This window comes from Maribacter sp. (assembly GCF_039974175.1).
GTDB lineage: Bacteria > Bacteroidota > Bacteroidia > Flavobacteriales > Flavobacteriaceae > Maribacter_C.
In genome coordinates, this window is record NZ_JBDWJN010000013.1 from 519,044 (window position 1) to 576,714 (window position 57,671).

General features: G+C 39.5%; 47 protein-coding genes (2 of these 47 running past the window's edge). 13 read left to right on the plus strand and 34 right to left on the minus strand.

What is annotated here, in order from left to right; genetic code table 11:
* Window positions 1–2,176, minus strand: the beginning of a protein-coding gene (locus ABJN95_RS19645) for a T9SS type B sorting domain-containing protein (protein WP_348373001.1). It extends 10,202 nt beyond the left edge of the window; only the first 2,176 of its 12,378 coding nucleotides appear in the window; the start codon lies at window positions 2,174–2,176; its stop codon lies beyond the left edge, outside the window.
* A gap of 233 nt (window positions 2,177–2,409) precedes the next feature.
* On the opposite strand from ABJN95_RS19645, the gene ABJN95_RS19650 reads away from it, so the two are divergent.
* Window positions 2,410–3,498, plus strand: coding sequence for a hypothetical protein (locus tag ABJN95_RS19650; protein ID WP_348373003.1), 1,089 nt, complete (start codon window positions 2,410–2,412; stop codon window positions 3,496–3,498).
* Here ABJN95_RS19650 and ABJN95_RS19655 read toward each other — a convergent pair.
* From ABJN95_RS19655 to ABJN95_RS19710, 12 genes are all read right to left on the minus strand, one after another.
* Window positions 3,495–4,553 (minus strand): nucleoid-associated protein, encoded by a 1,059-nt coding sequence (locus ABJN95_RS19655; RefSeq protein WP_348373004.1) that lies wholly within the window; start codon window positions 4,551–4,553, stop codon window positions 3,495–3,497. The two genes, ABJN95_RS19650 and ABJN95_RS19655, sit on opposite strands and share 4 nt — an antisense overlap.
* A 50-nt stretch (window positions 4,554–4,603) precedes the next feature.
* Window positions 4,604–5,098, minus strand: coding sequence for a hypothetical protein (locus tag ABJN95_RS19660; RefSeq protein ID WP_348373006.1), 495 nt, complete (start codon window positions 5,096–5,098; stop codon window positions 4,604–4,606).
* Between the two features lie 28 nt (window positions 5,099–5,126).
* Window positions 5,127–6,161 carry a COX15/CtaA family protein gene (locus tag ABJN95_RS19665; protein WP_348373008.1) on the minus strand — a complete coding sequence of 345 codons (1,035 nt, stop codon included), beginning with the start codon at window positions 6,159–6,161 and terminating at the stop codon, window positions 5,127–5,129.
* Between the two features lie 152 nt (window positions 6,162–6,313).
* Window positions 6,314–8,254, minus strand: coding sequence for an OmpA family protein (locus ABJN95_RS19670; protein ID WP_348373010.1), 1,941 nt, complete (start codon window positions 8,252–8,254; stop codon window positions 6,314–6,316).
* 11 nt (window positions 8,255–8,265) lie between these two features.
* Window positions 8,266–9,195 carry a type IX secretion system membrane protein PorP/SprF gene (locus tag ABJN95_RS19675; protein WP_348373012.1) on the minus strand — a complete coding sequence of 310 codons (930 nt, stop codon included), beginning with the start codon at window positions 9,193–9,195 and terminating at the stop codon, window positions 8,266–8,268.
* A 36-nt stretch (window positions 9,196–9,231) separates the two neighbouring features.
* Window positions 9,232–14,079 (minus strand): gliding motility-associated C-terminal domain-containing protein, encoded by a 4,848-nt coding sequence (locus ABJN95_RS19680; protein WP_348373015.1) that lies wholly within the window; start codon window positions 14,077–14,079, stop codon window positions 9,232–9,234.
* Between the two features lie 300 nt (window positions 14,080–14,379).
* The gene (locus tag ABJN95_RS19685) at window positions 14,380–15,804 is read right to left on the minus strand and encodes an HD domain-containing protein (protein WP_348373016.1); all 1,425 of its coding nucleotides are present in this window, start codon (window positions 15,802–15,804) and stop codon (window positions 14,380–14,382) included.
* The gene (locus tag ABJN95_RS19690; protein WP_348373018.1) at window positions 15,804–16,364 is read right to left on the minus strand and encodes an L-threonylcarbamoyladenylate synthase; all 561 of its coding nucleotides are present in this window, start codon (window positions 16,362–16,364) and stop codon (window positions 15,804–15,806) included. The genes ABJN95_RS19685 and ABJN95_RS19690 overlap by 1 nt, the downstream gene beginning before the upstream one ends.
* Before the next feature lie 56 nt (window positions 16,365–16,420).
* On the minus strand, window positions 16,421–17,356 hold the full coding sequence (locus ABJN95_RS19695; protein ID WP_348373020.1) for a glycosyltransferase family 2 protein: 936 nt from the start codon (window positions 17,354–17,356) through the stop codon (window positions 16,421–16,423).
* Window positions 17,353–19,299 (minus strand): glycosyltransferase, encoded by a 1,947-nt coding sequence (locus ABJN95_RS19700; RefSeq protein WP_348373022.1) that lies wholly within the window; start codon window positions 19,297–19,299, stop codon window positions 17,353–17,355. Before ABJN95_RS19700 ends, ABJN95_RS19695 begins: the two co-directional genes overlap by 4 nt.
* 167 nt (window positions 19,300–19,466) lie before the next feature.
* Entirely contained in the window at window positions 19,467–20,273 is an 807-nt protein-coding gene (locus ABJN95_RS19705; RefSeq protein ID WP_348373024.1) for a glycosyltransferase family 2 protein, read from the minus strand.
* 98 nt (window positions 20,274–20,371) lie between these two features.
* The gene (locus ABJN95_RS19710; RefSeq protein WP_348373025.1) at window positions 20,372–21,187 is read right to left on the minus strand and encodes a 2,3,4,5-tetrahydropyridine-2,6-dicarboxylate N-succinyltransferase; all 816 of its coding nucleotides are present in this window, start codon (window positions 21,185–21,187) and stop codon (window positions 20,372–20,374) included.
* A gap of 268 nt (window positions 21,188–21,455) precedes the next feature.
* Here ABJN95_RS19710 and ruvX point away from each other — a divergent pair, with 268 nt between their 5' ends.
* From ruvX to ABJN95_RS19730, 4 genes are all read left to right on the plus strand, one after another.
* Window positions 21,456–21,866, plus strand: coding sequence for a Holliday junction resolvase RuvX (gene ruvX / locus ABJN95_RS19715; RefSeq protein WP_348373027.1), 411 nt, complete (start codon window positions 21,456–21,458; stop codon window positions 21,864–21,866).
* Window positions 21,867–22,457: a peptide deformylase gene (gene def, locus ABJN95_RS19720; protein ID WP_348373029.1), complete on the plus strand. Its 591-nt coding sequence runs from the start codon at window positions 21,867–21,869 to the stop codon at window positions 22,455–22,457. It abuts the gene before it with no gap.
* Window positions 22,458–22,523: 66 nt separating this feature from the next.
* The gene (locus ABJN95_RS19725) at window positions 22,524–22,946 is read left to right on the plus strand and encodes a DUF5606 domain-containing protein (RefSeq protein ID WP_348373030.1); all 423 of its coding nucleotides are present in this window, start codon (window positions 22,524–22,526) and stop codon (window positions 22,944–22,946) included.
* 98 nt (window positions 22,947–23,044) lie between these two features.
* Window positions 23,045–26,422 (plus strand): amidohydrolase family protein, encoded by a 3,378-nt coding sequence (locus ABJN95_RS19730; RefSeq protein ID WP_348373032.1) that lies wholly within the window; start codon window positions 23,045–23,047, stop codon window positions 26,420–26,422.
* A 127-nt stretch (window positions 26,423–26,549) separates the two neighbouring features.
* On the opposite strand, the gene ABJN95_RS19735 is transcribed toward ABJN95_RS19730, so the two are convergent.
* Window positions 26,550–28,016, minus strand: a complete 1,467-nt coding sequence (locus ABJN95_RS19735) for a Gfo/Idh/MocA family oxidoreductase (protein ID WP_348373033.1) — start codon at window positions 28,014–28,016, stop codon at window positions 26,550–26,552.
* A gap of 183 nt (window positions 28,017–28,199) precedes the next feature.
* Between ABJN95_RS19735 and ABJN95_RS19740 the strand changes: the two genes are divergently transcribed.
* On the plus strand, window positions 28,200–28,898 hold the full coding sequence (locus ABJN95_RS19740; protein WP_348373035.1) for a DUF4386 domain-containing protein: 699 nt from the start codon (window positions 28,200–28,202) through the stop codon (window positions 28,896–28,898).
* A gap of 123 nt (window positions 28,899–29,021) precedes the next feature.
* On the opposite strand, the gene ABJN95_RS19745 is transcribed toward ABJN95_RS19740, so the two are convergent.
* From ABJN95_RS19745 to ABJN95_RS19780, 8 genes are all read right to left on the minus strand, one after another.
* Entirely contained in the window at window positions 29,022–29,675 is a 654-nt protein-coding gene (locus ABJN95_RS19745; RefSeq protein ID WP_348373036.1) for a DUF2306 domain-containing protein, read from the minus strand.
* 2 nt (window positions 29,676–29,677) lie between these two features.
* The gene (locus ABJN95_RS19750) at window positions 29,678–30,304 is read right to left on the minus strand and encodes an alpha/beta fold hydrolase (RefSeq protein WP_348373038.1); all 627 of its coding nucleotides are present in this window, start codon (window positions 30,302–30,304) and stop codon (window positions 29,678–29,680) included.
* A gap of 342 nt (window positions 30,305–30,646) precedes the next feature.
* Window positions 30,647–31,237 carry a Crp/Fnr family transcriptional regulator gene (locus ABJN95_RS19755; protein ID WP_348373040.1) on the minus strand — a complete coding sequence of 197 codons (591 nt, stop codon included), beginning with the start codon at window positions 31,235–31,237 and terminating at the stop codon, window positions 30,647–30,649.
* Between the two features lie 54 nt (window positions 31,238–31,291).
* Window positions 31,292–32,911 (minus strand): family 20 glycosylhydrolase, encoded by a 1,620-nt coding sequence (locus ABJN95_RS19760; protein ID WP_348373041.1) that lies wholly within the window; start codon window positions 32,909–32,911, stop codon window positions 31,292–31,294.
* A gap of 115 nt (window positions 32,912–33,026) precedes the next feature.
* Window positions 33,027–33,671, minus strand: coding sequence for a GDSL-type esterase/lipase family protein (locus ABJN95_RS19765; RefSeq protein ID WP_348373043.1), 645 nt, complete (start codon window positions 33,669–33,671; stop codon window positions 33,027–33,029).
* 275 nt (window positions 33,672–33,946) lie between these two features.
* The gene (locus tag ABJN95_RS19770; RefSeq protein ID WP_348373044.1) at window positions 33,947–34,828 is read right to left on the minus strand and encodes an alpha/beta hydrolase; all 882 of its coding nucleotides are present in this window, start codon (window positions 34,826–34,828) and stop codon (window positions 33,947–33,949) included.
* A gap of 21 nt (window positions 34,829–34,849) precedes the next feature.
* Window positions 34,850–35,575, minus strand: coding sequence for an MIP/aquaporin family protein (locus tag ABJN95_RS19775; protein WP_348373046.1), 726 nt, complete (start codon window positions 35,573–35,575; stop codon window positions 34,850–34,852).
* A 50-nt stretch (window positions 35,576–35,625) separates the two neighbouring features.
* Window positions 35,626–36,864: a serine hydrolase domain-containing protein gene (locus ABJN95_RS19780; protein ID WP_348373048.1), complete on the minus strand. Its 1,239-nt coding sequence runs from the start codon at window positions 36,862–36,864 to the stop codon at window positions 35,626–35,628.
* Between the two features lie 231 nt (window positions 36,865–37,095).
* Here ABJN95_RS19780 and ABJN95_RS19785 point away from each other — a divergent pair, with 231 nt between their 5' ends.
* Window positions 37,096–39,312, plus strand: coding sequence for a DUF5916 domain-containing protein (locus ABJN95_RS19785; RefSeq protein WP_348373050.1), 2,217 nt, complete (start codon window positions 37,096–37,098; stop codon window positions 39,310–39,312).
* Between the two features lie 12 nt (window positions 39,313–39,324).
* On the opposite strand, the gene ABJN95_RS19790 is transcribed toward ABJN95_RS19785, so the two are convergent.
* Window positions 39,325–41,430 (minus strand): M48 family metallopeptidase, encoded by a 2,106-nt coding sequence (locus ABJN95_RS19790; protein WP_348373052.1) that lies wholly within the window; start codon window positions 41,428–41,430, stop codon window positions 39,325–39,327.
* Window positions 41,431–41,583: 153 nt separating this feature from the next.
* Here ABJN95_RS19790 and ABJN95_RS19795 point away from each other — a divergent pair, with 153 nt between their 5' ends.
* Entirely contained in the window at window positions 41,584–42,165 is a 582-nt protein-coding gene (locus ABJN95_RS19795) for a DUF1080 domain-containing protein (RefSeq protein WP_348373054.1), read from the plus strand.
* Window positions 42,166–42,167: 2 nt separating this feature from the next.
* Here the strand turns inward: ABJN95_RS19795 and ABJN95_RS19800 are convergent, their stop codons facing one another.
* From ABJN95_RS19800 to ABJN95_RS19840, 9 genes are all read right to left on the minus strand, one after another.
* Window positions 42,168–42,614: a nuclear transport factor 2 family protein gene (locus tag ABJN95_RS19800; RefSeq protein WP_348373055.1), complete on the minus strand. Its 447-nt coding sequence runs from the start codon at window positions 42,612–42,614 to the stop codon at window positions 42,168–42,170.
* Between the two features lie 23 nt (window positions 42,615–42,637).
* Window positions 42,638–42,994 carry a DoxX family protein gene (locus ABJN95_RS19805; protein WP_348373057.1) on the minus strand — a complete coding sequence of 119 codons (357 nt, stop codon included), beginning with the start codon at window positions 42,992–42,994 and terminating at the stop codon, window positions 42,638–42,640.
* 2 nt (window positions 42,995–42,996) lie between these two features.
* Window positions 42,997–43,293 carry a putative quinol monooxygenase gene (locus tag ABJN95_RS19810; protein ID WP_348373058.1) on the minus strand — a complete coding sequence of 99 codons (297 nt, stop codon included), beginning with the start codon at window positions 43,291–43,293 and terminating at the stop codon, window positions 42,997–42,999.
* Window positions 43,294–43,368: 75 nt separating this feature from the next.
* Window positions 43,369–45,867, minus strand: coding sequence for a DUF2855 family protein (locus tag ABJN95_RS19815; RefSeq protein WP_348373060.1), 2,499 nt, complete (start codon window positions 45,865–45,867; stop codon window positions 43,369–43,371).
* Window positions 45,868–45,946: 79 nt separating this feature from the next.
* Entirely contained in the window at window positions 45,947–46,852 is a 906-nt protein-coding gene (locus ABJN95_RS19820) for an SMP-30/gluconolactonase/LRE family protein (protein ID WP_348373061.1), read from the minus strand.
* A gap of 192 nt (window positions 46,853–47,044) precedes the next feature.
* Window positions 47,045–48,697: a D-aminoacylase gene (locus ABJN95_RS19825; protein ID WP_348373063.1), complete on the minus strand. Its 1,653-nt coding sequence runs from the start codon at window positions 48,695–48,697 to the stop codon at window positions 47,045–47,047.
* 16 nt (window positions 48,698–48,713) lie between these two features.
* Window positions 48,714–49,550 carry a sugar phosphate isomerase/epimerase gene (locus tag ABJN95_RS19830; RefSeq protein WP_348373064.1) on the minus strand — a complete coding sequence of 279 codons (837 nt, stop codon included), beginning with the start codon at window positions 49,548–49,550 and terminating at the stop codon, window positions 48,714–48,716.
* 14 nt (window positions 49,551–49,564) lie between these two features.
* Window positions 49,565–50,590, minus strand: a complete 1,026-nt coding sequence (locus tag ABJN95_RS19835; protein ID WP_348373066.1) for a DUF3500 domain-containing protein — start codon at window positions 50,588–50,590, stop codon at window positions 49,565–49,567.
* Between the two features lie 5 nt (window positions 50,591–50,595).
* Complete coding sequence (locus ABJN95_RS19840) at window positions 50,596–51,528, minus strand: transporter (RefSeq protein ID WP_348373067.1); 933 nt, start codon at window positions 51,526–51,528, stop codon at window positions 50,596–50,598.
* A 103-nt stretch (window positions 51,529–51,631) separates the two neighbouring features.
* On the opposite strand from ABJN95_RS19840, the gene mazG reads away from it, so the two are divergent.
* The 5 genes from mazG to ABJN95_RS19865 all read left to right on the plus strand — a co-directional run bounded on the left by mazG (window position 51,632) and on the right by ABJN95_RS19865 (window position 56,324).
* Window positions 51,632–52,417 carry a nucleoside triphosphate pyrophosphohydrolase gene (mazG, locus tag ABJN95_RS19845; protein WP_348373069.1) on the plus strand — a complete coding sequence of 262 codons (786 nt, stop codon included), beginning with the start codon at window positions 51,632–51,634 and terminating at the stop codon, window positions 52,415–52,417.
* 74 nt (window positions 52,418–52,491) lie between these two features.
* Window positions 52,492–53,862 (plus strand): MATE family efflux transporter, encoded by a 1,371-nt coding sequence (locus tag ABJN95_RS19850; RefSeq protein WP_348373071.1) that lies wholly within the window; start codon window positions 52,492–52,494, stop codon window positions 53,860–53,862.
* Between the two features lie 5 nt (window positions 53,863–53,867).
* Window positions 53,868–54,095: a hypothetical protein gene (locus ABJN95_RS19855; protein WP_348373072.1), complete on the plus strand. Its 228-nt coding sequence runs from the start codon at window positions 53,868–53,870 to the stop codon at window positions 54,093–54,095.
* A 4-nt stretch (window positions 54,096–54,099) separates the two neighbouring features.
* Window positions 54,100–54,669, plus strand: a complete 570-nt coding sequence (locus tag ABJN95_RS19860) for a phosphatase PAP2 family protein (protein ID WP_348373073.1) — start codon at window positions 54,100–54,102, stop codon at window positions 54,667–54,669.
* Window positions 54,666–56,324, plus strand: coding sequence for a glycosyltransferase family 39 protein (locus ABJN95_RS19865; RefSeq protein WP_348373075.1), 1,659 nt, complete (start codon window positions 54,666–54,668; stop codon window positions 56,322–56,324). The genes ABJN95_RS19860 and ABJN95_RS19865 overlap by 4 nt, the downstream gene beginning before the upstream one ends.
* Window positions 56,325–56,405: 81 nt before the next feature.
* On the opposite strand, the gene ABJN95_RS19870 is transcribed toward ABJN95_RS19865, so the two are convergent.
* Together ABJN95_RS19870 and ABJN95_RS19875 are read right to left on the minus strand one after the other, a co-directional pair.
* Window positions 56,406–57,278: a lysylphosphatidylglycerol synthase transmembrane domain-containing protein gene (locus ABJN95_RS19870; RefSeq protein WP_348373077.1), complete on the minus strand. Its 873-nt coding sequence runs from the start codon at window positions 57,276–57,278 to the stop codon at window positions 56,406–56,408.
* Window positions 57,262–57,671 carry the final stretch of a glycosyltransferase family 2 protein gene (locus ABJN95_RS19875; RefSeq protein ID WP_348373079.1) on the minus strand. The gene runs 550 nt beyond the window's last position, so the window shows 410 of its 960 coding nt (coding positions 551–960); its start codon lies off the right edge, out of view; it ends in the stop codon at window positions 57,262–57,264. The genes ABJN95_RS19870 and ABJN95_RS19875 overlap by 17 nt, the downstream gene beginning before the upstream one ends.

Consider the following 57,671-nt stretch of genomic DNA (forward strand, 5'->3'; position numbering starts at 1 on the left):
CTAAACTAAAAATGTCTAGAATGAGGTAGTTATCTACACTCATCAAATTGCTGTTATGTGTAGTACCACTATTTATATTGAAAGCAAGACCACTACATTCGTCCACATCATAAATACCGTCATTATCATCATCTTGATCAACGATATCAATGACTCCATCATTGTCATAGTCGTTGTGTACCACAATATTTGCTGAAGTAGTATCTTCTGTTAAGTTCGTATCAGTTTGATCTTGTGTATGGGTAACGGTGTTTGTAAGGCTTAGTAATGGTAAAGTATCTATCGCATCAGCCTGAACTTCTAGTTCTAACTCCGCGACTTCGCCCCCATCTAATGTACCTATGTTCCATGTACTTCCACTCCAGTTTCCAGTAATGGTAAATGCATTCACCAAAGAGAGTCCGGTTGGAATATTGTCTGTTATTTGAAGATTGGTCAACGGACCTACACCCCAATTTTGTACCCGTATGGTGAAGGTTGCTGTTTCCCCTTCAATAATTTCTGCACGGTCAACGGTTTTTTCTATATGTATATCAGGATCACAATAGAGACCCAAAATAGGATTACTATCATATGTACATGGACCTTTGGTACCTCTTAAAAAGTATTCACCGGCACCATTAGGAATATAAACTGGACTGTTAGCACCAGGTATCATAACCCCATCTTTATACCATTGAAATGCATCAAAATTGCTGCTTGTAGCTTCGTAAATTTCAGAACCAACAAAACAACCAGCACCCCCTCTGATTTCGAGCGAAACTTCTGGTACGGTATCAAAACCGGAGAAATATCCTGCAACTCCTCGGGCGCCGTTGTAGCCAAAGAAGCCAACAGCCATAGGCCCAGTTGATTGAACGTTTACATTGCCATTGAGGTTTGGAATAAAGAATGTTTTCCAATCAGATGAACCGGCCACTGCATTGGATGCTGGTAAGCTTACCGGGCCATTACCATCTGTTACCGTTATGTTTGAATCTGGTGTGTTAACGGCGGCAATAATAGTTAAACCTCCTGAAACAGCAGTACCAGCCATATTTCGGATATCTGGAATATTGTCCATCACATCCGGTAATAGGCAGTTTACAGGAGCCACAAAGTTCAAACCTTGTGTATACGGTGTACTTGCACCGGCCATACATTGATAAGCATAAACATCTTTTGACGTTTGCACCAACATATTGGCGCCAACGGTGTTTGATGAGTACATATTACTAGGCACCTCAAAATAGTCTCCGTTATTTATGGTGGCAATTGGGGTTGCAGCACCATTGACAAATATTTGGGTGTTATCAGCGGTCGCTATTAAAAGCGGGAATTCTGTCCATCCATTCGTATTTCCATTACCACGTACGAATACATATTCTTTTCCTAGACGGTTTTCAGGTACCGGTTGATCAATACCGGCGTCACGATTTGTTGCGCCAACCTGTCGACCAAAATTCATAGATCCGTTACTAATAACGATATCTTTATCAGATACTATTGAGGCTCCAATCCATCCATCTTCATGTGCCTGTGTCGGTGAATTGCCGATGTAGGTTTCATAAACAAATGATTCATTAGCGTCAAGAATAATTTGATGTGTATTGGCCGTTATACCAGCCCTATCATTGCCAACCCTAAATTCACAACCAGGATCATAGCCAAAGAGATTAATGGTCGTATTATCTTCGGTAGCCATTATGCCTAAAGTATTAGACTTTGAGGGGTGTTGTCCACGATTGGGTACACCTCCCCATTTGAAATTGGTACCCATGGCTTGGCGCCCTTTTGAGGTCAACGAAGCAGATTGTGCATTACTACTACCTCTATAGTTTACATAAAACCTATTGCCACTGGGCGCTTCGAAACGGAGTCCGCTATTATTGAGAACAATACCAGTATTGGCGTTATTGACTAAAATTATATTGTTATCACCATTAGACATGGTGAATACCTCTGGGTTGACATTTGAAATAGTAAATGTATCAATTGGCGTGTTGTTAGTACCTCGGTATACATTAACCGTAAACGCAGTAGGTTCAGGAGTTGATAAGTAAACAGCTTGCTGGCGAATTCCAGCATTATTTTGCCCCTGTTTTAATGGCGGTAAATAATGTAGATCACTCAACTGCGCTTTTGCAGAAATCGCAAATCCTATTAGGAGAAAAAGTAAGAGTAGTTTTCGTAACATAAGGGGTCACTTTTTTTGATTGGCTAGGCACAACCTGCCAAAGACCAAAAAAAGTATAACTTCGGTACTTCAACAAAATAATGTTGTAAAACTAACGTACCTTGTGGGTAACTGACGGTGCTAGGTGAATTGACCCCAAAAAATGGGCAGTTTATCTATATAGCATAGGCATTCCAAATTGGTTAGAAAACGAACTTGTAGCAGTATTTTGTACTGAATTTTTATAAAAAAGTATGGCCGAAGAAAAGTTAATGTCAAAAAAGAAACCCGCTTATCCTGTAAGTGAAAAGCTGGATAAATATCTCGATTATTACAATCGAAAGATTGAAATTCCAATCTTTTATGAAGATCTTTTGCGTTTTGCTGGCTCGGTGGTAGTTTACGATGGAAATGATGAAGACACACTTTGGGTACGCGTGTATTATGAAGATCACGAACGCAAGGAAATTGATCTAAGCCTTAAAAAAGTATATTCTATTTTACATTCTGACGGTAGTGATCGTATCATCGAATATTTAAATGTTGACGCGGTAGACTACTGCACCTTTGGTAATTCAAAACCGTTCAGAATTAAGATTAGAAATATCTTAAACGATAACTTCACCTATTTCTATGTAAAAAAAACAGATGCTTCTCGGGTTTACGGATTGGAATTAGAGCATATGCTTTCTCCTTACAATCTCAACTTTTTGGTGTACAAAGATACGTTGATCGAAGAGCATATTGCAGGCATACCAGGGGATGTATTTATAAAGGATATGCTTCCAAAGTGCACGGAATCGGAAAAAGCCCAGTTGGCCAAAGAATTTGTAAAATTCAACGAACGCTGTATGATTCGGTTATTAGGAGATATGCGATCCTATAATTATGTCATTGTACCGACGCATGATTTTGACCATGTGGTGTATAAAATACGGGCGATTGATTTTGATCAACAATGTTTTGAGGGTAAGTTAAAGGTATACCGCCCACAGTTTTTTAAGGAGAACTTTTTAATGGTGGAGTTGGTACGTGAGAAATTGCAAAAAAATTCTGTTGATCAGTATAAGGTGGAAGAACGTTCAATAGTTGCCAAACGGATTATTAGTTCAGAAGATAGAATAGAAGAACTCATTGATATTTGTCGCGAAGATCGTATTTCTCTTGACAAAAATGTAGAGATGCTACGCGCTGAAATTCAAGCTTTCATTCTTGATATGAAATTTAAGCAATGCAAGAATATGGGTGAAATACTAACCCTTGGACTCGATTTTGTAAAACGCAATTACGAGAATGTAAGTATGAAACAAATTATTGAAAATCGAATTGATTTGAAATCTTAGCTCTTCTGTTCCTTATTAAAATAAACAAGGTAGTAATACATTTGCCGTTCTTCATCCCAACCTTTTTCAACAAATTTTTCAGCAGATTCAGGATTTATAAAATCCATTTTTATCTGTATGTTGGTATCTAAACTGATAACGTTCTTTATTTTCTTTCGTGCGTCTGATACGGCCTTATTCGCGATGTCAAAATTTGAAACATCTTCGATACTGTACTTAGGGCCTTTTTCGACCTTATAATGTTTGAATTCTGGAATCAATTCGGGATTCTCCATTACCTCAGTCAAAAAATTACTTTCCTCAAATGCGTCATTCTTGGCAAAATGATTGACTGCACGATTCATAAATAGTACTTCTTGCTGCTTGTCTTCAGCAGGTAAAACCACATCTTTGGCAAAATTCTGACAGAACTTTAAATAGTTTTTAGTTTTAAAATTATCGTCTGAAAGAGGTTCAGCCCCTAAAAAGTTTTCTAACCAATATTTGGCATCATACCGATTGCTATCCACTGAAAGTACCTTATATCCTTCTTCTTTGTCTACATTGAAGATGAGGCATCCTTTATCTAGTTTATTGATGTTAATGCCCTGCTGAACCAATATATTCAGATTGCTTCCTCTTTCTTCGAATTGTAAAAAATCGTGTTTCAACTCACTTTTAAATATGCCGATGGCATCTACCTTTACATTGTCAAGTTGCACTCCCGTTAAATATCCAATGTATACTTCACCGCTTTTTATATGCGGATGATCTGATTGTTCAAATAAGTGTGTTGCGATCGTTTTTGAGTTTAAATGAGCCGAAGCAGGGTCGGCAAAAATCTCGGTAGCCATTTTGTACAGCTCATTGAATTCCAGATCAACCTCATGAGATAGTTTAAAGTAATTCTCCTCTTTTTCACGAAAAGGACGAAAGAAGTACTCCTTTAACAAACCAGTGGTTTCATCGTTTAAACCAAAAGGCTCGTCTGAAAGAAATATGCCTTCACTCTTATTTTTATTGCCAACACGATGTAGTGAGATACTTTCGATTTGGGTAGAATATAGGTTGATCATCGTTTTTTGAAAAGTTAAGCGTTAAGAGATTAATTTTTTGATTTTTGACTTCAATTCCAATTTTCATCAAAGTCTAGATCATCATAGTTTTCTAAGGTATCATCAAAATCGAAGGTAGGATCGGCTTTGAAATTCTTTTCTGGCGGGGTTTCTGGCAATTCACCAAAACTAAATAATAAGTTAGGATAAGATACTCCGGCCTCATTATCAACAATATCTGCAAGCTCGACAAAGAACGTCCACATATTTAGAAAGTCGTACACATAAATGAGCTTTGGGGTGTTTTTGTTCATTACATCCTCCAAGAATGTTTCATTCATCAAACGAACATCCGAACCTTTCTCACTCATGTCAAAAAGAGCTATTTCTTCATCTTGTACCCACTCGTTATCACAGGTATAAAAAGAAGCCATTTCATTGCCTAGAAATCCGAAGGCTTGCGATATGGAATTATGGAATTCTTCCATGGAATTGCTTGCATCAATTTCGATATCTCTAAAGATATCATCCTTCGCATCTAGGATAATGCGCACTTTGTAAATCATTAGTGTTTCGTTTTGCGGGAAGACAAAGTTACAAAGTTTTGTGACTTCTTTTTGATTTAAATGCTTCCAAAATCAAATAGAATTGCATACCAAATAGGAGGGAAGCCAAGACAAGATGTAAGGGCTGACTGGCCATAGGGAAATCCAAATAATACATGGCCATACCGGAAGCCACTTCAACAACTATAATAAGTAAAACCCAGTTGATCTTGGTAAATCCTAAATTAAACTTGTAAATGCGATAGGCCAAAAATAGGTTCAACAAAACCACTAGTACAGAGAAGGATCTATGTATATAAAAGGAAAGAGACGGATTATCTAACCATAAATTTGCTGTTCCTTCGCCTAAAACGTCGATTTGAATATCAACAAATTGCCTGACTTGAATGCCTAAAATAATCTGAGCAAGGCTCGCCCCAAAGGCTAGTACTAAGGCTACAGTGAGTTTTTTATCATATTTGATCGTATCTGCTTGACTTCCAGTTCTGTGAATTAAGTATATGAGCATGGCCATAATTACCAGAGCAATAATCATATGAACAGAAATCATAATAGGTTTCAAATTAGTATCGACTACAAGTTTACCGAGTATGGCTTGAAGGGCTAGTACCAAAAGCGTCAAAATCGTAACTACCGTAATTACCCGATCTTTTTTGAACAGCCAAAAAGAGAGAAAGAATAATATTAGCATTGGTATACCCAAAACTACGGTTACTAATCTATTGATGTATTCGATCCAAGTATGCCAAGCATTGAATTTGGCATATTCATGTTTGGTATAGGCCTCCCAATTTTCTTGCTTATAGGTTTCCGAAGATTCAAAATCTTTTGTGGCTACCTGAAGCGCTTTATTTACAATTACAATTTGCCCTTTTTTAAACTCTTTTTCAGGCATCCACTCTATTTCACTAATGTCGGTAGGGGGAATGTAATAACCGAAACACTTTGGCCAATCAGGGCAACCCATACCGCTTCCTGTTACGCGCACTATTGCACCGGCTACAATTACCAAATAGACCAAAACCAGAGCGATTTTAGCAATTTTACGGAAGCTTTTCTGCATTTTTAATCGAAGAGATTGTTTTGCAAAATTACTACTCTTAGCTAAGAAAATGACTGGTTAAATTCTTTATTTTCTGTGTTCAAGCCGGATTTTTCGAAACAAAAATGCCATTCATTACGAACGGCATTTTAAAATATGAGTTGGTTACTGTATTATTCAACTACGATAAATTCTGATCGTCTGTTTTCTTCATTTTTTTCTGGGGTGCATTTTGTCCAGTCGACACAATCGTTGGCTAATTTGCTTTCACCAAATCCTTTGGCAGAAACTCGAGATGCATCCATTTTATTAGCTAGCAAATAGGTTACGGTGTTATCTGCACGTCTTTGCGATAGTCTTTGATTGTACCCTGTACCTGCTTTGGCATCGGTATGAGACTGAATTTGAATTTTAATGTCTGGAAAAAGATTCATATACTCGATAACCTTTAGCATAGTGGCCGAGGCATCTGGCCTGATAGCTGCTTTGTCTAAATCAAAGTACACTGGTCTCAATGCTAAAAATGCAACTAAATCTGTACCTACAGCTGCTCTTTTAAGGGTTCTTGTCAATGCTATTTCAACTCCTGAGGTATCATTGGCTCGAACCACTTTAAAAACCGTGTTCCCATCGTCGTATTCATCTTTTGAAACAACAATTTGGTAATCACCCTCTCTACAATCTCCTTCGAGCGTAAATGTACCATTGTCACCTGAAATGGTTTCTGAAATTACTTCACTAGTACCGTTTAAGATGGCGACTTTCGCTCCTTCCAGGGGTTCGCCAGTGGCCTCATCTTTTACGATTCCCTCAACCAAAGTATTGCAAGTAAGGTCGATTTCTTTGGTTTCTGTAAACCCGTAAATATCATCACTCCCCAGCCCACCGTCTCTATTCGAAGCGAAAAAGCCTTTTTTGGTTTCGTCGTTGATGATAAATGAAAAATCATCTTGCTCACTATTAACCGATTTTCCAACATTGACAACATAGAGGTTGCTCATATCTTCGATTTTAGTAGCAAAAACATCTAAACCTCCAAGACCAGGGTGTCCGTCTGAGGCAAAATACAAGACATTTGAAGCGGTAACAAAAGGAAACGTTTCTCTAGCCTCTGTATTGATGATATTTCCCAAGTTTTTAGGAGTTCCTACACTTCCATCTTCATTTAGGTCTACCACAAAAATATCGGAGGCACCTATTGTACCCTCCATATCTGAGGCAAAATATAGTTTGCGTTCATCAGGGCTCAATGCCGGATGTGCCGCGGAGTAGTTGTCTCCATTAAATGATAATTCTGTAATGTTCGTCCATTCTCCGTTTTGGAGATTGGCACGGTAAATTTTTAATCTGCTAACACCATCTGCGTCACGAGAAAAATTTCCGTTTTCCGAATTATTCCTTGTAAAATACACTGTAGTGCCATCCTTCGTAAAAACAGCAGAAGTTTCGTGTGTTTTTTTATTTAGAGAAGATAATTTAATAACCGGTCCGAAATCACCATTGGCTGATACGCTTGCGGCATAAAGATTGGTAAAGGGTTGATTATTCCAGGTATGTATTTTTCTTGAAACCGTACCGCTATCACGGGCAGTAGAAAAAACCAATTGTTCTCCTTTGAATGAAGGGGCAAAATCAGATGCAATAGAATTTAGCGTCAGACTTTTAATATCGTAGCGTCCCGAGTTATTTTCAATCCGCTTCAAATAATCGGGGTTGTCGGCAATTTTTTTCGCACGAACATCGGCTTGTTTAGCGGCCTGATATTTTTGCATCCAAATGTTGGAAGCTTCATATTCTTCTGATGATTTTAAAGACTGCGCATAGCGATACATATAATCTGCATCTGCTGTTGCCCCTTCAATGGCAAAAAGTTTACTGTACCAATTAGCTGCTTCGCTATAGTTTGCATTTTGGTAGTTGGCGTCACCTAAATTTTTAAAGATGTCTTCTTCCGAGTAACCCTGGTCAACCAATTCTTCGTAGCTCTCTATTGCAGGAACATAGGAATAGCTTTCAAAGTTGTCCTTGGCTTTTTTCGTTTTTTTGTCTTGAGCTGCAACTACTGCACAAACCATTAGTGCAGCGCATAATATGTATTTTATTTTTTTGTCCATCTCCTTATAATTTAAAAGAATCTCGGTGCTATTACGTTTTTATATTTGGTGCGTAATTCATAGCGTAAAAGGACTTCAAAAGAACCATCGTTAAAAGTGGTATTACCAAGTTCGGTTGTCTCTTTGTCGTAGGCAAGGCCTAACATAAATTGGTCCGTTATCTGAAAGCCGAACATACCACTAAAAGCGGCATCCCATCTATAGGCTGCTCCCAAGGTAAATTTTTGATTAAACATAAAATTTGCTGAAAGGTCTATTTGTAGCGGTGCACCACTAACCGCTTTTAGTAAGGCTGCAGGCTTGAATTTCAAATTCGGATTTAAATCGAATACATAACCGGTAATCAAATAGAAATTCATTCGCTCTTGTGCCAAGCTCGCCGTGCTATTATCAAAATGTTCGGTTTTTAAGAAGTTAGGCACAGAAAGTCCGGCGTAGAATGTATCTGTATGATAGTAAATTCCAGCGCCAAAATTTGGCGAGAATTTTTTATCAATGTTACTAAGACCAAGCGTTGTCGCTTCATTATTATAATTTTGAAGCTGCGTAAAATCAATATTCAAAGCATGCCCACCTGCCTTTATTCCAAAGGACAGCTTTCCTGTTTTTGAGGTTTGTACCGTATACGAGGCTACAGCATCGAAATAGGTATCCTGATTTGTACCATTACCAATTCTATCGTTTACTATTGAAAGACCAACACCCAGTCTCTTAGCAACTGGAGTATTAAAATTTACGGTTTGCGTGGTCGGAGCACCATCAAGGCCAACCCATTGTGATCTGTGCAGGGCGTTGATGCTTAAAACACCTCTAGAACCAGCATAAGCAGGGTTAACAGCCAAGGTGTTGTACATATACTGAGTGTACTGTGCATCTTGTTGTGCCATGACGCCCCCTACCGCGATTGTTAGGAAAACTAGTGTTAGTATGAACTTTTTCATGATTATCGAGTTTACTTTTAGGGTTGAGGGTATGGATTATCTGTTAACGTATAAATAACCTGACTTGGTGCCAGAATTTGCAGTACTTCTATAATTAATGATATAGAAGTAAACGCCAACAGGAAGTTCTTTGTTCATCTGCACTGTGGCTCTTCCGTTCGATATGCCGCGGAATGCTCTTGTTGTATTATCATAACCTTGTGTTTCAAAAACCAGAATACCCCATCTATTATAGATTTTAACATCGTTGTCAGGGTAAGCCTCAATGTTGGTAATACGGAAAATGCCGTCATTCAAACCTGGATTTACCAAATCACTCTCTATAATAATATCGCAGACTATCTCTGGCGGTGGTGTACCACCTATTGAGCTACAAGGGTCATTCGGATTGGTTCCATCGGTAAGCTCTTGCCCATTAGTAATCATATCTCCATCGCAATCAGCCGTTAGCCAGTCTCCAGATTTTTCAAGCGTTACACTAGTTTCCAAAAAGTCGCACGGATCTTCAGGGTCTGTATTATCTGCTATTTCCGTACCATTGGTAACCCCATCACCATCACAATCAGTAATCAAATAATCACCAGATACGGCCAAAGTAATATTAGATGCATTGAAATCACAAGGGTCTTCAGGATTTGTGCCATCTACTATTTCAGTGCCGTTGGTAACTCCATCACCATCACAATCTGCGGTTAACCATGCACCGCTTTGTGGCTCAGTGATGCTTGCGATCACATAGTCACAAGGATCATTGGGATCGGTACCATCTGTAATTTCCTGGTCGTCTAAAACGCCGTCACCATCGGTGTCAACAACATCACATGCAGTCGCATCTGTGGCGTCTGTAACCGATGCCACTATCCCCGTATCATACGTGGCCGCACTAACTAATCCAAATGCCCCGGTAGTCGCTGGGGTACTAGTTCCAAATTGACCTCCGTCATCTCCATCGGCACTTGCGCTGGAATATGCCTCATTGGCATCGCTACATCCGTCTTCATCACTATCTAAGTTGAGATAATCTGGTGATGCATTTGCACCTGTATCGGTAGGAGTGGTACCTCCTCCCGCTGAAGTAGGAATACCGTTACTACCGACATTGTTTGTGTTGTCATCATCATCATCTGCGGTTCCATTGCCGTCGCTATCGATTCCACCAGATTCAAGAACATCGTGAATACCGTCGTTGTCGGAATCGAGATCCAATCTGTTAGCGAAACCATCGCCATCGGTATCACTATCGGGAAGTGCAGTTCCGCCATCGCCAACACCAATAATCGTGTTATCATCAGTATCAATGGAATCAATAAAACCATCACCGTCTGCATCTGGCATTGTCGTTGGGTCACCAGCAGTAGTATAGTCCACTTGACCATCAGCGTTCGCATCTGTACCGCCAGCTTCAATAATATCAGCAATACCGTCGTTGTCGGCATCAAGATCTAACCTATCAACCAGGCCATCTCCATCGGTATCGGTATCGGGTAGGGGAGAGGCGGCGATGCCATCATCCAAACCATCATTGTTGGTATCGTTCATTGACATTGGATCGCCAGGAGTTGGATAATCTATTTGGCCATCACCGTCAGAATCGGTTCCACCCGCTTCCGTAATGTCGGGTATGCCATCGTTATCGCTGTCGAGATCCAAGGCGTCGGGTATTCCGTCACCATCTGTGTCTCCAGTACCTTCTACGCTATCTAAAACCCCATCATTGTCGTCGTCTAAATCGTTTACATCACTAATGCCATCACCATCAGAGTCTGTCGTTGAAATATCGCGATAGTCAACATCACCCCCAGTTCCTAGATCGTTATCTTCATCGCCTAGATTTGTGGCATCTGGAGGATTTATGCCATCATTTACCGTTGCGCCATCGATAGCGGAATCATCAATATCATCAAAAGCGTCATCCAGACCATCACCATCAGTATCTACATTTGCTAATATATTATCGGTATCCCCATTTTCACGTATGTCTAAGATGGTATCATTGTCACTATCTTCATCTATGTAATCAGGATTGTCACTTAGGTCTGTATTTTCAGGATCAATACCAATGAGCCCACCATTTTCATAGTTATCATCGAGGCCGTTCATATTTCCATCTGTAATACCAGTACCAATTCCACTTGGAGCTTGGTAGGTATCGGTTGGCTGCGCTTCCACATTGTCGGGAATGCCATCATCGTCGGCATCAATATCCAAATAATCGGGTTGGTCGTTTGCGTTGCTATCTGAATTTGGTGGGTTTGCCCCTGCACCAGCGGTGGTCGGAACACCATTGCTTGCTGTATTGTTCACGTTGTCGTCATCGTCATCGGCTCTTCCGTCCATATCGGCATCGGTTCCACCAGATTCTATGACGTCGGCAATACCATCATTGTCGCTATCAAGGTCGAGGCTATTGGGTATTCCATCGCCGTCAAAATCGCATATTAGTTCTAATGAAACATTGTCTATTCCAAAGTCATTACCAATGCCACCAGGTGTGTTGTTACTGATCGTTAGTACCATATCAGCAGCGGTTGCTGTAAATGCTAAGGAAACTTCCTTCCAGGTGCCATCATTGGGTATGTCGCCTGAATCGATTTGGGCAACGATATTTCCTCCGGTATCGGAAATGATCATGGTAACGTTTGGAGGTATTGGGGTATTGCTAAGAAATTGTTCTGTTCCGTTATCCAGATATCCTGGATTGAAGAGATTGATGATACCCGAGGTGAATTTGTATCTTTCACCGATGGTGAGCCCTGGTACCGTTTGTTCGAAAAATGTTCCTGCACCACCGGCCGCATTAAAAAGGGCAAAATAACCAAGTTCACCCGTAGCATCTATGGTTAGATCTTCGATATCAAGCCAAAAATTGGGAATGGTCTGACTCGCCAAATATGAAAACCCAATGGAATTTGTAACAACGGCATAGTTTCCATCTGCCGGCCTGGGTGCTTGATAACCGTATGTGGTCAAAATACCAGCAGGCATAGGTTTGGCGTAGGTGTTATAATTATCTGGGTTGCCAGTACCGTTACCAGAGCCACTGAAGAAAGTGTCACTGGCTGTATTGGCAACGCCAAAATCACCGTTTGGTAAAAATGAGAAGCCTAATGCTGTACCCCCACATTCTACAGTATCGAGAATACCATCATTATCGTCATCCAAATCGGTACTATCAGGTACACCGTCATTGTCACTATCTATACAAGAACTGGCATTTCCATCCAAATAGAACGAATTTTCGGAGTCATAGGCCGCACCATCTACTGAACCATCTGCAGGGTCAACTGTGATGGGTGCATTACCATATTCTCCATCATTATCACCATCGGCATCCGCTATTGAACCAAAATATGCTTCGTCTGCATCGCTGCAGCCATCTCCGTCACTATCGGTATTTATAAAATTTGCTGGGGTAGTAGTGACCGTATTTGTAGGTGTACTGCCTTCAAATGCATCTACATGACCATTTCCGTTCACATCAATAGCTGGCGAGGCGGAAACTCGACCGTCATTGTTAGTATCGTTGGCCCCAAAACCGACTTCAACAACATCATAAATTCCATCGTTATCACTATCAATATCCGCTACATCAACAACAGCATCGCCATCAGTATCAATGGGATCAAAACTGTCTATGACTCCGTTTCCATTACTATCAGTACCCCCTCCAGAAGCATCCATTGCATCGGGTATTCCATCGGAATCCCCGTCAAGAGTAAAGTCCACTCCCGAAATGTCAACACCATACTCGATGGTATCGCTGATACCATCATCATCGCTGTCAAGATCAAGTCTATTAGCATAAAGATCCGAATCTATCTGGGTTATTGCATTTTCCAGTATGTCTATGATACCATCATTGTCATCATCTAAATCGCAAATATCACTTACTCCATCATTATCGCTATCGGCATTACCGGAGGCTATAGGGTCACATGGATCGGAACAGTTGGTAGGGTCGGCAAGATTGGTATAATTCAAACTGCCTAATCTTATATTCTCTATAAAATTTGCATTACTACTTGAATTGGTAACACCAGGTGTACTATTTGCAGCGGTATCAGCTGAGATATTACCGCTGTCGGTCCAGTCTCCACAGCCAAATATGAAAGTACTTCCAGCACCACCAGACCCAGCGTTAAATGAGGTATTTCCATTAGGGAAATTCGGAAAAGGTGCTCCGACATTACCATAAGAAAAACCATGAAAGAACGTACCGTCAGGCTTTCTGGTTTGCATGACATCACCTGATCCACGAAAAGTGCTACGCGACCACGAGGCAGTTGTGCCGGTACATGGAATATAATTGGGATTCGTTGTCGTGGGATTCGTGCAACCACTTAGCGAGACATGGTTGCCCGGTAGTATATAGACCTTGTCATTGTTTGCATCGGTAGGGTCATCTGCCGCTATGGCGGCGTCTTTATCCGATTGATTATAGATTACAATAAGCGACCCTGGCGAAACGCTATTAAATGCACTACTTAAAACTATGGCTCCGCCTGTGATACCCGTTGAACTGGTTCCTTCAAAATCACCATTGTTATCATCAAAGAACCAGCCAGTCAAATCAACCGGGTTGGTTGGATTGAGTGGATCACCAACCACTAGGAGTTCCACCCAATCTTTATTGCCCGATGGCCCATTAGATGCCTCGTTGACAATGATTCCGGCTTCTTGAGCGTTCGCTGATTGTATAGATAATATGCCTGTTATCAAAAATAACGCGCAAACTAACATCGAATTTGAATAAAAGGTAGGGTTTCTCATAGCTGAAGTAGTTAATTTATCTTCTGACAAAACTGAAGTTTGTACAGGAGCGAATAAGGCCTGTATCAATTTGGTTGGTTTGGAGAGGTCTAAAAAGAACACGTACTTTTTCATAAGCGCAGGGGCATTATGATGATGCAATATACATCATGTTGTTAAAAATGAATCGATGAACTGCCTAAAATTTTAACAAAAATAGCCTTAGAAGTGCCGTTTATCGAGGGAATGTTGTACTTGCCTGTGAATATATCGATGAAATGCACTTTTTTGTAGGAGACGTCCAACTTTCCTACATAATACAATAAATCTTACAAATTCTTACAAAAACTTACAAATGTGATTGCTATTATGCCACATGTGTTTTTATAATGTGATGTTTTATGGAGTGTTCCTTTGATTCATTTAGTAAGTGTGTCATCTTGACTTAAGACCAAGCTCTTTACCTTTTTGTAGCATCAGGGTTTTTGCAGCCTCATATTCATTGGGAATTTCGCCTTCTAGAATAGCTTCTTTAATCGCTTCTTTGATCATACCGATTTCCTTGGAAGGTTGAAGGTTGAAGGTTTGCATAATTTCTTCTCCTGAAACGGGAGGTTGAAAATTTCGAATGTGGTCGCGTTCCTCAACTTCTAGGATTTTTTGCCGCACTATTTTGAAGTTGTTTTTGTATTTTTTTTGCTTTTTGGAATTTTTAGTGGTGATGTCCGCCTCACAAAGTGTCATAAGATCATCGACGTAATCTCCAGCATCAAAAATCAATCGTCTCACGGCAGAATCTGTGGCAAAATCTTCTGAAAGAACTATTGGCCGAGAACTCATCAAAACCATTTTCTGAACAAATTTCATTTTGTCGTTTAACGGCATTTTTAGACGCTTGAAAAGTTTGTAAACCATCTTTGATCCAACAAATTCATGCCCATGAAATGTCCAACCTAATTTTTTATGGAACTTTTTTGTGGGTGCTTTTCCGATGTCGTGAAGTAAAGCAGCCCAGCGTAGCCATAGGTTATCGGTTGTTTTGCTAATGTTATCTACCACCTCTAAGGTATGCCAAAAATTGTCTTTATGACGTTGACCTTCGATTTCTTCAATGCCTTGGAGGGCAACGAGCTCCGGTAAAATATAGGGTAGCAATTCGGTCTTATGCAGTAGAGCAAGGCCAACTGAAGGTTTATCACTGGCTAAAATTTTATGAAGCTCCCCAACAATACGTTCCTTTGAGATGATTTTTAGGCGCTCCTTATTGTCCGCAATGGCTTTTAACGATGGTGATGCTATCATAAAGTCTAACTGTGCGGCAAAACGGATTGCGCGCATCATTCGCAAGGGATCATCGGAAAAAGTAATGGCTGGCTCCAAAGGTGTTCGAATGATTTTTTTTTCAAGATCATTAACTCCTTCGAACGGGTCAATCAAGTCTCCAAAATTGTTAGAATTCAGAGAAAGAGCCAGTGCATTTATCGTAAAGTCTCTACGGTTTTGATCATCTTCAAGACTGCCGTTTTCGACTATTGGTTTTCTACTATCGCGATGATAACTTTCTTTACGAGCACCCACGAATTCAAGTTCAATATCTTTATGCTTCAGCATAGCGGTACCGAAGTTTTTGAATACGGATACCTTGGGCTGGTTGTTTAACAACGATGCCACTTTTTGGGCGAGTTGAATACCGCTGCCTACAACCACTACGTCAATATCTTTTGCATTGTCTCGCTGTAAAATGTAATCACGCACAAAACCACCAATAACATAACAATCCACTTCAAGTTCTTTAGATGCTTTAGTGAGTGTTTTGAAGATCGGGTCTTGAAGCGCTTCTTGAAAATTCTTTTGCCTCATTATTTTCGTATCACTTTTACAACACCATCGGCACTTAGTTTAATAATTGCTGAAGGGGTATGGCCTGTTTTTTCTTGCTGCAAATTTACGATATAGTCAACACCATTTAAAACCGCTTCATCTATTTCAGAAAACTGTTTTGGTGTTGGTTGCCCTGAAATATTTGCTGAAGTTGATACAATTGGCTTTTTGAATTTAGCAATAAGATATTGACAGAATTTATCGGAAGCTACGCGAATAGCAATAGTATTGTCATCCGCTATCAAGTTTTTGGCTATTCCTTTCGGATCATCGTAAACAATTGTAGTTGGCTTGTTTGATAAGTCCATTATGTCATAAGCTACGTCAGGTACTTTTGCAACATGACGCTCTAGCATGGCATCGTTCGCAACGAGGCAAACAAGGGCCTTGCTATCATCACGTTGCTTTAACTTGTACACCTTACTGACCGCATTCTCATTGGTAGCGTCACAACCGATTCCCCAAACAGTGTCTGTAGGATATAAGATAAGACCACCATTTCCTAAGACCGAAATTGCTTTGTTGATTTCTTCCGTCATTCGTATTTTAAATTGATTATGCAAAAATAGGTTATCTGTGAATTGAAGTTCAGATTTTAATCTTGAATAAGTTGCTTTTGCTTCATTGATTTTCCCAAAGGAAGTCCGATTAAAATTCGATGGAACAATCTAAAATATTTTGGTTTTACCAAGGAGGTAAGCCCATAGCGGATTATAAAAATCACACGCAGAAGTTGATAATGTATGTAGCCATAATTTTTGCGAATCACATAGAACATTGAAGTTTTGAGTTCAATCTTAATATCAGTAGGCATTTTGGTATTGTTGACACTAACACCTTGATGATGTATATAAGATGCATTCGGTATGAAATACGTCTTCCGATTTTTTTTCTTTAAGCGATAGCATATATCGCATTCTTCGAAATAGAGAAATATATTGGTGTCGAATCCACCTACATTGTTGAAGTCTTTCGCTCTAAAAAACATGAAGCTACCATTGATATAATCTACAGCTATGGGTTCTGAATATTCCTTTTTTCGGTTGGGTTTTGAAAATAAAACCTCAGGTGTTTTTCTTCCAAAAACCTCTCGGGCAAAGGACGTGAAGTGATCAAAACTTACACTTTTCTCCTTGTGTTCATTGAATATTTGAGGTCCACAAAGCGCTGCGTCAGACTGCGTTTCCATAAAATTATAGCAGCATTGTATAGGGTCATCTAAAAGAATGGTATCGTTGTTCAAGAAAAGATAATAGCGGGCATTGGCAGCTTGAATTCCGTGCATATTTCCACCGCCAAAACCGGTATTGAATCTGCTTCGAATCAATTGAATAAAATCTTTTGATAAATGGCGAACAAAGGAACTTAAGTTTTTGTAATCTTCGCTTGCCGAAGCATTATCAACAATAACAATTTGATACGAAATTGACTGCGAAGTTTGCTCTAGAATACTTGCGATACATTTCTTGGTGTATGCTGAAGAATTGTAGTTAATTATAATTACGGCAATGTCAAATTTCTTATCCGTCATTTTTTCAATGGATGCTGGCTGAATTGCAATTCTAGAAAGCGTAGTAATGATTCTTTAAAAAGTTGTGGTTCAAAAGCGAGATATAGCCTTTCTATGTTTCTTTTGATTTCTCTCTTATCCATATCACCAAAAAGTTCTGGTTGGTAATCTCTTAGATGCACACTCTCATGATTCTGATACACTTTACCGTGCCAGGCGCCTTTTACGATAAATGGGCTAAATATACAAAAGGACGGTATGTTGAGTGCTTTTGCCATGTTAACTGTACCCCCTTCGTTGCCAATAAGCATATCGCATTGTGACAATATACCTATAAAATTACGGAGAGAGTCGGCATAAAAGTCAATCTCGATGCAATTTTGCGTTTCAGAAGAGCAAAGGTTATAAATCGCTAAGGCCTCGTTTTTTTGATCTGGAATGTAGTTGAAGAGCAGCTTGGCATCACATGCATTACATATAGTATTAAGAATTTCGGCCATGTATTTGGGTGGATAGGTCTTGTGCGGTCCACTGCCTAAAATACCAATCATTATTATCTTTTGATCTTGGGTCTCTTTTAAATCATCAACTATTTTTTTTGCTGTTTGTAGCTCTTCAGAAGTTAGGTATAGCTTTGGGTAGGTTACCATTTTGTTTTCCGGAAGTATCGGATTCAATAACATCAATCTGTTCGATATCGACAGCGGTATTTCATTATCTGGTATTTGGCTTTGATATAACGCATCGGAATAGATCCAACTTGTATACCATTTTCGTCTTCCTATTTTTTTATCTGAGTTCGAAAAAACGGTAATGAGGTTGCTTTCTAATTTGCCATACGCATCGATCACAGCGGTATACTTGGTTTGCTTCAAGGATTTTAAAAACTTAAAAAATTCCTTTTTACTGTCGCGGTATTCCTTCTTGAAAATTACAACCTTATCAATAAACGGATTTCCTTCAAGTACGGGAAGCGTGTTTTCGTTGGCTACGATTTGTACTTCCGCCTCAGGAAAATAATGTTTTAAGCTTTCACAGATAATTGTGCTTGCCAAAACATCACCGATCATTTTTTGCTGCACTACCAAAAATTTTAGTTCCTTTTTATTGTGATCTGCATTGAGTTTCTCAGCAAATACTGAATCAGAGCTTAAAGTACCAGACGCTTCTTGTATAAGCCTCTTTAGTTCTTTGTACCTTGAATATACTCCTAGGGCATTAAGGTAACTGATGATTACTCCTTTTTTTCCATCTAAAAATCCAAAACGCAAGATGTAGTGGTTAAAAAACTTGTAGACTGGCCTAAAAATAAAATGATACAGGTTGGGGGTATAATTCTTGTCCAATTCCTCTTGGGCCTTCATCTTTCCGTACTTTACCATTTTGCCTCTGTAATCGTGGTAATCTTTGTACGAATAATGAATAAGTTTGTTTTTTAAGATACCGATTTTTCCATCTACAACCAGGGTCTCGTGAACCACGCGCTCTCGGGCAAAATGCACCTTACTCTTTCTAAAAAGTCTAAAGTTTTTATCACTTTGCCATCCGCTAAAGTGCAGTACTTGCTTCTGAAACATAAACGTGCGATAGAAATAATAGGCTACTTCTTGGCTATTCGAGTTTATGGTCGACACGATTTCATCTCTAAGAGCATCGGTCAGGCGTTCATCTGCATCCATGAACAAAACCCAATCATTAGATGCCTGACTCATGGTGAATGATTTTTGATCGGTATAGTCTTTGAAAGGCCTTTGAATAAATTTAACCTCTGGATAATTTTTGATACGCTCCGCCGTACCGTCCGTGCTAAATGAATCGACTATTATTATTTCGTCTGCAAAAGATACGTTTTCAATGACTTCATCAATGTTTATGATTTCATTGAAGGTGATAAATAATGCGGATATTTTGATTTTAGGAAGCTCCAATAATATGGCTGGTGAACGGTTAAAACTCGAAGGCAAATTTAGATATAAAAGCAGTTTTAAATGCTGAAATTATAAATTTTTACGTACCCCAGTATAAATTGTATTTTACCCTAGGCCCTAGCTGTTATGTACCCTGAATTGTATCCAATGGAGAATTTGGTATTATTGAGACAGTGCAAAAGGGCATTGCATGGTGAAACGACCTAGTTTCCTCGTTGCGAAACCGGCTTCAAACTTGGTGCCTTTTGTTCGTGCTCCAATTTTCTGAGTTCAAGATACCTTTCCCAATCGCCAAGAGCATTGAGATAGCAAACCTTAATACCCTTCATTCCGTCAAATATACCAAGGCGAAATATGTAATTGTAAACAAATGTAAAAGTTGGTTTCCCCAAGAGCATTCCAATGCTAAAACCCTTGCCTTTCTGAATAGCTTCTTTGGCTTTCAATCGTCCATATAACAACATTTTGCGCTTGTAGTCGGAATAATCTCGGTAACAATAATGGGTCAACTTTTCTTTCAAAGTAGCTGAAGTACCATCCACCTCCAAAGTTTCATGCACAATACGTTTCGCCGAAAAGCGCACTTTACTCTTTCTAAAAAGACGGTAGTTTTTGTCGGTCTGCCATCCACTGAATCGTAGCCGGCTTTGCTGAAACATGAATTTTCTGCGGAACCAATAAGCCGCATGTTCCTTTGAGCTGTTTACAGTTTCAATAATTTCTTTTTGCAATTCAATCGTAACTACTTCATCGGCGTCAACAAAAATGACCCAATCATTTGACGCTTGCTCTAAAGTAAAGGCTTTCTGAGCTGTATAATTTTTGAAAGGATGTTGTATTACCCTGACCTTTGGATGCGATAGTAGATATTCGTAAGTTCCATCGGTACTGTAAGAATCAACAACGACAATTTCATCGGCAAACTCTATCGATTTAAGACAGTTTTCAATGTATCCAATTTCGTTGTAAGTGATTACAAGTGCTGTTATTTTTGTGCTTTGAAGCCCCATAGCTATGATTACGTAGGTTATTCATATTGCAGTGGTCTGGTACTAGAACTTCAAAAAACGGAAAATAGTATACTTCCCCCCTATAAAATTCTTACAAATTACACAGCTACGTTGTGTTCCCGAAGAGCATCGTTCAAGGAAGTCTTTTTATCGGTACTTTCTTTTCGTGTACCAATAATTAAAGCGCAAGGAACTTGATAATCTCCTGCTGGGAATTGCTTCGTGTAACTCCCTGGTATAACAACTGAACGGGCAGGAACCCTACCTTTTGTTTCAACTGGCTCAGAACCAGTAACATCTATTATTTTGGTGGAAGCTGTTAATACAACATTGGCCCCCAATACCGCTTCTCGTTCAACGCGAACGCCTTCAACAACGATACATCTTGAACCGATAAAGGCATTATCCTCAATAATTACGGGTGCTGCTTGTAAAGGCTCGAGAACGCCCCCAATGCCAACACCACCACTTAAATGCACATTTTTACCAATTTGAGCACAACTACCTACAGTTGCCCATGTATCTACCATGGTACCCTCATCTACATACGCGCCTAGGTTGACATAACTCGGCATCAAAATGGTTCCTTTTGAAATATATGAACCATGTCTTGCCACCGCATGCGGAACAACCCTTATTCCTTTTTCAGCATAACCTCGTTTTAGGGGAATTTTGTCATGATATTCAAAGATCCCTACTTCCAAAGTTTCCATTTGTTGTATGGGAAAGTAAAGCACGACTCCTTTTTTAACCCATTCATTGATTTGCCAGCCATCTGCTGCGGGTTCAGCACAACGTAGTTTTCCGCTGTCCAACAAATTGATTACTTCGCGAATGGCCTCCTGGGTAGCACTTTCTTTTAACAATTCACGGTTTTCCCATGCAGCCTCGATCGTATTTCTTAACTCGGTCATATGTTTACTAAAATTTCGACAAATATAAGTAGTCACTTATAAAATGATTCCTCAATTTTACACTTATAACAAATTACCTTGAATATCGGAGTAATTTATATCAAGAATTGATAGTACAAGCGAATAGGGTATGTTCTAAGCTTGAGCATCTTGCCAAGAGGTGATTTTAAAGTTGTAGCGCAGCAGCATGATTTAGGTTGAACATGTGCAAGGCCGATTTTTTACCTCATTATTCGCGATTATACTCTATTTTTGCAAAAAAAGTACCTTGGGACGTATTCTAGCCTTAGATTTTGGTAAAAAGAGAACCGGAATAGCAGTAACTGACGAGTTACAGCTAATTGCTTCCGGACTCACAACTGTTGCCTCGCATGAGTTACTTGATTTTTTAAAAAAGTATGTTTCCGAGGAAAAAGTGGTCAAATTTGTGGTTGGCGAGCCTAAGCAGATGAACAATACACCTTCAGAATCTGAAGTTTTTATTGTCCCCTTCTTAAAACGTTTGAAGAAGGTGTTTCCAGAAGTACCTGTTGAGAGAGAAGATGAACGTTTTAGCTCGAAAATGGCCCGCCGTGCAATGATTGATGGTGGATTAAAGAAAAAACAACGTAGAGATAAAGCATTGGTAGATGAAATTAGTGCGACTATTATCCTTCAAGCCTATTTAAATAGAAATTAAATGATACTACCCATAGTTGCATATGGAGATCCAGTTTTAAGAAAAGTCGGAACTGATATTGACAAAAATTATCCCAAGCTAAAGGAGTTAATAGCAAATATGTGGGAAACCATGTATGGAGCTAGTGGCGTAGGATTAGCGGCGCCCCAGATTGGGTTACCCATACGTATATTTCTGGTAGATGCCACACCCTTTGCCGATGATGATGAGCTTTCGGAAGTAGAACGCAAAAAAATCGAGGGTTTTAAAAAAGTCTTTATCAATGCACATTTAGAGGAAGAAATAGGAGCGGAGTGGACGTTCAATGAGGGTTGCTTGAGCATACCCGATGTGCGTGAAGACGTCAAGCGAAAAGACACCATTACGCTGAGTTATATGGATGAAAACTTCAAATCGAAAACCGAAACCTATGACGGTTTATTAGCTCGAATTATACAGCACGAGTACGACCATATTGAGGGAATCCTATTTACCGATAAGCTTTCGGGCTTGAAAAAACGTCTCTTGAAGGGCAGGTTGACTAATATATCTAAGGGAAAAATAAACGTGGACTACCGCATGCGGTTTCCCAAAGTCAAAAAAGCTCGCTAAAAGTCTTTTCTATTGAAGTAAATGTTTCATATTTGCGCTTTGAAATTTTAGAGTAACAAAAACTACATGAGTTTAGAGAAAATTTTATCGATAGGAGGAAAACCAGGTCTTTACAGGTTGGTAACCCAAACCAGAACGGGCTTCGTTGCCGAATCGTTGCTAGATGGCAAAAAGATTACCGTAGGCCTCAGAAGTAATGTCAGCATTCTTTCTGAAATTGCAATTTATACTTTAGATGAGGAACTCCCCTTACGTGAGGTGTTTCAGAAAATTCAAGTTAAGGAAAAGGGAGGTAAAACGGCTATTCCACATAAATCGGAAAAAATTAAATTGGAGGAGTATTTCTTTGAGGTATTACCTAATTATGACGAGGACCGGGTATATGCGAGTGATATTAAAAAGGTAATCCAATGGTACAATCTGCTTCAGGAAAATGGGATCACAGATTTTTCCGAAGATGACGAAGATTCGTCTTCCGAAGAAGAATAAAACTTTAACATAAAATAGTCAAGCCCCAGCAATAAGCTGGGGTTTTTTTATGCAAACTATTGGCTATATTTAGACGACAACTTAAAACCCATATTTTGATGCAAAATTCTATCTTGCGTAAGCTGATGACATGCTTCGCTTTATTAGCTTTCTTTCCCCTCCTAGCGCAACAAACTCAAGACTCAACCAAAAAAGCCACCAAAGAACTTCCTTTAGAACCAGAGCGAAAAGTTTCATTTACCACAGATAAGGGTACATGGATTTCCCTTGATGTGAGTCCTGATGGAAAAACCATCGTATTCGACCTCATGGGTGATATCTATTCGATACCAATTTCTGGTGGAAAAGCGACTCAAATTACAAGCGGTATGCCGTATGATGTACATCCAAGGTATAGTCCTGATGGTAAATCGTTGGTTTTTATATCAGATAAAAGCGGATCTGATAACATCTGGACCATAGATTTATCGTCAAAAGAAGACAAACAAGTGACTAAGGAGAAAAAACACAACTTCTTTTCTGCAGCCTGGACACCAGATGGTGAATTCATAGTGGGGGTAAAGGGGAGACGAAATATCAAACCGCATATTTATCACAAGGATGGTGGATCAGGCAGTCAGTTGGTAAGTGAGCCTAAAAATTTGAAGTTGATAGATCCTGCATTTGGCGCCGATGGAAAACTCTTGTATTTTTCACAAAGACGGAATGCTTGGAATTACAATGCACGCTTGCCACAATATCAAATAGGTACTTATGATATGACCGACGGCGACATGGCCGTGATTACATCTAAATACGGTTCGGCCTTTACGCCTACACTATCTCCTGACGGAAATTGGATGGTATATGGTACGCGCTTCGAGGATGAAACTGGTCTTGTGCTTCGCAATCTAAAAACGGGAAATGAAAAATGGTTGGCGTATCCAGTTCAACGCGACGAACAAGAGTCTATTGCTCCCCTGGGTGTACTTCCTGCTATGTCATTTACGCCCGACAATAAAAATTTAATTGCATCTTACGGTGGGAAAATTTACGCTATTGCTTTAGCTGAAAATAAAGCAACGGAAATTCCATTTTCAGTTGATGTGAATTTAGACTTGGGTCCTTTGCTATCTTTTAAATATCCCATTAAGGATGTTGAACAAGCCTTGGCAACGCAGATCAGAGATGCCAAACCATCTCCTGACGGTACCAAATTGGCGTTTACAGCTCTAGACCGACTTTATATTATGGATTTTCCAAACGGCACTCCCAGACGATTGACCAAGAATGATTTTGTAGAGGCGCATCCAGACTGGTCACCTGACGGTAAATTTTTGGTTTTTACAACTTGGAAAGGGGGAGGAGGCCATCTGTATAAAGTCAATATAGAGGGAAGGCCAAAACCGATACAATTGACACAACAAAGGGGGGCATATAGCTTTCCAGAGTGGTCTTACAATGCTAAAAAAATTGCTTTTCACCGAGGAGCTACACAAACATTTCAAGATGTTTTGGAAGCGACTTCGAACCAGACCTATGAAGATTTGATGTGGGTTTCTAGTGATGGCGGTAAGCTCAATTTGATAGATAAGGCGAAAGGGAGATTTTATCCGCACTTTACCAAAGGTAATGATCGGGTGTATCTGCATAATAATGACGGCGAGTTGCTTTCTATTCGATGGGATGGTACTGATGAAAAAAAGCATTTGAAAATAAAAGGAATCGTAACCTACGGCTCACAAGATATATTGGAAGGTCATACCTTGCTTCCGTCAGCGGTGAAGGCAGATGACAAAGATAAGTCTTCAAAACCAGACTATATCTATATTTCCCCAGATGGGAAATCGGCCTTAGCGGAAATTAACAATGATGTTTATGTGGTTACAATTCCTAAATACGGAAAGTTGCCCACGGTTTCTGTTGCCAAGACAGACAAGGCTGCTTTCCCATCTATGAAATTAACTACAATGGGTGGTGAATTTGCCAATTGGTCTTCTGATAGTAAAAAAATACACTGGTCATTAGGTGCTAGTCATTTTAGATATGATATAGCCGATGGAAAGCAATTTGCAGATAGTCTGGCCGCGGCTAAGAAAAAGGAAAAGGAATTGAAAGAATCGAAAAAGAAGAGCGATTCGACCAAAACCGACAAAGATCAAGACAAAGAAAAGAAAGATCCGAAATTTAAAGCAGATGAGTTTAAGATTGAGGTGACCTATGACAGGTATATTCCCAAGGGAACCTTACTGTTAAAGGGAGGTCGTATTCTAACTATGAAAGGAACTGAAGTTATAGCAAATGGCGATATCCTTATCGAAAACAATCGCATTAAGGCTGTGGGAGCTTCTGGAACACTTCAAGTGCCTAAAGGAACCAAGGAAATCAACACGGCTGGAAAGACTATTATTCCTGGTTTTGTAGATACCCATGCTCATATGTGGCCAGCTTGGGGTCTTCATAAGAATCAAGTGTGGATGTATGCCGCCAACTTAGCCTATGGGGTTACCACAACTAGAGATCCTCAAACAGCAACTACTGATGTGCTTTCCTATGCCGATATGGTAGAAGCGGGTGTGATAGATGGTCCTCGAATATACAGCACCGGGCCGGGATTAGGTTTTTGGGGGTATCAATTGGAAAGTTTGGATCAAACCAAAGAGGTACTGCGACAGTATAGTAATTATTACAATACCAAGACTATAAAAATGTATTTGGTGGGTAACCGCCAACAACGACAGTGGGTTATTGAAGCATGTAAAGAATTGAAGTTAATGCCTACTACGGAAGGCGGACTAGACTTCAAATTGAATATGACACAGTTGTTAGATGGCTATCCCGGTCATGAGCATTCCTTGCCTATTTATCCTATTTACGAGGACGTAGTGAAGACAATTGCCGAATCTAAAATGGTGGTAACACCTACCTTGTTAGTCTCCTATGGAGGTCCTTGGGCCGAGAATTACTATTATTCAAGAGAAAATGTGTGGGGAGACCAAAAGCTGCAGTATTTCACGCCGTATAAAGAACTGGCGAGCAAAAGTAGAAGAAGGCCAGGATGGTTTATGGACGAAGAACATGTATTTAAAAAACACGCCGAATTCATGAAAGAACTTGTTGAAGCTGGTGGCTTAGCCGGAATAGGAAGCCATGGGCAATTGCAGGGACTTGGTTTTCATTGGGAATTATGGTCTGTTGCCAGTGCAGGAATGGATAATTACGATGCTTTAAAGGTGGCAACCATCAAAGGAGCGCGAGCCATTGGTTTGGATGGGGATCTAGGAAGCATTGCAGCAGGAAAACTGGCGGATATCATTATTCTTGATAAGAATCCTTTAGATGATTTACGGAATACGAATACCCTTTCGCATGTTATCAAAAATGGAAAAGTCTTTGAGGCAAATACCTTAGATGAAGTGTGGCCAGAGGAAAAAAAGGCTGAAAAGTTTAATTGGCAGACTAAAAAACCTACAGGTTTACCAGGGGTTAAAAAATAAAAGGACCTTAGTAAAGTGCTGGGTATTATAATGTTCTTTAGAGCGAAGTCGAGTTGCTTTTTTTAAGTATAGGGCATCTCGACTTCGCTTGATGTGACAGTAATTCTATTAATACAAGGAAGTTAATTTACATCTTCCAACCCTCTCTGTAGGTTCTACCAACAAATTGATTGGCTTCTTCTAGATTAGTTATTCTAGTGTTCTCTCCATCCCATAACAATTTTTTGCGCGCGAAGAATTCCATTTTACCTTGTTCATTTTCGCGTCGCAGCATATAACTTCGTATGGCCAAATTGCCCATAAGCACTGTTTCCGTCATAGGGCCGGCATAATCGAATGATGAGGTGAGCGCCATATGCTCTTCACTGCCAAAACCTGCTTTACATGCATCGATCCATTTGCGCTGGTGACCGTATTCTGGCTCTTCCATTACCTCGACTTCGGGTCCGAAATCTGTTGTGCCATCATTTAAGTACAGTTTTGGAGTGAGTGGAGAGCTATCATTTATATTGGTAGAAATAATTCCTTTTTCACCAATTATTAAAACACCATTGTAACTTCCAGGTCCTCCAATATCGCTATTTGCCGGAATGATATCAGGGTGGGAGGGGCGTATTCCGCCATCGCTCCATGTCATTTCAATCGGTGTTTTAGTCTTCTCAGTTGCATCGAAATGCAGTGTAATAAATGAGGAGGCTGGGCAACCTTCAGGATGATAATCTGCATTCCACATTTGCGAATACACCGAGCCGACACTGCATTCTGCATCGGTAGGATATTTTAGACCTAGCGTTCTAAAAGGAATATCGATCAAGTGGCAACCCACATCGCCTAGCGCTCCGGTGCCATAGTCCCACCAACCTCTCCAGTTGAAGGGGTGAAGGTTAGGAGTAAAGGGTTTTGCTTCCGCAGGACCGAGCCATAAATCCCAATAGAGATCTTTTGGTTTTAGACTAGCATCAGCTGCGGGCATTGCACCACCTTGAGGCCATACAGGTCTGTTCGTCCAAACTTGTACTTTTGATACCGCTCCTATGGCATCGCTGTCAATCCATTTTTGCACCATACCCAACAGCGGATTAGAACCGCCTTGATTTCCCATTTGGGATACTATTTTTTTCTCGCGCGCCGTTTGGGTCAGCAATCGTGCTTCGCGAATATTGTGTGTCATGGGTTTTTGCACATACACATGTATTCCACGCTCCATAGCATAGGCAGCGGCAGGGCCATGAATATGATCTGGAGTAGAAATGGTGACGGCATCAAGGCTTTTTTCTTTATCCAGCATTCTGCGGTAGTCATTGTACAGTTTTGCCTTTGGAAAGTTTTCAACAGACCGTTTTGCAGATCCTGAAAAATCTACATCGCAAAGGGCCCTTACCTTTTCACGACCATCGACTGAAGCATTTTTGATATCACTACTTCCTTTGCCACCTGCGCCAATTGCGGCAAGGTTTAGGCGGTCGCTAGGTGCTAAAAACCCAGGACCTCCGAGTACATGTCTTGGAACAATAAAAATAGAAGAAGCAATGGCTCCTTTTTTAATAAATGATCTACGGGAAGTATAGGTACGTTTTTGCTTTTTGTCTTCCATTGTGGTTTTCTTATTTAAAGGTTGCTGTAAGCAACTAAAGTTAAGAAAAAATGGAGAACAGTATTGAGCTGATTTTGTGATAAAAGTCTTTAGTTGGGGAATAAAGAATGTTATCTACCTTATACCAAGCGTAACAATTTGCTTGTTGATTCGTCATGCGAGCATAACTTTAAACGGCATAAAATGTATTCAAATAAGAAGATGGGAAGGATGGCTGGTTTACTTTTCTTAGTTCTTGTAATGACAGGCATTTTTGCCGAGTTTTTCGTGCGTCAAAAACTATATGTGCTGAATGATCATGCTGCTACGGCCCAAAATATTATTTTAAATCAAGGGCTTTTCCGATTGGGGTTTGTCAGTGATTTGGTAATGTCTACGATGTTCTTTGTCTATGGATACATGCTGTATCTCATCTTTAAAGCAGTAAATAGGCATGTTTCACTATTTCTTTTATTATGTGTTGTAATCTCTGTTGCTATGTTTTGTCAAAACGCATTAAATCAGTTTGCCGTTTTAGATTTATTGACAAATTCTGGATATTCAGAAGCATTTAAGCCAGAACAGCTACAGGTTTTATCATCGTTTTTTCAAAATATTCATATAAAAGGATATTATGTAAATCAGATATTTTATGGCTTGTATTTACTTCCTTTGGGTTATATGATTATCAAATCGAGTATAGTTCCAAAACTAATTGGTGTTTTTCTATTATTGGGTTTTACGGGAGATATGATAGATTTTGTTGTGTATTTTCTTCTTCCAGATATAGAGTCGATTTGGTTAGATAATATCACTGTCCCTGCAGATATTGGCGAACTTTCACTTTGCCTGTGGTTTTTGATCAAAGGAGTACAGCGTCAAGATTTAAGCAGTACGGTTTAAGACAGCATAAATATGCAGGTGTTACGGTTTTATATATGAAAAGCAGTGGATTTTTAGCGGACAATATGACCACTTTATAGTGACAAACGCTATGAAATTCGTTTGGCAATAGCAATTAGGCCGCTATTTGTTATGTACTTTGTTAATACTAGTTTTTTTCTTCAGTTTATATAACCAGTACGCCAGATAAATATTTCCAAAAATTGAAGGTACAAACCACGCCCAAACTCCCGGGAGCCATTGATTTACAACTACAAAAGCGGTAACAGCCGCTACATAACCACTTATCATTTTTGATAAGTGAATTTTTAACCAATTTTTTCTTAGTCGATTTACATTTTGCAAAAGAAATATATCGATCACACCAAAGATTATGGCAATAATACCAAAAACCAACAGGACGATATTTGATTGGTTTTGAAGTAAAATAGGATACAAAATCATAGTGATTCCAACCATAATTATGAAGTAAGCCATCATTTTATCTAATTGAACCGAAATACTTCTTTGTTTGTATCTAAGACTTCTAAACCCACCAATAATGAAGTAATTGCTAAATAGGCCTATGCTAAACAAAAATGCGCTTTTATGATTTGGCAGTAGTGCAATAACTAATGATAGCGTTACGGAGACTAATAGCGCATAATAGAATATCTTTCCAGATTTCTTATGCAACTGTTTCCCCTTTTTAGCAATTAAGGAAATTGCACCTGAAATTAAGGCGATTCCTCCAAAAGAGGCGTGAATTATAATTAGTACTTTGCTAAATGCGTCCATTGCTATGATTGTTTCAGGATGAGGCTATCTATTTTTCTTGCAATTTCTTTGGGGTAGTATTGTAAACCAAGAATATGAGGTTTGTCAATTTCATAAAATTCTTTAGGTTGGTTTGCATTTTCATAAATGTTCTTACCAAACTTAATAGGTACTTTTTTGTCTTCCTTACTGTGAATAATTAGAACTGGTTTTCTATTTTTCTGTATTTCTTTGTCTGCGTACTTTTCATTTTTTACAAGATTTCCCCAAAAAGGCACTTCATATTTTGCTTCTGCTTTGTGACTTGTAAAAGCTCCTTCAATAACAATTCCGTCGATTTCATTTTGCCTGTTTGCACCTACAACGGCTGTTAGATAACCGCCATAAGATTGCCCATATAAAATCAATTTGCTACCTCTTACTTGTTTGTGATTTTTAGCAAAATCTAAAAAAGAGTAAGCATCTTTTAGTGCATTTTTACGGCTAGCTTTCCCAGTTGAAAACCCGTAACCACTGTAATCAAAAGTGATTATTTGAAAATCGTACTTTAATAAGGGGCTTATCGCTTGGTACTGTGTAAGAATGTCCATAGCGCTTCCGTGAAAATGAACGATTGTTGCTTTTGGCTTTGAACCTTTAGGTTTTAACAACCAGCCGTGAAGTTTATTTTTACTGGTACTACTAAATTCAAAAGCTTCTATGGAAAAATTTGGATGTTGAGAAACACCCTTTTTATTCGTAATATGAATAGCTTTACTCGCTTTACTGTATGTAAATAATAAGGTGTCTTTTCCGTAACTAAAAACCCCTAAATCGTTTACATCGCGATTTATTTTTACAGGATAATGAAACTTAGTATTGAAAGCACATGATGAGAAAAGCAAAACTAGGATTACAAGTTTTATGCGTGTCATATTTTTTAAGTGTTAAAAGCACTTTGTAAATATGAAGTATTGATTTGATTCTCACCTGACACAATTGTGTCAAACATTTTATTGAATCAACTTTTTTCTTATTCTAGTGAGCGATTGTCTTTCTATCCCTAAATATGATGACAGATCTGAAATACTTATTCTTGGTAATAAATTTTTGTTTTTATGCATAAATTGAATATACCTTTCTTCTGCATTTTCAAACAAAAAACTTTCAATTCTATCTTGTTTTTTTAGTAGTATTTGTTCAGCAATTAACCTTCCGTAGTTTTCAAAATTTTTGTAGTTGTGATATGCTTGCTGTATAGCTTTGTAAGGTAAGTTTACCATTGTAGTTGGTTCAATGGTTTCAATATAATATTTGGAAGGTTTTTGTTGAATAAAAGAAGGATAATCTGAAGCATAAGAATTTTCATCAATAAAGGAGATAGTGATTTTCTTACCTTGATTATCTATATAATAGCTCTTTAGTAAGCCTTGATATACAAATCCCATTTCTTTTTGGATTTGTCCATATTTTAGATAAAATTCTTTTTTCTTAAACTCAGTAATTGAAAGATGTTTTCTTATAAAGTTTAATTCATCTGCTTTTAAATAGGGGCAAATTGCTACGTATGAATCTAAGTATTGTTGATAAGCTTTCTGTTTCATTCAAATTATTGCCAACATTGCGATATCATCAACGACCATATGCTACGAATCTCTTTAGTCCTTCTTAATTTCTTTATAAGAATACTTGCTTTTCTTCCAATCGATCAAAGGCGAAGGATAATATTTCACATTCATTCGATCTAGAAAGGGGGCTTGATTTGCCAAACGCACTTTGTAGTTTTCCCAATCACGATTTTCTTGAGTTGTCCAACTTAGTTCTGAATAACCAATGGCACGGGGAAAGGCTAGATATTCCAATTCTCCAATATCACTTATTGTTTCTGACCACAGGGGTGCTTCAATACCCAAAATGTTTTCCATAGGTATATCTTCATATTCTTCTGGAGTCCAAACATAGGCCGTGTCTGTTGGAATATAAGCTGCCCAATGTAGCCCGTGTTTTGAAAGGGTATCGTACTGCATATCGAGGTAGGCTTTTTTAGCAGGAGATAGGATCACCTTCATACCCTTGGCAACGGCATCCAAAGCATTTTTCTTGCTTGCCCAAAATTGCGATATAGAAGTAGAATCGATATCAGCCTGGCCAATCTCGTCCCATCCTATCATTTGCTTGCCATGTTTTTGAACAATTTTTTCAACTCGCTCTACAAAGTAGATATAATCTTTCTTTTTGGTCACATGACTTTCATCACCACCAATGTGAAAATACGGTCCTGGTGTGATGGCCGCTATTTCTTCCACAACATCATCTAAAAAGGAATATAGGGTATCTTTTCTTGTGGCAAATGTACTTTTACCAACTTGGGTTCCTTCATAGAGTTCGGGCTTAATTCCATTTCCATTAAAAATAGGGTAGGAGACCGACGCCGCGTTCGTGTGCCCCGGCATATCAATTTCAGGCACAATGGTAATATGCCGCTCCGCAGCATAGGCAATAATATCTTTGTATTCCTCCTGTGTATAGAACCCACCTGCTTCACCACCTACCTCGGTACTACCTCCTACTTCGGTTAATAATGGCCATGATTTGATTTCGATACGCCAACCCTGATCATCAGTCAGGTGAAGGTGCAAGACATTGTATTTGTAATACGCCAACAGATCAAGATATTTTTTCACATCTTCAACGCTAAAAAAATGTCGAGCGACATCAAGCATTGAACCGCGATACTCGAACTGTGGGCTATCCATAATTTTTCCGGTGGGGATGGCCCAGACCGGATTGGTAGTCAAGCTATCATTGCTCGCTTCGGGAATGATTTGCCGTATGGTTTGAATCCCCCTAAAGGCACCTTCTGCAGTATTTGAATTGAGGATAATCGAATCTTGAGTGATGTAGAGTTGATAGGCTTCTGATCCAATCAAATCGGTGCTATCCGATTGATTAATGTAAATCACCGTCTCTAAATTTGGAATTTCTGCAACATTCACCTGAACATCCAAGTCTGTTTTTGCCTTGATTTTTTTCGCTAAAAACTTTCCAACTTCTTCAAAGCCAGCGGCATTTTCTGAAGTGTAGATGGCTGTGAATTCGTCTAACGCAAATGCAGTATTTGTAGAAATGACTTGTAGTGGTTTGGGAATCATAGGTTTCTGGGCCAAGTCGGTTTTTGGAAAGTTAATGACCCGTTTCTTTTTTTGTTGTGTACATGCAACAAATGCAATAATCGTTAGAAAAAGAAATAGGCTTTTTGTAATTGTCGAATTTTTCATTTATCCAAAATGTTTATTTAATGCTTCGGTTGTTCTATTAATATGCTAATGTCACTTTGAGTGCAGTCTTAATATTTGCCGCAAGAATAGGCCTGTGCTGCGGTCAGGCCCAGACTTAATCTAAAAAGGGTTTAATAGCATTATACCAAATCGCATAACCTTTGTCATTCATATGCAACCCGTCTTCAATAAAAATATCTTGCTTCACTTTTCTTCCATTGAGCATGGGTTTCCATACATCAGCAAACAGAATGTCGGCATCCTTTCTGCTCATTTTCTTAAACTTGCGGTTGAGCCGCTTGTAATCTCGCTTTAAGTTCCAACGTGCTATACTGGGTTTTGCGGCAATCAGTACTACTTTTACCGAAGCGTTTTGTTCTCGAATTTTGGTAATAATTTCTGAGATATCACTTAGAATTGCTTTGGCATCTTTGCCTGCCGAAATATCATTATCACCCTCGTAGATAAAAACTTTTTTTGGATTGTATTTCAATATCAGTTCATTCGTATAAGCTAATAGATCTGAGGCATGCGACCCACCAAAACCTGCATTTACAATTTGGTGTTTTGGGAATTTTTCTTGAAGATTATGCCAAATACGTACACTTGAACTACCAGCAAACACGGTGGTTTCTTTTGAAGCGTCTAAGACGGTATCATATTTCTTCTGAATGGCTTCTATTTCCGCTGTGAAACGATCAGGGTTTTGAGCCTGTACAAAAATACCTAACAAGAACACTGAGAATAGAAAACCTTTCATAAATCGAATAAAATAAGCCTCTAAGATACTTTTATTTTGATAAATAGACCGCAATATGTGTATGATAAGTCATTGACCCTTTCATGAGAGAAATGATCGAAAACATACCTATTAAATATAAATGCATAAGCTCGATGCCAATAGTTCAGTCTCGGCATTGCGAGGGCATCCCCATTGGAAATACGCTATACTGATATCAAGCAGTACCAGCGCGAACCAAGAAACTAATTTTACCTTCATAAATTTCGCCTTTGCACCAAATTAAAGTGTGCATATTACTCTGCTGAGGAAGGAATTATTAAGCTTTGTGCGATTGCCCATTCATGAAAACGCTTAATCCAATCATCTGAGGGTAGCCCTTGTTTTTTCATTCCAAAACCATGCCCACCTTTGGTATACATCTGTAATGCTACCGGCTTATTGGCCATCAACCAAGAAGAGTACAATTCTACACTTCCAGCTGCCAAGCCAAGTGGGTCATTACTAGCGCAAATTACGAACATAGGAGGCGCATCTTCAGGCGCTTTTTGAACGGGCATTACCAGCGTCCATGGATATACGGGTACCAAAAAATCAGGGCGATTCGAATGGTCATAATTATAAGCAACACCCATGGTAACGGCGCCACCGGCAGAGAACCCCATAAAGCCAATTTTCTTTGGGTTGAGTTTGTAATGGTCTGCATTTTCACGAACGTATTTAATGGCGGCAAGACCATCTGCATAAGAATACGGTAAGACGGGAGCAACCCGCTCCCCAATTTTGGCAGGATTCGTTGCACCTTCATCTGTTATTTCTTGTACCCCGTCTTCCCCGGTTGGCACTAATCTGTATTTTAACACAAAAGCGGTAACCCCTTGTTCATTCAACCATCGGGCAACATCAGTTCCCTCACTTTTGATACTTAGGGCGTAAAGTCCACCACCCGGAGCAACAATGACCGATACCCCGTTAGGGTTTTCAGGGCGAAAGACTTCCATTGTGGGAACAGATACATTGGTCACCACCTCATTCTGCCAGATTTTGGAGAAGTATGCTTTTTCGCCGCCTTCCCACGTGGTACCGGTCGCTTTTTCATGAGGTATTTGAACTATTTCTTGCGCTATTGCAAAATTACTTGCAACCATGCAAAGTAATACGATGATGATCTGTTTCATAGTGTGTGATTTAATGTTTGATTATAGTCCGATATAAAGATATACTAAAGCAGCAGCGATACCACCGGTAATGGGTCCAAAAACTGGAATCCAAGCGTACCACCAGGCACTGCTACCTTTTCCTTTAATGGGTAGTAAGGCGTGCATTATTCGAGGTCCTAGATCACGTGCCGGATTAATAGCATAGCCTGTTGGCCCTCCTAAGCTTATCCCAATGCCCAGTACTAATAGTGCAACAGGTAGGGCATCTAAAGATCCTAGGGATATGGGTTCGTCTGATAGGCTTCCTCCAGCGATATAAAAAATCGCCAATACAAAAGCAAAGGTGGCGATGAACTCTGTTATGAAATTCCAAAAAGGACTTTTGATAGCAGGAGTATTTGCAAAGCTGGCGAGAATGGCGCCCTGATCATCCGTCGCGTCATATTGCTTTTTGTAGGTCAGCCAAACAAACGTTGTGCCCAACATTGCCCCGATAAATTGAGCAATAATATACCCGGGAACCAAGCTCCAGTCAAATTTCCCGGCAGTTGCAAAACCAAGGGTTACAGCAGGGTTTAAATGTGCTCCACTTACATCAGCAGCTACAAAAACCCCGACAAAAACCGCAACGCCCCAACCAATGGTGATACCTACCCATCCTGCATCTCCACCCTTGGTGTCTTTAAGTACTGCGTTGGCCACAATGCCATTGCCTAAAAGTATCAATAAGGCAGTTCCTATAATTTCAAATACATATACTTCCATTGCTATTGGCTATTTAGTCGGGCTTGAAGATATAAAAATTCGCTAAGAATTTAGTCGACAATCGATTGATATACGAACTGCTCAAACAACTTTCTATAATGATTGCTATAGGGCTGTATTTGTGTCATAAGAATGGCGATCAAATCTTCTTTTGGATCGATAAAAAAGTAGGTGGAATAGGCACCACCCCAATAAAATTTACCTATAGAACCCAAACTTTGACTTGCAGCCACATCTGTGCTAACGCCAAAACCCAGTCCAAAACCTTGGCCGGGTGCCTGTTGGAGATCTCCAATTTGATTCATGGTCATTATTTCAATGGTTTTGGAACTCAAATATTGTTTTCCGTTCCATTTTCCCTTATTTAAGACCATCTGGCAAAAGGTCATATAATCAGGTGCGGTTGAAAAAAGGCCATGTGTACCTCCAAAAACCGTATTGCCCTCAATGGGCAGCTGTTCAGGAGAGTTGATCATTTTGCCTTCCTTATTATAATTGTGAACCGGCCCCCACTTTTTTTGATTTTCCTTAGAAACATTATATCCAGTATCCTTCATACCTAAGGGATCGAAAATGCGTTCTTGCAAAAAATCAGCGACGCTCATTCCTGAAAAATGCTCGATAAGTAAGGCAAGCACATCTGGCGAGGCACTGTAATACCATTGCTCTCCCGGATGGCCAATTAAAGGCAAACTTGCCAAAGTATTGACGCGACTTTCAATATCTTTTTGGGGTTCAAAGTAAAGTGCCTTTGCAACTGCATTATCGAGAGCGGTTCCAGCAAGGCCATGTGAAAAACCTGCGGTATGTGTTAAAACATGGTGAATCGTTATTTCCTTATTAGCCGGTTCAGTCGCTCCGTCTAAACCGACGTTTACATCTTTGGCCACTTTTAAATCTTTGAATTGGGGCAAGTATTTGGAAACGGGATCAGAAAGAAAAAAATGCCCTTCCTCGTACAACATCATAAAAGCTACGCTTACAATTGGTTTCGTCATAGACATCAGGTGCAAGATTTGATCTTCACGCATGGGCGACTTATCTTTTAAACTAGAGTAGCCGTAGGCGGCGTGATGTACCAACTGCCCATTTTTTACGATATAGGAAACTGCTCCAGGAATTTTCCCTTCGGCGATTTCCTTCTTTAAAAATGCTTCGTACTTCCCCAGTCTTTCGAGTGATACTGTAGTCGGCTTAGTTTCTGGCTTTACAGCCATCTGCGCTTTTAAACCACCATAGTTGAGGAACAAAAGCATGAAAAGTACAATGGAAAGGTTTTTTTTGGTCATTTGAATGTTTTTGAGATTACGTTTGATTTTTGCGAGGGCACTGCATTACACAAGATATGTACTTTTCAACTATTTTAAAAAAAGCATTGGTTTTTCGACATATTATTTTCCATGCCATTTAAAAATTACCCACTTTCATGGCTGTTGTTATTTTTTGTTTATAGAAATCGCTGTACTTTTATCGCAGTTCGCGTCTGCGATTTTACGATATAAACCAACCGACTGTACTTTATGTTTACTAGTAGAAGCATAATTCTTTGCATATTTTTTATAGGATTTTCACTTTTTTCGATTGCACAAAATCAAGTTTCTACAGCTGGCTTAAAGCCAAGACCAACTGCAATCGCTGTAGCATTAGACAATGGTCCTTCTATAGATGGGAACGTCTTAGGCGATGAAATCTGGAAGAACATAGCACCTTTCGGTGATCTAAGTCAGGCGCAACCCAATTTTGGGCAAGCGCCAACTGAAAAAACCGAGATTCGGGTTGCCTACACTGCGGAAGTCTTTTATGTTTCGGTAGTCTGCTATGATTCAAGCCCCAGTAGCCTGGTAGTTTCCGATGCACGTCGCGATGCGGATCTTGACAATACTGATGCATTTTTGTTCATTTTAGATACCTATAAAGATGGTCAAAACGGATTTATCTTCGGAACGAACTCATTGGGTGTTGAGTACGATGGGCAGGTAGATAACGAAGGGCAAGGAAATTTCAACGCCAATCGACAGCAGGGTGGAACCATTGGCGGTTTTAACCTAAACTGGGATGGTGCTTGGGAAGTACAAACCGAAGTGGGCGACTTTGGCTGGAGTGCAGAATTTGCGATTCCGTTACGCACCCTGCGCTTTCAGTCTGGTAAAGACTGGGGAATCAACTTTAGAAGGAACATTAGAAAAAGCAATGAAATTGCATTTTGGGCTGAAATGCCAGTAGGGCTCGATCTCAAAAGACTATCCTTAGCAGGTACCTTGACCAATCTTGATTTGCGAAGCCCCGGAAACCTCAAGTTGATTCCATATGTTCTGGGAAGGCTTGATAAAGATTTTACGATTACCGACGCCAAAACACAGACTGGGGTAGAAGTAGGTGGTGATATCAAGTATAGTATCACCCCAAGTTTGACCCTTGACCTAACTTACAATACCGATTTTGCCCAAGTCGAAGTAGATGATCAACAGGTGAATCTAGATCGGTTTAATCTGTTTTTTCCTGAAAAACGACCTTTCTTTTTAGAGAATGCTGGCTTGTTCAGTGTAGGAAGTCCTGGAGAAGTTGACCTATTCTTCAGTCGTAGGATTGGTATCGGTGACAATGGAAATGTGGTGCCTATTATAGGCGGTGCCAGATTGTCGGGAAAGTTGAATCGCACCAATGTGGGGCTTCTAAGTATGTGGACAGAGGATGTAAGCGATAAGGGTATCGAAGAAAATAATTTTACAGTAGCGCGGGTCAATCATGAGTTCAAAGGACGTTCTGCCCTGGGCGCCGTATTTATTAATCGAGAAGGTTTACAGTCAGTTAATAACTATAACCGAACCTTTGCCCTAGACGGTAAATTGGGTTTGGGAAGAAAGGCGCGAATGTCAGGATTCTATGCCCAGACCAAAGATCCAAATGATACGATAAATGCACATTCCTTTAAATTTCAGACGACCTATAACTGGAACAACTTAGAAATGCGAGCAGCATATACAGAGGTGGGGCAAGGCTTTAATCCCGAAGTGGGTTTCCTGCTGCGTTCGTCGTTTAAAAAACCAGAAGGTCTGATTTTGTATCACCTGCGTCCAAAGAAAGCAGATGCCAAAATTTTAGAATACCGTCCGCACATATCGTATCGTGGCTACTGGAATTTTGATGGATTTCAAGAAACGGGCTTCTTGCATATCGACAATCATTTTGAATGGAAAAGTGGTAATGAATTGCATACCGGTGTTAATATTACAAAAGAGGGTGTGGTAAATCCTTTTGATATTTCTCGTGGAAAAAATGTAGTTGTTGATCCTGGAGTTTATGATCACGCAGAATCTCAAATTATATTTTTTACCAATCAAAGTAAACCGTTTTCGATAAACTTGCGTTCCGTTATTGGAGGCTCATTTGGAGGAACACGATACATAGAAACCATAACGGGTAGATATCGCGCCGGAGATCGGTTCAATGTTGATGCTACATTTCAGTATAACAATTTTCAACTCCCTAACGGAGACTTTACGGCGAACATTTTGAGTACGCGACTGTCGTACGCATTTAAACCAAACATCTACCTACAAGGCCTAATTCAACATAATACTTCAGACAAACTTTGGGCTGCAAATGTACGTTTTGGATGGTTGCAGCAAGCCAATACCGGACTTTTCGTAGTTTGGAATTACAACCTTCAAGACGGAGATCCGCTCAACAATAGTTTTATTATCAAGTATACTCGTATTTTTGATTTGGTCAAATAGACTTCCCACTAGCTACCCAAGTTGCTCTTGAAGCTTTTTGTGAAACGATAAGATCGTACCAATACTCTTTTGATCTATACGTTGACAACTAAGGATGGCGGTTTCTATATTGCTCATAATGGTATTAAATCCGCCGTTTTCGAAAATGTTTCCTTGCTCACGTTTAAATACGCCACCTTCGACAATGGCTTCCTTTAACTCCTGAATCGAATCAATGTTTGGCATAGGTACAAAGCTAATTGTTTCAAGGGCTTTTAGTTCATCATTTATTGCATCGGCCATTTGCTTAATATTTTCCGTCAGGGAGTGCACTTGTGCCTGGGTAACATCCTCTCTTTCCTGTAAGTTATTTACCGATTGATAAATACTGTTTTTAATACCGGTAATTTTTTTATACAATTTTGTCAGACAATCATGCTGTTGGTAATGTGCTTCCAATTCAGCAGTTTTTCCCGCACCGTCGGCGATAGCATAATGAAGAGCACAAAATGAGGTATCCCATTGTTTGAAGTTTTCATTGAAAATTTCTTCTCTCTGATTTAATAAAAATGTATACCCATTTTCTAGATTCTTTTTAGTGTATTCTATTCCTTTAAAAGAAAAAGATTTTTCCTTTGCCGTACCCTGGGCAATTTGCTGTGCTTTAGACATTAATTCTTCAATTTCCTTAGCAGGTTGCATTAAAATTTTCAATTCTGATTTTAGGTTGTCTAGCATGCCGAGGTTCGGAGCTTCGACTTTTGCTGCAGCTTTTTTTAACTCAGAAAGTTCAGGCACATGCATAAACCGGTCTTGGAAAGAATTATCGTATTCTTCCAATAATTCCGCTCCTTGGTTCTCCGTTTTAATAAAGTCTTCAAAGGTTTGTTTAGCGACATGCTTCTCAGCTACCTTATCAAAGTACTGCTTGTATAAAAGCGTTGTCATTCTTTCTTGTAGCTCATCTTTGTTTCCGAACAAAAGCCAGGGAGATCTTTCATCTGCTGCACAGTCTATATAGGGTACTTTGGCACTGTCTTCTCTCTTGTCATTTGGTGGGTGACTAGCATACATGCTTACTTTTGATGCTTCCGAAACTGAAAAATAGTGTTTTCCTCCTCTATTGTCTTCTGGAAGCTGACTCAATAGGCTTTTTTGTTTTTCAGCGCCTCTTTCTATGACCAAAGCATTATGAACATATAAGTTTTTTACAAATATTTTCTTCTGAGCAGCTAAGTAGGCATGATTTAAAGTACTGTTCCAATTGTTCGATCCCTCATCTAATTTCCACAGTGCAGAAATAATGGCGTCACTTCCTGAAGTACTTACCGCTACTTTGTCAGCATTGAACTCCATTTCCCTAGAAAGAGAGGAGTACATTATGTTTAAAAATTGATAGAATAGATTTAATATCTGCCGAATTACCCAGATGATCGGTGTGATTACCCAAGCGGCGGCAGACAACCGTATGTCTGAAGCTCTCCACTGGTCTAAAAGATCATCCCATTTATCTCTATCAAAAATCATGTCGTGAATAATGGTGTTTGCTGAAATAATGTAGCTTCCTATTTTCATACTACGTTGGGCGAAATGACCAAATTCATGACTAACCACTGCTTTGAACTCTGAAAGGTTCAGGCAGTCGGTTAAACCCATTCCTATGGTAAGCTCTTTCCTCACTGGGAGAAAAAGGCTCAACCACATATTGCTATAAGCGACATAGGCATTGACATCAGGGTCTACATATATTGATTTCGGTTTTGGAGCTCCGGTTTCTTCACATATTTTATTAATAAATGACCAAAGTTCAGGGTTCTTACTTTTTTCCAACTTGATCCGATTCGTGAACTTATGGTTCTTTAGTTTGAAAATAAACTTAAGGGTAAAAACAAATAGCATTGCCGACCCTGCTATTGCACCTACTTTCAATAAGATGGTGAGCTTGTTGACGTCGCCCATGTCATATATTATAGCGTAATATGCCAGATATCCCAAAGCCACTACCATAGCGCTGTACAATACGAAAAACAAAAGAATGGCTAAAATCGCAAGGAAAGCTCGAAATTGATATGATGGGGTTAATCCAGTTAATTTTTTTGGAATGTTCGTCGGACTTAAGGGATAATAGGTTGAAGACATCACTAATTGGGAATTTATAATTCGAATTGTTTTTGGTAAATCATAAACTATTTTTTTTTTGATTTATTTTAGTAAACGTAAGAAATCACTTAATTTCCTTTCGTTAATTTCTTGTCTCCTGAATGGTTATCTTTCCAAAAAAGTATTCTTAATATGAAAAACAATTGGTTCCTAGTATTGATTATATCTATCGTATTGTTTAGTATTTCTTGCGCAGAAAAAAATGCATCAATAGAAGTATTGTTTCAAGAAGATGCAAATGATTGGTTTAGTGATGGTGATGCAGAATGGAGTTTTGTCAATGACGAATTAATGGGTACCGCTCAAGGGGCGGGAGGATTTGTAATGACGAAAAAGTCGTACACTGATTTTATTTTAGAGCTTGAGTTTAAGCCAGATAGTACAGTGAATTCTGGAATTTTTATTCGTTGCAAGCAAAAAGAGATTTCATTCAGCGATTGCTACGAACTAAACATTTGGGATTTACATCCAAAGCAAGAGAACAGAACCGGTGCCATTGTTTCAAGAGCCTCACCCATGGAGAAAGTGGAAACCTTAGACAAATGGAATACCTATAAAATTAGAAACCATAACGACCACTTACAGGTGTGGATTAATAATATTATGATGGTCGACATCGAAGATAATGATTTAAAAGAGGGACCAATTGCTTTGCAAGCTGCTGAATCAGGAAAAGTAGTATTTCGCAATGTTCGACTAACCGTTTTGAATTGAGTTTAATCCCAAACAAATTTCCAACTACCGTCAGGCTGTCTTTTCCAAACGGTGTGAAATGTACCGGTATTTTCTTTCTTTAAGCCCGTAGAATCTATGCTGGTAAAAATATAACCACCATAGGTGTAGGCTAGGTCTCCAGAAAGACTAACATCTATAAAATCAGGTTCCCAGGTCAGCGTTTCTCCTGGCCTACTATCATTTCGGTACCAATCGCCCATCGCCTTTGGTCCTTGAATTACTTTTCCTGCTTTACGAATAACCCCGTTAGGAGCGGCATATTTTTCAAAGGCAATAGCGAGACCCTTTGTTTGAGCCAAATCATTAAACTCTTTTTCAACGGCTCTTATTTCAGCTTTCCATGTGGCCATATCACCACTACGATTTGCCTCTTTACAACGTGCAAAACACAACAATGTGAGAAAAAGAACGGCAGTGATTTTGTGCATGATTTCAATGTTTTAAAAAGACATTAGCCTTCAATACTCTTGGGTAAGTGGTAATACGATACCACTAGTATTCCTATTAAAGCCAAATTGATAAGCGTAATAAAAAAGGGGTCTTTATGAGCCGTGTGAGCGACTATCGCCGTAATAAAAAACAAAGTGATACCTGCATAAGCCCATTCTTTTGCTTGTAGCGGTATTTGCGGTATAAGTAAAGTAAGAACTGCGATTATTTTTAGAATAGCTAATTGCACTCTAAAATAGTCTGGAAAACCTAAGTTGCGTACGCCTTCTATCGTCGCCTTGCTAAAAAGGTAGGTGTACGAGCTCCACAAAAGGAATAGCGACAAGACCCCCGTCGATGCCCAGTAGATGTTTTTCATACTTAGCCGATTTGTGTCATTTCGTGAAGAATGAATTCTTCAACCGCACCTTCGGTAGCTTTTATATATGCTGCTATATGCGTGCTGGCCATATGTTTTTGCAAAAGATCTAGGCTTTCCCAGTTTTCATGAAAGATAAACAGATTCGGGTTTTTATTATCTTGGTGCAAGTCATAATTGATACAACCCTCCTCCGCTCTGGTAGGAGGAATAAGCTTTAAAAGTTCGTCTTTTACCAATTCCCTTTTTTCTGCTTTTGCCAAAATTCTCGCTACAATTGTTAGTTTGCTACTGCTCATAATTTTTATTTTTCAGGTCTATGCTAACCGTTACCGAAAGGTACTATTTTATGTCGAAATTTATATTGAGATACACTAAAGGACCACAATCAAGCCTTCCTCGGGAGGTAAAATGCCGGCGCAAACTTGGGGATGAATAGCTGCCAATTCGCTTAGACTATTGAGTTCTTTGAATGTCAACCAGCTTTTCGTTTTTACAGCCGTCTCCCTAAGAAAGGACGCTGTCTTTTGCTCAAAACCATCAGCTCCCCATTCTTTAAGACGTTTTTGAATATGACTTGGCGCAAAGAAAAATTTACTTCGTTCCGCAATAATTCCTTCTTGAGGTTTCGTTTTTGCCCAATGTGTCAACCCGACATTGCTTGTAAATTTCATTTGTTCTCCCAAATGTACATGTAAGGCTGCCAAGACTTTGGCATTACCCGACATGTCTACTATTACGGTAGGTAGATTTGCGTCAATAGTGGTAACTTCCTTGTAACTCAGGCATCGGTCATAGATGCCTAAATTCTTTATGGTATCTTGATTGCGGGCTGAGGTAACCCCAATAACGTTTGGTGCACTTTTATCGGCTTGAAATGCATAACCTAAGCCCGTGCTTGTTTTACTACTAGCACTTAAAATAACAATTTGTTCTGCACCATACCAATTTTTGCTCTTTAACGCATCCCAGAGGCAAAAAGAGGTCAAATGCAAGGGAAACAAAAGCATGCGTTCCCGATCAAATTCTGGGTTGTAGGTGATATCATTATGTACTCTTTGATATATATTGTAACCAGCGGGAAGTTTGGCCCGATGGGTTGAACCATCTATAAATCGCCGTTCGTTAGTGCCAACGGGTTTCATTTTTAAATATTTAGCAGGAGGGAAATACCCAAACAAACGGTCTCCTACTGGAACATCATCAGTTTTAGATTCGACCACGGTTGCAAAACCCCAAACAGGAATAATGCCCCAGCCAGCTGTATTTTCACCTGCTGGCGGAAAAAACTGCCAATACCCTATCGTATCTCCTGCTACGGCATAGGTAATGTTATTAGCAGTATAGGCAAATTTTTCAATTGCTACCAAGACATCTCCATGGTCTAATTGTAGGTCAGAAGTTGGTATTGGCACGACACGATTTCGAATAAAAACATTCTGATTCACTTGAAATTGAGGCTTTTCTATTTCCGATTGTTCCTCAGCATCTAAGTCGGTTATAAACTGCTCCAACTTCATCAGAGCAGGCATAGAAGCACTTCGCATCCGTTTCAAAAGCGCCATTTTCTCCGTATCGTTGCTATCTACATTCTTAACTAATTTTCCAAAACCGTTTAAGCGGTTGGTAGCTAGCCAATCGCGAAGCGATTTTTCTTGTGACCAGGTAAATTGGTTGCCCAATTGTGCAGCTAACATGCGAATCCAATCTGTATCGTGATTGGGTAGCAGCACTACTTGGCACAGTGTATTTTTCGTTTTATCATCTTCATAGTGCGCTTCGATATAAGCGATTAATGATGCACTAAAGACGGGTTGATAGGAGCGTACTGTTTGTGGTGTTATCAAGCTATCGTCAAAAATTGGCCGTATATCGTGTGGCGTAATTGCGGTTGCTGAGCAATCTACATGCACGTGGTCTGCAGTGGTTGTGATACTGCCCTGATCTAAGACAATTTGATCCTTCTGTAAACGCTGAACCCTTCCTAAACGGATGACATTTTTAATGCGTCTTAATTCTTCTAGTTCTAGTTGACTTACGGTAGCGCCGTGAAACATTTTAGGCCGTACGTTTTTATCTAATCTGACCAAAACACCCACTTCTTCTAATCTGTCAAACAAATTGGGAATGGAGTTAGCCTTTGTAATTGCTTCCATTTGCGCGGCCATTGACCCAATGGAGCTCATAAAAAATTCATCCTCTGGCTGTGTATTTAGACGGTCGAGTAACCAAGCATCGCGTGAAACAATCCATGTAATCTGATTTGGGTTGACCTGATTTTCTAGTAGCCAAAGACAGGCATCTATGCCGGTTTTGCCCCCTCCTATAACCACAAAACCTTTTGATAGATCTTTCAGTTTTGGGAGGTCATTCAATGGCATAAACCGTACGCCTTCTTCAATAGCAAAATTGGGCGTATGTGTTGCTGGTACACTCGTTCCTAAAATAGTAGTATCTACTACTTTCTTGTTCACTTTTACTTTTTGTGTTTGACCCGTTTCCAAATGCTCAAACTCACCATCACCCTTATAATCACAGTACGGAAAATAGGTTACTCTTCCCGAAGATAGAAAGGTATTTTGCATGACATCTGCGTAATAGGTATTTATTTCTGAACCTTTGGCAAGACTATATAAACCTTTGTTTGTGCCTGTTTCATCTATATGGCCATTGCTAAGTTCCTTGGAGCTTACCCCGTAGAATTGAGAAGGTTGGTGTAGACTAACAAAAGGATAAGCGACATTCCAATGCCCCCCTGGATTTTTATAGCGATCTATTATTAGGATGTTCGCATCTGATTCCGCCAATAGGGTGTCAACGAAAGCCATTCCAACGGCACCACTACCAATAATGAGGTAATCTGTTTCTAGCATATATCTGTTTTCGAATTTTTAGGTAAAAAGATGATTTAGAGCATGAAATTCATGGCTTGATATTAGGCTATTGATTGTATTATCTGACACCGTTTACTTTCATTTCCAAGGTGTACACTGAATCCATGGCTGTGATGAACAAGATATCTTGATTTGGCCCTCCGAAGGTAACATTAGCGGTCCATTTTTCTGGTACTTGTATATGTTCGATTTGCTTCCCAGATTTATCGAATACCGTAACACCATCTCCCGTAAGATATACGTTGTCTTCGTTATCAAGCGTCATTCCATCTGACCCCATATCAGCAAACAAGACCCGATTGGAAAGATTGCCATCGGCGTTGATTGTAAAAGCATATGTTTTTTTCGCTCCGTTATCGGCAATATAAAGGGTTTTACCATCGGCCGATCCAATAATTCCATTAGGTTGTACATAACCTCCTTCGGCAACAATCCGCACCTCTCCTATACTAGGGGTTATATAATATACGCGACGTTCCTTGAGGCGGTTTGTAGTTGGTTCCCACCAAGGACGCTCATACAAAGGGTCGGTGAAATAGATGCCTCCGTCGGGGTCTACCCATAAATCATTTGGACCGCCTAGAAGCTTGCCTTCAAAATTGTCAACCAATACCGTTGCGTTCTTTTCCATATCGATACGCCATAATTCGTTCTTTTCATCCGCACAGGAAAGCAAATTACCACCGTGGTCAAAATAGAGCCCGTTTGATCGACCCGAAGGTTTCATCCAATCCGATACTGAATTTTCACTGGCATCCCATTTAACAATACGGTTATTTGGTTGGTCTGTAAAATAAACGTCACCATTTTTATCAACCGCCGGACCTTCAGTAAAATCGAAACTATCGGCTACCAATGTCAGTTTAGCGTCGTTTTTGATAATACTTGAAACCTGAGCTTTACAACCGAATACAAATAGAAGGGGTAAGAGCAGTAGCGGGTTATTCTGAAGTGTTCTTCTCATGATGTTTATTTTCATTTGCTTATCTAATGCGTTATAGCTCCAATGTTGATGATTGCATTGGAGAAATCTGTTCTACTACTTTTCCCAAATCAGGTAAGTTGATGTATTTAGAACCCATTGCTTTTCGCTGGGTTCGCGATACACTTGATTTTAGACAAAGCGGTAATTCAACTACTTAATTGACCTTTTTCTTCAATTTTTTCCTTTCCATCCCGGTCCACGAACTACACGCCCTGGAAAAGCACCCGTATGTTCTCCGTCTTTCAAGACCGTGGTACCATTGACCAAAACATGTTTCATTCCGCTAGCATATTGATGTGGTTTTTCAAAGGTGGCATGGTCTTTTATTTTTGCGGCATCAAATACAGCGATATCGGCATAATAACCTTCCTTTAAGGCCCCTCTTTTACTGAGTTTTAAGTTAGAAGCAGGAAGCGTAGTCAACTTATAAATCGCATCTTCTAGGGTGATCACTTTTTCTTCGCGAACATATTTACCTAATAAACGAGCAAAAGAACCATATGCTCTGGGGTGTGTGCTTTGCTCTATAAAGATTCCGGAGTTGGTATACGAACCGGCATCGGAGCAAATAGACATATACGGCAATGCTATCTTCTTTTTAATGTTCTCTTCAGACATCGAAAAATAAACCACTTGTATTCTGCTATTGTCTTCATAAATCAAATCAACAATAGCCTCTTCAGGACTTATGTTTCTTTCCTTAGCAACAGTGGCTAGGGTTTTACCAATATGCACCCGCATGGCCTTATTTCGAAAACCAACTAAAAGAATGTTTTCTGGCGGTACATGAAAGTCTACCTCTTCCATCATCTTTTTACGCTTTTCTTTCTGTGCAATGAGTTTCATCGTAGCCGCATGACCTCCTTCTTTTGCCCATGCCGGAAGCAATACGTTCAAACCTGTTGAACTTGCATTGTAGGTATACATGTCAGTAGTGATAGGTAAGCCCTTTTTACGGGCATTTTCAACCAGAACTATGGCAGAATCTAATAAATCCCAATTGGCATTGCCAGAAGCTTTGAAGTGGTATATTTCTGAAGTTATTTTTGCTTCCTCAGCGATGGTAATCAATTCTTGAACCGCATCGAGAAGCAGTCCTTCCTCATCACGAATATGCGAGATGTACATACCGTCATATTCCGAAACCACTTTGGCCAGGGCTATGATTTCATCGGTTTTGGCATGGCCGCTAGGAACATAGATCAAGGAAGTCGACATTCCTACGGCGCCTTCTTCCATGGCCTCGCGTGTCAATCTTTTCATGGTTTCCATTTCGTCAGTGGTAGGAGGTCGGTTCTCATAGCCTATGGTATGCTTACGTAAAGTCGCGTTCCCTATAAAAGAGGCTACGTTGGTGGAAACACCTTTGTTTACCAAATAATCGAGGTACTCACCAAGGCTGGTCCATGTAATATCATATTCGATCAGTGATTGCCCCTCCTTCATTGCTTTTTTCATCGGTTCACTTAAGGGGCCCATCGAATTGCCTTCTCCAAGCACTTCAAGGGTAACACCTTGTCGAATATCTCCTTGAGATCGACCATCTGCTATCAACGATTCATTTGCCCAACTAAGCATGTTGATAAAGCCTGGAGCTACGGAAAGCCCTGTTGCATCGATTTCTTGTATTCCTATAGCATTTTCAATATTTCCTATTGCGGCTATGGTATCACCGTTGATAGCGAGATCGCCCTTAAAAGAAGGCTCGCCAGAACCATCAACGATTTGCCCGTTTTTTATCAAAACGTCATAAGTAGTCTGCTGCGGTGAGCAACTTAGAAGAACGAGATTGATAATTAGGCCTAATTGCATCAAATGCCGCATGGAATTTAATTTTAAGTTAGAGTTTTCCTAAGTAGCTCATATTGTGTTTCATGCTTTCCAAAGGAGTGCTTGCGTATTCTTCTTGTTCAATAAAAATATGTTTTACGCCTGAGGCTTCTTGACTGGCCATCATGGATGGGATGTCGAGGCTTCCCTTTCCGAATTCTGTACTTTCTTTTTTAGTCATGTTCATATCTTTCAAATGCCAAAGTGGAAAACGTCCGGGATACTTTTTAAAATAATCAAGAGGATCTTTACCGCCAACGATAACCCAACCCAAGTCTAACTCCATATGCACTAATTCTGCCTCCGTGTTATTCATCATAACATCGTATAAAACTTCTCCATTATCAGCTTCGAATTCGTAGGCATGGTTGTGATAACCAAATTTTATTCCCATTTTTTTACAAGCTTCCCCTGCTTTATTGAAAGCCTCCGCTACCTTTTGGTAATTAGCAACCGTTTGTCCTTTGCTGGGCATTGAAGAACAGATCAAATATTCTTGGCCAGATGCAACAGCCTCTTCTATAGTGCTATCAAAATTATCGTCTAAGGCTACGTGGCCGCTAGTCAGTTTCATTCCCAAGGCATCACAGGCATCGCGCATTTCTTTTGGTGAGAGCCCATAATAATGCCCTTTACTACTTCGAGCAGATTCTATTTTCTTTAGCCCGATTGCAGCTATTTTTTCTAGAGTTCCTCTAGCATCTTTTGCCATTTCATCTCGAAACGAATACAATTGCACACCATAGTGTTGTTCCTCGGATGCGTTGGCCAAAACGAATGTAGGTAATAGTATAGTTGCCGTGGTAAATAAACCTGATTGTAGTAAAAATTCTCTCCTGCTACGCATACCTCTTAAGTGATTTAATTATGGTGTTTTTTATAGTGTTCTTTAAGCACATCTTCTCCATAGTCGTTGGTTAAATCTCTGACTACTGCATGAGCGTGATTGGCATCATTCTGTGTGTTGTCATATTCAATTAATAATGAAGGGCCCTGTATTCTATAGTAATGTCCCGCACCCGGCTGCAAACTGCCCGCCCACGCAAACGATAGATTTTCGATACCCGCATGCCTTATTTTATCCCAAAACTCAGATTCAAAATTGGGTTCAAAAGTAGATAGATAAACGTTCAAGAGTTGAAGCATTATTTCTCTTTGGCCTTCTGATAGTGCCGTGTAGGAAATACCCAAAGGGGTTAAGGTTTCCACTTTACGATTGGTCAACGAACTGATATCATAGGGAGCCACTTCGTTAAATCTCGTAGACTTCAATTGCATTTCGTTCATAGAATTAATGAGTTGAAAACCTAAACTTGCCTCCTCCTTTAAAACCTCTTTACCTTTTTGATCAGTACTTTTCACAATAGCCGGATTGGTGCCAAAAAAAGCGGGGGTTGAAGAACTTACTTTTCCGCTGCTGGATGTAAAGCTTAGCGAAATATGATGTCCTTCAAAGCGCCAACCCCAAGGAGCCTTGGAGGCCGGGTCTCCGAAAATGCAGAAGTGGTAGTTAAGCGGATCTCTTCTGGGGCGACCGTCTGGCATTTTATCATCGTCATTATTTTCAATAATGCGGAGTACCTTTTCTAGTGCCATGATTTCTTGTGACTTTCTAAAACCTTCCTTGCCTAATGACGACTGTAATAAATCTAGCGCAGCAGCTTTTTGTTTTTCATTAAAATCGTGAAATGTAGGCCCTTTTCTGGGTATGGGCACATAATTCATATTGTAACGTTCTTCATCTTCTAGTTCAAAAAGAGCCTGAGTCCTTAATTCTTCTGATAATAGATTTAAAAAGTCAGTCGCCTTTTCCGAAAGACTCTGCGCTTTAATTGCTGCTGCTGTAGCACACATAATAAAAAGCAGAAGTGTTTTTTTCCAATTCATTTCTCTTATTTTAATTGATAACTTACAAAAGCAAGTTGCTTGCTGTTCGGCGACCATGAAGGTACATTTATGGTTCCTTGCCCACCAAATAGTTTTGCCATTATTATAATCTTTTTTGTTTCTAAATTCAGAAGTCTTAGCATTACGTTCTTGTTGGCAGGGTGTCTACCTGAAGGCACCTCTGTATTAAAAGTGACGTAAACAATCCATTTTCCATCAGGAGAAGGATGCGGAAACCAATCATTGAACTCGTCATACGTAATTTGTTCTTGCTGGCTGCCATCTGTTTTCATACGCCAAACTTGCATAGTACCAGTACGTTCAGAATTAAAATAGATGTAGGTTCCATCTGGAGAATAATCAGGACCGTCATCGAGCCCTTCTGAGCTAGTCAAACGCATTTCTTCACCTCCTTCAATGGGAATAGTATAAATATCATAGTTGCCATTGCGTTCTGCACAATAGGCCAAAGTTTTTCCATCTGGAGACCACCCATGCCAGTAAGAGGGACCAAGCGGAGTGATTTTTTTGGGTTCACCTCCTTGAATTGGGATGGAATAGATTAAAGATTTCCCCGTTTCGGTTTGATCACTAATAACCATTTTGGTGCCATCTGGCGAAATGCCATGGTCATTATTGATTTTTTTTAGCGACCCCGTAGGAATCAACTCAGGCACACCCCCTTCTGTAGAAATTTGATAAAGCAAGCCTGCGCTATTGTAAATCAAAGTCTTACCATCAGGAGTCCAGTTCGGGGCCTCAAAATGGCTGTCGGCTCGATACACTATTTTTCGTTCCAAGGAAGAAACAGAAATAATTTCCAAGGTACTTTCAATACGCTTTTCGGAATTCATATTTTGAGCTTGACCGATGGTTCCTAAGGGTAGTATCCCCATAAATAGAAAACGATACATGTAATTTCCCAGAGAGCGAGGCATTCGGTTTGTTTGAATTTTGATCTTTTAAAGATAACCAAAAATACACTTCTGAAAGAGCGAAAGATAAGCAATGCGATTTGTACTTTTACCGAAAGCAATTTCGATGAATTCAAGACAGACTCAATTAGCCGCTTTTGACCGACTACTAACTATCATGGATGAACTTCGTGAGCAATGTCCGTGGGATAAAAAGCAGACTATGCAAAGTCTGCGCCACCTCACGATCGAGGAAACCTATGAACTAGGAGATGCCATTTTAGACAATGATTTGGAAGAAATTAAGAAGGAGCTGGGCGATTTGCTCTTGCATATTGTTTTTTATGCTAAAATAGGGAGTGAGACTGATGCTTTTGATATTGCTGATGTATGTACAGGTATAAGTGAAAAACTGATTAGCCGTCACCCTCATGTTTACGGAGATGTCAATGTAAAAGACGAAGAAGAAGTACAACGCAATTGGGAGAACTTGAAACTGAAAGAAGGAAAAAAGAGTGTATTGGAAGGTGTTCCAGGGGGGGTACCTTCTTTAGTAAAAGCCAATCGAATTCAAGATAAAGTGGCAGGAGTTGGTTTCGATTGGGAAAAGCCAGAACAAGTATGGGAAAAGCTGCAGGAGGAATTGGCCGAATTTCAGGAAGAGGTTAAAGCGCAAGACTTTGAAAGAATGGAAGCTGAATTTGGGGATGTCCTTTTTTCCATGGTTAACTATGCTCGATTTTTGGATATCAATCCGGAAAATGCACTAGAGCGAACCAACAAGAAATTCATTAAACGTTTTCAATACCTAGAAGCTAAGGCAAAAAGTTTAGGGAAAGCTTTAAAAGAAATGACTTTGGCCGAGATGGATGTGTTTTGGGAAGAGTCTAAAGCGATAGACGGTTCTTCGTGAGATGCATAGCAAACCGTAAATTTGCCAATTCGTTTATTTTATTAAATTTTTATTTTTCAATAATCCATTAAGCCTTGTTACAAAATTATACCAAAGAATTTGCTTATAACATCACACTCTCCCTTCCGGTTATCATGGGACTCTTAGGTCACACGGTAGTTCAGTTAGCAGATAATATTATGGTAGGGCAGTTGGGTACAGCGGAGCTTGCCGCAGTTTCACTGGGTAACAGTTTTGTTTTTATCGCCATGTCTTTGGGCATTGGTTTCTCAACGGCCATTACACCCTTAGTTGCAGAGGCAGATGGTGCGGGTTGCAAAGCGGATGGCAAGAGTGCTTTAAAACACGGCCTCGTTTTATGCACCGTTCTAGGAGGGTCTCTTTTTGGTCTTATTCTACTTGCGAAGCCGCTAATGTATATTATGGACCAACCACCAGAGGTGGTTGATTTGGCTATGCCTTATTTGGATCTGGTGGCTTTTTCGCTCATCCCCTTGGTCATTTTTCAAGCGTTCAAACAGTTTTCTGATGGACTATCGCAAACGAGATACCCTATGTATGCCACGGTTATTGCTAATGTGGTAAACATTGTATTAAACTACTTGTTAATTTTTGGTTCTTTCGGATTTCCTAAAATGGGAATTGTTGGTGCCGCCATCGGAACTTTGGTCGCTCGAATATTAATGGTTATCTACATCTGGTATCTGTTGAAAAGCAAGAAGAAGTTTCAAGACTATGTTACAGGCTTTAATTTTAGAAAGCTCGAAAAGAAGGTGATGAACAAGATTATCAGCTTGGGGTTTCCTTCGGCCCTTCAAATGTTTTTTGAAGTTGCAATTTTTACAGCAGCCATTTGGTTAAGTGGAGTGCTGGGAAAAAACGCTCAGGCAGCCAATCAAATCGCTTTGAATTTGAGTAGTATGACTTTTATGTTCGGTATGGGCCTAGGCGTTGCCGCAATGATTCGAGTGGGAAATCAAAAAGGCTTGCGTAATTTTACCGAACTCCGACGTATAGCAAAGTCTATTTTTTTGCTAACTTTTTTGATTGAAATTGTTTTTGCTGCACTCTTCCTATGGGGAAGAAATTGGTTTCCAACCTTGTATCTAAATCTCGACTCAGCCTTAAATCTATCCGACAATACCGAGGTAGTTTTTCTCGCTGCTCAGCTTTTACTGGTATCCGCTTTTTTTCAAATATCTGACGGAATACAAGTTGTTGTTTTAGGTGCTTTACGTGGATTACAAGATGTAAAAATCCCTACTTTTATAACCTTTATAGCCTACTGGATTATTGGATTTCCTATTTGTTATTACCTTGGGCTCCATACAGAATTGGGAAGTACTGGTATTTGGATTGGACTCCTTAGCGGACTAACAGCATCTGCGATTATGTTGTATATTCGATTTAATTATCTCACAAAAAAGTTAATCGCTCAAAGTTGAATACTATGGAATTTCCGAAATTTTTATTGGGTGATAATACCGATTATCCATCTGCTATTTTTATCATACATACCGACTACCCAAGATTCATAATTAATCTGGAAAATGACGAGGTGGAATGGCTGGAGGATTTTACTAAGGAGGATGAAAATGACCTAGAAACGGAGGCAGAGAATTTGATAGCGCAGGCGACGGCATTTTACGACCGAGAAGTTTCCCGCTACGAAGACTAGTCTTATGCTTGATGATCTCCTGTCATATGATAAAGAAGTTTTTTTAATACTCAATAATTTGGGTAGCGAAACTTGGGATGGTTTCTGGATGTTCGTCACCAATAAATTCACTTCAATTCCACTATATCTTTTGCTACTATTTCTCTGCTATAAGCAGATTGGTTTTAAAAAGACTGTATTACTTGTAGTAGTGGCTATTTTAATGATTGCCGCCGCTAACGGCTTGGCCGATTTTTTTAAGTATGGGGTGCAGCGTTTACGGCCATGTTTTGACCCTGAGGTGAATGCGCTAGCAAGATTGGTAAAAGACAGCTGCGGGGGTAAATTCGGTTACTTTTCAGCACATGCTGGCAATACCATGGCAGTAGCCACTTTCTTTTCCATTTTATTAAAGGGTAAATACCGTCACATAGGAATTTTCTTGTTATTTTGGGCTATTTTCGTAGGATATAGTAGGATATATATTGGGGTGCATTTTCCGCTAGATGTGTTTTCAGGAATGGTAATAGGCCTGTTTTTTGGCTGGTTATTTGCAAAGTTGTATATATTTGCACTCCTCAAATTACCTTTATGATATCTAATACAAGGTATTGGTTTTTGTTGCTCCTGACCGTAGTTGTGTACATAGTAGGAATGTTCGTGAAACTCTTTGAGAACGATTCTGCACAGTTCGCTGTTATGGCCATGCGTATGGTTCAAGAGAATGACTTTTTAAGTCTTTTTAAAGGTCCGGAAGAATATCTTGACAAGCCACATATGCATTACTGGCTTGCCGCACTTTCGTATAAAGTTTTTGGAATTCATGCCTGGGCGTATCGTATTCCAGGAATACTTGCTACGCTACTCGGCGCCTATAGTTGCCATGGCCTAGGCAAGCTACTTTATAACAAAGGAACTGGCAAACTTGCTGCACTCATCTTTATGACCGCCCAAACCATAGTATTGGCCACCATAGACGTTCGAACTGATGCCGTACTAACAGGATTTACCATTTTTGCTATTTGGCAATTGACTGCCTATATTGAGACCAAGTCTTTGAAGAATATCCTTTTAGGAGCATTTGGCGCGGGGATTGCCTTTTCCACAAAAGGTCAGATCGCTTTAGTAGTAATAGGTTTTCCCTTACTATGTCATTTGGCGTATACGAGAAGATGGAACCGATTTTTAAGTTGGAAGGTGCTAGTTGGGCTACTGATTTTTGCCCTTGCCGTTGCCCCAATGCTGTATGCTTATTACCACCAGTTTGATTTGCATCCTGAGAAAATTATACGGGGAAAAGACAATCGAAGCGGAATATTTTTTATTTTTTGGGAGCAGAGTTTTGAACGCATGAGCGGCACAGGTATGGGAAAGAACAGTAGTGACTACTTTTTCTTTTTTCACACCTTTTTATGGGTTTTTCTTCCATGGACCATATTGGGAATTGGAGCGTACTTCTGTAGGTTGAAAACGCTGATCAATTTAAAATTCAAGTACAACCCCAAGTATGAATTTTTGACCTTTGGTGGTATTACACTCATTTTCATTGTCATCAGTTTTGCGCAGTTCAAACTGCCTCACTATTTGAATATCACAATACCGTTGTTCTCTGTGCTGACCGCATCATACTTGTATAGTCTTTACAAGTACACCAAAAGAAAAACGATCAAGGCACTTCTTGGTGTTCAGTATTTTGTTCTTTGTCTTGTATTTATTGCCTCTGTGTTGATATGCTTTTATGTATTCAAATTTGAAAGCAACTACGCTTATATTTTGTTGGGATTAAGCTTTGCAGTAATTATCTATTATAGTCTGAAACGAGAGGAGTATTATTTGCGAACTATTACGATCTCCGTGTTTAGCTCCTTGCTATTAAATGCAGTTTTGAACACTCATTTCTACCCCTCATTGTTGGAATATCAGGCAGGTTCATCGATGGCGGAAACGATAGCTGAACATAATATTCCTGTGGATAACATTTACAAAGTTTCTGAACATTACACTTGGTCTCTTGATTTTTATAATAAAGAGCCTGTACAGATTACCTCAATAGCCGAACTCGGAAATAAAAAAGACGTCTGGGTATATGTAGATGATTTACAGTTGAAAGAACTTCAAAATATGGGTTTCGATTGGGATAGGCAGTTTACAGAAAACCAGTTTCGCATTACAAGACTACAAGTCAAATTTTTAGATCCGGCAACAAGAAAGAAGGTCTTGAATAAAAGGCATTTAATTCATATTTATTAGCTGCACGAGGCGATAAAGAAGAGGTTGGAGAGATTATCTGTGCTAGGAGCATGCTTTGTTTAATTGCCTTCGACCCACTGCTTATGATTTAATTGTTTCAAGTTTTACTTTTTTGAAATGATACAGAATTCCAAAAAGAGATACTAGGGCAGTAATCAAAAAGAAAAGTATACTAATACCCACAGAAGTGGTCTCAGTTAAGCCCAGCCAGGCCGCGCCATAGAAAAAAGTGAGCTCTCGACTTCCTATCCCGCCAATGGTCAGCGGAATTACCGATACTATGGATGAAATCAAAAATATGAGTAGGTAAGCCACACCATTGCTTTCAATGCCTAAGGATTTTAAAATAAAGAAAACACATACCAATTGTGATAGTTGTACAAAGGCCGAATACGCAATCGATTTCCAAAATACCGGAAGTACATAATCAAAAAATTTCGCATTCAAAAAATAAAAAACCACCATACTTAAGGGAATGGCAAATCCGATTAGAATTTTAAAATTAGCTAGGTCATCATTGTTTATAACCATTGCCAATGCACAAGCATATATGAATAGCAGGAGTAAGCCACTCAAGCGGTCAAGAACTAGAACGGCAACCACTTTCTTGGTTTCAACTTCAAAACTCTTTTTGATGACATAACCTTTGTAGGCGTCGCCCCCAATACCCCCTGGAAGGAAGAGATTATAGAACATTCCAAGTAAATAAAGCTTCAAATTGCTTTTCTGCGTTAGCAGAATCTTGAGTTCATGAAAGTATAAATTGAGGCGATAAGCCGCTATCACTTTAGACATTGCAAAAAACACCAATGCGAAAAGCAAATACAACGGATTCGCTTTTTTAAAGGTTTCAACGACCTCAGCTACATTGAGTTTATTAAAAATGAAATAGATAAGCGCGACACTTATAAGAATCTTTAAGGCCGTTAGTCCTTGTTTACGAAGATTCGCCACCCACCGTTATTTTTTTGATTCTGTAAGGCCGTTTCTGCTGCGATTCATAATAGGTTCGTATTAAGAGCTCCATTACGATACCAATAGTAAATAATTGTATGCCAGCTAGAATAAACATCAGCCCGAAAATTAATAGCGGTCGTGTACCAATATCTTCCCCAAAACCGAATTTTACAATCAAGAGGTAAACGTTAATTAGACCACCTAAAATAATAAGTAAGACCCCAAAAATTCCAAAAAGGTGAATGGGGCGCTGAAAGTACTTCCGAATAAAGAGCAGAAGCATCATATCTGCAACCACTTTAAATACACGTTCTAATCCGTATTTTGATACCCCTGCATTTCGTGCATGATGTTTTACAGGAACCTGTTTTATCTGCGCACCCTCCAAAT

Excerpts from the sequence above, each read along its gene's own strand:
- ABJN95_RS19825 (WP_348373063.1), bottom strand. The coding sequence starts at position 48,697 with ATGCGGCATTTGATGCAATTAGGCCTAATTATCAATCTCGTTCTTCTA.
- ABJN95_RS19830 (WP_348373064.1), bottom strand. The coding sequence starts at position 49,550 with ATGCGTAGCAGGAGAGAATTTTTACTACAATCAGGTTTATTTACCACG.
- ABJN95_RS19755 (WP_348373040.1), bottom strand. The coding sequence starts at position 31,237 with ATGAAACAGAAAGCTTATCAACAATACTTAGATTCATACGTAGCAATT.
- ABJN95_RS19780 (WP_348373048.1), bottom strand. The coding sequence starts at position 36,864 with ATGACCAAAAAAAACCTTTCCATTGTACTTTTCATGCTTTTGTTCCTC.
- ABJN95_RS19785 (WP_348373050.1), top strand. The coding sequence starts at position 37,096 with ATGTTTACTAGTAGAAGCATAATTCTTTGCATATTTTTTATAGGATTT.
- ABJN95_RS19650 (WP_348373003.1), top strand. The coding sequence starts at position 2,410 with ATGGCCGAAGAAAAGTTAATGTCAAAAAAGAAACCCGCTTATCCTGTA.
- ABJN95_RS19680 (WP_348373015.1), bottom strand. The coding sequence starts at position 14,079 with ATGAAAAAGTACGTGTTCTTTTTAGACCTCTCCAAACCAACCAAATTG.
- ABJN95_RS19800 (WP_348373055.1), bottom strand. The coding sequence starts at position 42,614 with ATGCACAAAATCACTGCCGTTCTTTTTCTCACATTGTTGTGTTTTGCA.
- ABJN95_RS19740 (WP_348373035.1), top strand. The coding sequence starts at position 28,200 with ATGTATTCAAATAAGAAGATGGGAAGGATGGCTGGTTTACTTTTCTTA.
- ABJN95_RS19655 (WP_348373004.1), bottom strand. The coding sequence starts at position 4,553 with ATGATCAACCTATATTCTACCCAAATCGAAAGTATCTCACTACATCGT.
- ABJN95_RS19815 (WP_348373060.1), bottom strand. The coding sequence starts at position 45,867 with ATGCTAGAAACAGATTACCTCATTATTGGTAGTGGTGCCGTTGGAATG.
- ABJN95_RS19790 (WP_348373052.1), bottom strand. The coding sequence starts at position 41,430 with ATGTCTTCAACCTATTATCCCTTAAGTCCGACGAACATTCCAAAAAAA.
- ABJN95_RS19690 (WP_348373018.1), bottom strand. The coding sequence starts at position 16,364 with ATGACGGAAGAAATCAACAAAGCAATTTCGGTCTTAGGAAATGGTGGT.
- mazG (WP_348373069.1), top strand. The coding sequence starts at position 51,632 with ATGAATTCAAGACAGACTCAATTAGCCGCTTTTGACCGACTACTAACT.
- ABJN95_RS19670 (WP_348373010.1), bottom strand. The coding sequence starts at position 8,254 with ATGGACAAAAAAATAAAATACATATTATGCGCTGCACTAATGGTTTGT.
- ABJN95_RS19770 (WP_348373044.1), bottom strand. The coding sequence starts at position 34,828 with ATGAAACAGATCATCATCGTATTACTTTGCATGGTTGCAAGTAATTTT.
- ABJN95_RS19860 (WP_348373073.1), top strand. The coding sequence starts at position 54,100 with ATGCTTGATGATCTCCTGTCATATGATAAAGAAGTTTTTTTAATACTC.
- ABJN95_RS19855 (WP_348373072.1), top strand. The coding sequence starts at position 53,868 with ATGGAATTTCCGAAATTTTTATTGGGTGATAATACCGATTATCCATCT.
- ABJN95_RS19730 (WP_348373032.1), top strand. The coding sequence starts at position 23,045 with ATGCAAAATTCTATCTTGCGTAAGCTGATGACATGCTTCGCTTTATTA.
- ABJN95_RS19805 (WP_348373057.1), bottom strand. The coding sequence starts at position 42,994 with ATGAAAAACATCTACTGGGCATCGACGGGGGTCTTGTCGCTATTCCTT.
- ABJN95_RS19675 (WP_348373012.1), bottom strand. The coding sequence starts at position 9,195 with ATGAAAAAGTTCATACTAACACTAGTTTTCCTAACAATCGCGGTAGGG.
- ABJN95_RS19810 (WP_348373058.1), bottom strand. The coding sequence starts at position 43,293 with ATGAGCAGTAGCAAACTAACAATTGTAGCGAGAATTTTGGCAAAAGCA.
- ABJN95_RS19695 (WP_348373020.1), bottom strand. The coding sequence starts at position 17,356 with ATGACGGATAAGAAATTTGACATTGCCGTAATTATAATTAACTACAAT.
- ABJN95_RS19835 (WP_348373066.1), bottom strand. The coding sequence starts at position 50,590 with ATGAATTGGAAAAAAACACTTCTGCTTTTTATTATGTGTGCTACAGCA.
- ABJN95_RS19705 (WP_348373024.1), bottom strand. The coding sequence starts at position 20,273 with ATGGGGCTTCAAAGCACAAAAATAACAGCACTTGTAATCACTTACAAC.
- ABJN95_RS19865 (WP_348373075.1), top strand. The coding sequence starts at position 54,666 with ATGATATCTAATACAAGGTATTGGTTTTTGTTGCTCCTGACCGTAGTT.
- ABJN95_RS19710 (WP_348373025.1), bottom strand. The coding sequence starts at position 21,187 with ATGACCGAGTTAAGAAATACGATCGAGGCTGCATGGGAAAACCGTGAA.
- ABJN95_RS19775 (WP_348373046.1), bottom strand. The coding sequence starts at position 35,575 with ATGGAAGTATATGTATTTGAAATTATAGGAACTGCCTTATTGATACTT.
- ABJN95_RS19795 (WP_348373054.1), top strand. The coding sequence starts at position 41,584 with ATGAAAAACAATTGGTTCCTAGTATTGATTATATCTATCGTATTGTTT.
- ABJN95_RS19735 (WP_348373033.1), bottom strand. The coding sequence starts at position 28,016 with ATGGAAGACAAAAAGCAAAAACGTACCTATACTTCCCGTAGATCATTT.
- ABJN95_RS19840 (WP_348373067.1), bottom strand. The coding sequence starts at position 51,528 with ATGCCTCGCTCTCTGGGAAATTACATGTATCGTTTTCTATTTATGGGG.
- ABJN95_RS19685 (WP_348373016.1), bottom strand. The coding sequence starts at position 15,804 with ATGAGGCAAAAGAATTTTCAAGAAGCGCTTCAAGACCCGATCTTCAAA.
- ABJN95_RS19760 (WP_348373041.1), bottom strand. The coding sequence starts at position 32,911 with ATGAAAAATTCGACAATTACAAAAAGCCTATTTCTTTTTCTAACGATT.
- ABJN95_RS19765 (WP_348373043.1), bottom strand. The coding sequence starts at position 33,671 with ATGAAAGGTTTTCTATTCTCAGTGTTCTTGTTAGGTATTTTTGTACAG.
- ABJN95_RS19725 (WP_348373030.1), top strand. The coding sequence starts at position 22,524 with ATGAGTTTAGAGAAAATTTTATCGATAGGAGGAAAACCAGGTCTTTAC.
- def (WP_348373029.1), top strand. The coding sequence starts at position 21,867 with ATGATACTACCCATAGTTGCATATGGAGATCCAGTTTTAAGAAAAGTC.
- ABJN95_RS19660 (WP_348373006.1), bottom strand. The coding sequence starts at position 5,098 with ATGATTTACAAAGTGCGCATTATCCTAGATGCGAAGGATGATATCTTT.
- ABJN95_RS19665 (WP_348373008.1), bottom strand. The coding sequence starts at position 6,161 with ATGCAGAAAAGCTTCCGTAAAATTGCTAAAATCGCTCTGGTTTTGGTC.
- ABJN95_RS19745 (WP_348373036.1), bottom strand. The coding sequence starts at position 29,675 with ATGGACGCATTTAGCAAAGTACTAATTATAATTCACGCCTCTTTTGGA.
- ABJN95_RS19820 (WP_348373061.1), bottom strand. The coding sequence starts at position 46,852 with ATGAGAAGAACACTTCAGAATAACCCGCTACTGCTCTTACCCCTTCTA.